This window comes from Pseudomonas putida W15Oct28 (assembly GCF_000708715.2).
In the GTDB taxonomy this organism is placed as follows: Bacteria; Pseudomonadota; Gammaproteobacteria; order Pseudomonadales; family Pseudomonadaceae; genus Aquipseudomonas; species Aquipseudomonas putida_R.
On sequence record NZ_JENB01000018.1, the window covers coordinates 57,672 to 115,342 of the forward strand.

Below are 57,671 nucleotides of genomic sequence, written 5' to 3' on the forward strand. Positions count from 1 at the left end.
TGCCGCCATGCGCCCGGCCGGGATACCGGCGCTGACCGTAGCGATGCCTTGTTCGTCGCCATAGTGCAGATGGGCAAGTTCGGTGCGCACCAGGCCCGGGCTTACCGCTACCACCCGCACCTTGGGCGCCCACTCCGCTGCCAGCGACTGCACCAGGGCCAGCACGCCGGCCTTGGCCGCGCCGTAAGCCGCCGTGCCTGGCGAGGCGCGCAGGCCACTGATGCTGCCAATAAACACGATGCAACCGCCGTCGGCCTGGGCCTGCATCAGCAGGTTGGCTTGCTGGGCGACATTGAGCGGCGCAATCAGGTTGAGGCGGATGATGCCCTCATGAAAACGCGGCGAGGCGCTGGCTGCTTCGGCCGAAGGGCTGCCGCCGGCGTTGTTGACCAGTACATCAAGGCGGCCGTAAGCGAGGCGGATGTTGTCGAACAGGCCTTGCAACGAGGCCTGGTCGCGCACATCGGCGGCAATGAAGTCCGCCTGTGCCTGCGCCACGCTCGGCAATTGCTCGGGCAAGTTGCGCCCACACACGATCACCTTGGCCCCTGCGGCCAGAAAGCTGCGGGCAATGCCGGCGCCAATGCCCTTGGTTCCACCGGTGACCAATACCACCTTGCCGTTGTAATCCAGCCCCGAGTGACCACTCATGGCACGCTCCTCATGCTTGTGTTGAGGGCCACTCTAGGGCCAAAACCGCTCGGCCACGTCGTCTGAACGGACGATGAAGCGCGGCGCCGCGCTGGCAACAATCCGCGCAATGGCGCCCGCTCTGCGGTGCCTACTGCCAGAGGTCGATCATGTCCGATTCACTTACCGCGCCGGTGCTGCTGGAGTACCCGGCCCCAGGTGTCGCGCTGGTGCGGCTCAACCGCCCGCACGCCACCAATGCCCTGAGCCTGGAGCTGCAGGCGCTGCTGTCGCACTACTTCAGTGAGCTGGGGAGCAACCCTGATGTGCGCTGCATTCTGCTGACCGGCGGCGACAAGGTGTTTGCCGCCGGGGGCGATATCAACAGCCTGGCCGGGGTGGGGCCGATTGATATCTATCAGCGCCATACCGAGCGGGTCTGGGCGCCGATCCAGCACTGCCCCAAGCCTGTGATCGCGGCGGTGTGCGGTTACGCCTATGGCGGTGGCTGCGAGCTGGCGATGCTCGCCGATATCATTGTTGCCGGGCAGAGTGCACGCTTCTGCCAGCCGGAGATCAGGATCGGGATCATGCCCGGGATTGGCGGCACCCAGCGCTTGGTGCGGGCGGTCGGCAAGGCCAAGGCGATGCGGATGGCGCTGACCGGTCAGCCGATCACGGCTGAGGAGGCCTGGATTTCAGGGCTGGTCAGCGAAGTGATGGCCGATGATCAGGTGCTCGCCCACAGCTTGAAGTTGGCGCAGGTGGTTGCGGCAATGCCGCCGTTGGCTGCCGAGCAGATCAAAGAGGTGATTCTTGCGGGGATGGATGCGCCGCTGGAAGCGGGTTTGGCGCTGGAGCGCAAGGCCAATGCGTTGTTGTTTGCCTCACGTGATCAGAAGGAAGGCATGCAGGCGTTTATTGAAAAGCGGCCTGCCCGGTTCGAAGGGCACTGATTGGGGGTGCTGGCCCAGCCTGAAGGAACGCACCAGGGGCCCTGCGCCGAGCTTCGGGCCCCCTCGTTGCTGCGTCGCTATGAGGACCTCATCGCGGGCCCCGCCCGCCGCCCAGCCTGCAGAACCGCTTCACGCAGCTCACCCTTGACCACCTTGTTCGAGGCATTCACCGGCAGCGATTCGAAGAACCGGACCTGTCGCGGCACTTTGTAATTGGCCATGCGCTCTCTGGCCCAGGCGATCAGCGCCGGCTCATCCAGCTGCTGGCCGACACGCACTACCACGCAGGCACACCCCACCTCCCCCATGCGCTCATCCGCAACCCCGATCACCGCCACCTGCGCGATGGCCGGGTGTTCGATCAAACCCGCCTCGATCTCTGCCGGGTAGCAGTTGAAGCCACCGACGATGAACATGTCCTTGAGCCGGTCGGTAATCTGCAGGTTGCCATGCTCATCCAGGTTGCCGATATCGCCAGTGTGCAGCCAACCCTCGGCATCAATGGCCTGCGCCGTCGCTTGCGGGTCATTGAAATACCCCCGCATCACATGAAAACCGCGCAGGCAGATTTCCCCTGACTCGCCCGTGGCGACCGGTTGGTTATCCGCCGAACGGATGCACACTTCAGTGCCTTCGATGGCCCGGCCACTGGTGCCGGCAACGATGTCGGCGGGGTCATCCGGGTTGCAGATGGTCGCCAGGCCGCCACACTCAGTCAGCCCATAGGCGGTGGTCACCACGTCTACCCCAAGCTCCCGGCGCATGCGCTCGATCAGCACCGGCGGGATCGTCGATGAACCGGTCACGGCGATGCGCAGGCTCGACAGGTCAGTCTCGGCCAGGCGCGGGTGGGCCAGCATCGACAAGTACAGCGTCGGTGGCCCTGGCAGCACGCTGATGCGCTCGGCGGCAATGCGCTGGAACACAGCTTCGGCATCGAACACTGCATGCGGCAAGATAGTCGCGCCGGCCAGCAGGCAGGTCAGCCAACCGGCCTTGTAGCCAAAGGCATGAAAAAACGGGTTGATGATCAGGTAACGGTCACCCGGCTGCAGGCCAATGACCCGTACATACTCGTTGTACGCCCGCAGGTTCTGCCCGTGGGCACTCATCACCCCCTTGGGCTTACCGGTGGTGCCGGAGGTAAACAGCAAGTCGGACAAGTCTCGCGGGCCCACCGCCACCGCACGCTGGCGGGCTTGTAGCTCACTGACAGACTCGCCCTTGGCGAGAAAGCCGGCCCAATTCAGGTCGCCGGCCAACGCAGGCTGCTGTGTTCCGAACACCACCCGCTGTTCCAGGCTGGCCGGCCGCAGCGGCGCCAGCATGGCCGGGTAGTCCAGCCCCAAAAATACCCCTTGCATCAACAACACGCGCGACTGGCTACGCGCCAGGATATCGGCCGCCTCGGCGCCTTTCATGCGGGTATTGATCGGCACCAGCACAGCCCCCGCGCAATGCACGCCCAGGGCGGCGACCACCCAGTCGCGGCAATTGGGTGCCCAGATCGCCACGCGGTCGCCGGCCTCGATCCCCAGCGCCATCAGGCTACGGCAGACACCCAGTGCCAACGCAGGCAAATCCCGGTAATCGGTGGCAATGCCGTCTTCCTCGATCGCTGCTCGCCCGGCAAAGCGTTCGGCACTGGCGAACAACAAGGCGGGAATCGACAAAGGCAACAGGTTCCAGGCATGCACGCTGCCCGGTAATGCTGAACATGCAGTCATAGTGACAAACTCGGCAATCGGGTTATTCGGGAAAGAGCACCCGCAGGTGCTCGCTGCGGGCCAGGGACTGGCAAGCCAGCGTCCAGCCCTGGTCTATCTCCTGCGGGTCAAGGGCATCGTTGCGCAACATCTGCACCTCGCCACGTTCGACCGTGCACATGCAGGTGGCACAGGAGCCGACCAGACAAGAACTTGGCGGGCTCAGGCCAGCCCGGCGCATGGCATCGAGCAGGGTTTCGCCTTCGGCGCAGGGCACCTCGAACTCTTCACCGTCCAGGCGCACCGAAAGCTGGCTGGTCGGGCGGCTGGTATCGACGGCTGCCGGCACTGCGACCTGCCCCTCTTCGGGCAGCGACACGAAGCGCTCGACATGGATCCGCGCATTTGCCATGCCTAACGACTGCAGGGCTGCGACGGCAGCATCCATGAACGGTCCTGGGCCGCAGATGAACGCCTCGGCGCTGAGGAACGGGCGCGCCAGCTCGGCCAACTGGCTGACCGACGCAATGCCCTGCACCGAGTCGAGCCAGTGGATCACTTGCAGCCGCTGAGGGTGCGCGCTGGCCAGGGCCTTGAGCGGGTCACGGAATATCACCGACGCTTCGTCGCGGTTGGCGTAGATCAGCAGAATGCGCCCGGTGCCCGCCAACAACGCCGAGCGCAGAATGGACAGCACCGGGGTTATGCCACTGCCACCGCCAAACAGCAGCAGGTCGGTGTCCAGCTGGCGCGGCACAAACACCCCGGCCGGCGCCAGTACCTGCAAGGTATCGCCCGCCTGCACGGCGTCACAGAGCCAGTTTGAGGCGCGCCCGTCGCGCACCCGTTTGATCGTGACCCGCAAGGGCTCATCAAGCAGTGGCGTGCTCGACAGTGAATAACAACGCGGCAACCACCCCCCCTGGTGAGGCACACGCAGGGTCAGGAACTGCCCAGGTCGATAACGGAAGCGCTCGGTTAACGTTTCTGGCAGCTCGAACTCCAGGGAGCGGCTGTCGGCGGTCTCTTCAATCACGCGGGTGACACGTACTGACAGGTAATCCAGGCTCATATCAATTGCTCGCTGGGTTCGATTTCGGCGTCTGCCCTGGCCGCCGTCAGCGACCGCCCGGCACGTCGCCCGGAAAACACACAATCGGCCAGCGACAGGCCGCTGACGTACAAATGGCAAGGAATGCCGATGGCGGTACGCCCGGCCGCATACAAGCCAGGGATCGGCAGGCCTTCAGCGCCCAGCACCGCGCCGCTGTCTTCATTGACCTTGAGGCCGCCCAGGGTCAACGCCCCGAGGGGGAACAGGGGGTTGCTGACAGAAATGTCACAGGCATAGTACGGGCCCTGATCGAGCACCTGCCGGCTGCCTTGCGACTTGCCGAAGGCATCCTCGGCGTCCCCCCGGGCGGCTGTGTTGTAGGCGTGCAGTGCGCTGCGCAATACATCGGCACGCATACCCGTGGCCTGGGCCAGCTGCTCGATGCTCTGGCCCTTGCGCACACCGCGCAGCATCAGCAGCAATGCCGGCAAGCTCTGGAACCACCAGTACCCGTCGAACAGCGCTTGCCTGATCGACTGCTTGCGCAGGCGGGCGTCCAGCACCAGCCAGGCCTTGCCGCCCTGCTCTTCACACAGCGGCTGACCCAGGGTGGCGCCGTAGACTTCTTCGTTGACGAAGCGCTGGCCGAGGGTGTTGACCACAATGCCCTTGGGCCAGCAAAACGGGGGGTTGATGAAGCGCCAGGCCGACACCCGCTGCAAGCGATCGCTGACCCCACCGACACTCACGCCCAGGCGCAGGCCACTGCCATCGCAGCCGGTCGCGCCGACTTTGAAGTTGCGGCGAAATTTCGGTGCATGCTCGCTGACCATCTCGCGGTTGAAAATGAAGCCACCGGTGCTCAGCACCACCCCTCGCCGGGCGCGCACAAGCCGCGGCCGGGCAAAGTCGAGTTCCAGCTGGCGCACGCGTTTGCGCAAGGTGTCGCAGTAGCGCGGGGCAAAGTTTTGCAGGCGTTCGGCACGCGCCGCCCATCTGGCATGCAACCGCGCCTGGGCACTACCGGCCGGCAGGCACCACAGCTCCACGCCGACTACCCTGCCGTTGTGATCGCTTATCAGGCGCCGGGCAGCGGACTGAAGTTGCGGCCGCACGCCGTTGCGCAGGCAAGCCGCCTTGAGGTGCGCGTACAGCACCGCGCCACATTGGCCCTTGCCTACCGTGCGATGGCCCCGCGGCGCCGGGGGTAAATCGCTACGGTGCGACGGCACCAGCTCATTACCTGAGTAATAGAGAAACTGGCCATCGGCTGGATACGAGGTTTTACCGCCGGGCGGCATGCTGTGGGCATAAGGCACGCCATGGCTCTCCAGCCAGGCCAGGTTGGCGGCACTGTCCTGACAAAAACGCCGCAAGGTGGCATCGGCGACCACCCCCTGGGTTTCGTGTTTGAGGTAGGCGAACATCGCCTCGGGCGTATCGCCAAAGCCAGCAGCCTGCTGCTGGCGGGTGCCTCCGCCGGCGTAGACCACGCCACCGCTCTTGGCACTGGCACCGCCGCCGGTGAAACGGTCGGCGACCAGCACGTCGGCGCCCTGGGCGCGGGCCTCAAGGGCAGCGCAGGCGCCGGCCGCCCCCCAGCCGATCACCAGCACATCACAGTGGTCATCCCAGTGCAGGGCGTCGGCATCGGCCACCTGCAACGCCGGCTGGATCTCGGTACACGTCGATTTGACAGCGGCTGGCATGGCAACTCCTCAACGATTGGCAGCAATGTGATGGGCCGCGATATAGCCGAACGTCATGGCCGGCCCCAAGGTGCCGCCGGCACCGGGGTAACTGGTGCCCATGACCGACGCCGAGCAGTTGCCAATGGCATACAGGCCAGGAATGACCTCGCCGTCCTGGCTTACTACCTGCGCATGTTCGTTGGTCAAGAGCCCACCTTTGGTGCCGATGTCGCCAGCGTCCAGGCGCATCGCGTAGTACGGCCCCTTGCTCAGGGGCGCCAGGCACGGGTTGGGTTTCACGTTGCTGTCGCCGTAGTAACGGTCGAACACGTTGCCGCCACGGCCAAAGTCGGCATCGACGCCGCTGCGGGCGTAGGCGTTCATTTTCTGCACGGTCTGCTCAAGCCCTGCGCGGTCGACGCCGATCTGCGCCGCTAGCGCCGCCAGGCTGTCAGCCTTGTAGTACAAGGTATTGAGCCATTCCTTACGCAGTCGGCTGTCGGGCATGACCTGGGCCGGCATCAACGGCCCCATGGCGTAGTTGAAGCGAAAATGGCCATCGAAGATCACCCAGGACGGGATCGACTTGCCACCGGTGTGCTGGTTGTCGCGGTACATTGCGTCGACAAATTCCAGGTATGGCGCCGCCTCATTGACAAAGCGCCGGCCCAGGCTGTTGACCACGATGGCGCCGGGGAACGCCCGTTCGGCAAATACCCCACGGGGTTTCTCTTCGCCGGGCACGGTAATGGTCGGTGCCCACCAGGCCCAATCCATCAGGGCGGTCGCCGCGCCCAGCTCGATACCGGCCTGTAACGCTGCACCGGTGTTGTTGCCCGGTGGCGTGGCGCTCCAGTCGCGCAGGGTTGGCTGCGGTAGATAGCGCTCGCGCAACGCCTGGTTCTGCTCAAAGCCTCCGGAGCCAAAAATCACCGCATGGCGGGCATGCAGCTGCAGCGTCTGCCCGTCACGACAAACCTGCATGCCAATGACCCGGCCATTGTCGGTGATCAGGTGCTGGAAGTCGGTGTTCAACCACAGCGGAATGTTGCGGTCCATCAACGAGCGACGCAACGAGGCAACCAGCGAGCTGCCCAAGGCGGCGCGGCGGTCGCGCCGGCTCTTGCGGCGCCATTTGAAGTCGAGCTTGTAGCGCAGCATCAGGCCGAGAATCAGCAGTCGCCAGCCAAAGGAGCGCGACATGGCCTTGTGCGCGTGCCGGGCGGTCCAGGCAATGCGCCCCATCAGCAGTGTCGAGGGTGACGGTGTGCGCAGGTTGGCCAGTTCATCACCGAGCAGGCTGGTGTCGAACAGCTCCGGGTCGAGGGTGCGACCGCCGGCCAGCGAGCCCGGCAGTTGCGGATAGTAGTCCGGGTACTTTGCCGCCACGGCGTACCGCACATGGCTGTTGTCCACCAGGGCCCGGATCATCTGCGGCGCATGCTTGACGTAGGCACGCAAGCGCTTGTCATCACCATGCTCACCGGTGGCGGCCTTGAGGTACTGCAGGGCCAGCTCGACACTGTCGCGGCCACCTTTGGCGGCGAAGTAGTGGTTATTGGGGATCCAGATGCCGCCGCCGGAGATCGCCGACGTACCGCCGAACTTGTCGCTTTTCTCGACAACCAGTACCGATAGACCCTGTTCGGCAGCAAACAGCGCCGAGGTCATCGCACCGGCACCGGAGCCGACGACGATCACGTCGTAGTGTGAAACAGGCTGAGCTTTAGCTGTCATTGTTGTTGTGCCTTGGCTGTGATCGGAAATATCCCGGCGTGCCGGCCAGGGGGGCGCAGGCCCAGGCCTGCAGCCAGGCCCGGGCACGGCTCATACGTAAGGATCAGGGTTGGGCAGGCCCAGTTGCACGGCGCCAAGGCTGCGGCTGAAGGCCATGTAGTTGTTGGCGATATGCCCACGCGCCTGATGCAGGTCGCGGAACAGGCGCGCCACCGGGTTGGTGTTGTACAGCCCGGAAGCGGCCATGCAGCGCAACAGTTCGTTGACCTTCTCGGCGCAGATATTGGTGACGTACGACGATTGGTAGCGGTACAGCAGGCGGGTTTCCACGTCCGGGTATTCACCCGCTTCGGCCAGCGTCATCAGGTGCGCATAGTTGCGCTCCAGCACCAGCCGCAGGCTGTCGACGATGATGGTTGCCTCCGCTACGGTGGTTTGCGCCACCGGGTCGTCGGCGGTTTTCATACCGTGCTTGCCGATGTGCGCCGCGGCATTGGCGCGGAATTCGTTGATCGCCCCCTGCAAGGCACCGATGGCCGACGAGGACACCGCGCGCGTGAACACCTGAGCGAAAGGAATGGCATAGATCGGGTTGGTGTTGACCAGGCGTCCGGGCGTGGCTTCAAGCGTGCAGTTGTTGGTGCGTTGCACGCGGTGTGCTGGCACGAAGGCATCTTCGACGACAATGTCGTGGCTGCCGGTGCCGCGCAGGCCCAGCACGTCCCAGTTGTGCTCGATACGGTAGTCACTGCGCGGGATCAGGAAGGTGCCGTGCTCCGCTGCCTGGTCGCCATCGGCGGGCAACACACCGCCGAGGAAGCACCATTGGCAGTGCTCGCTACCGCTGGAAAAGCCCCAGCGCCCGCTGATGCGATAGCCGCCCTCAACCACGGTTACCTTGGCCACGGGCATGTAGGTGGACGAGATCAGGGTGGTGTGGTCCTGGCCCCATACATCGCGCTGGGCCTCGATCGGGTAACGCGCCAGTTGCCAGGGGTGTACGCCCATCACGCCATAAATCCACGCCGTGGACATGCAGCCTTCGGCGAGGATCATCTGGATTTCGAAAAAAGTCCGCGGATCGACTTCGTAACCACCGAACGCACGTGGTTGCAGGGCACGCAACAAGCCGGCCTGTTGCAATTCGAAGATGGTTTCGTCAGGTACCCGGAACTCGCGGTCAGCGCGCGCGGTGCGGCTTTTGAGGGCGGGCACCAGGCGCCGGGCGTGTTCAAGCAGTTCGATTTCTTCCCGCGTTTTCTCTCGCATGCTGTCCATCCGTTCGTTCTCCCAAACTCGTTGCGCGGTTGCGCAAGTCTTGGTCGATGATCGAATGCAGCAGGCGAATATTCATCGTCAAAGCGGACTAGAGAAACGCGGTACGGCGCCGTCCCTGGCGCCTTTACAGCCTCAGATCGCTGCGCGCCTGGCGGCCCACGGGCGGTCCTGTTCCAGCTGCGAGGCCAGGCGCAGCAGCACGTCTTCACCGCCAAGGCGAGCAGTGAACATCATGCCCACCGGCAGGCCGCTGTCACTCATGCCCAGTGGCAAGGAAATGGCCGGCTGGCCGCTGACGTTGGCCAGCACGGTGAACGCGGCACTGCCCATGGCCTTGCGGGCGTAACTTTCGTAGGGCTGGTTGAGCGAGAGCTCGCCCAAGGCCGGTGTCAGGCTGGCGGTGACCGGCGAAAGGATCACATCAAAACGCTCGAATTGCTGTTCCATGGCCATGCTGATGTCTTCGAACGCATGCCGGGCACGCACTACGCCCTCACCCGTAGCCTTCGCTGCGCGCTCCAGCACACCAAAGGTGATGATTTCCAGGTCCTGCGGCCCCAACGCGCGGCCCAGGGCTTTCTCCCGGTCGTTGACCGTGACCAGCAACGAGTTGCCGATGGCCACGCCGTGGGCGCCGAACAGTTGCTGGGCCTGAACCGGCAAACGCAGCTCTTCCACCTCGTGGCCGAGGCCCAGCAGTTGCTTGACGGTGTCCTCCAGAACCTTGGCAATCGCCGGGTCCAGCGGTGCTCCGGTCAGCGATTCGCGCACCAGCGCGACCCGCAAACGGCCGGGGTCACGGCCCAGCTCCTCGACGTAAGGGCGTACCAGCGGCAGGCTCCAGTACGGGCTACCGGGTTCGTGACCCTGGCCGGCATCGAGAAACAACGCGGTATCGCGCACGCTGTGCGAGACCGTGTTGGCGACACTGGCACCAAACGAGCCTTCAAGGCGTGCCGGCCCGCTCGGCGTGCGATAGCGTGTCGGCTTGAGGCCGACCAGCCCGCAGTAGGACGCAGGGATGCGGATCGAGCCGCCACCGTCGGTGGCATGGGCGACCGGGACAATACCAGCGGCCACCGCCGCGGCAGAACCACCGGACGAGCCCCCGGCGCTCAACGCCAGATTCCAGGGATTGCGGGTTTGCCCCCATGCCAACGACTCGGTAGTGGTGGTCAGGCCGAACTCCGGGCTGGTGGCTTTACCGAAAGGCACTGCCCCGGCGGCCTCATAACGGCGGATCAAGGTGCTGGTAACGCCCGACGGTGGCGCATCCTTGAACAGGCGGCTGCCGTTGCTGGTGGTCGTGCCCTGCAAGTAGGTGTTGAGGTCCTTGAGCAGGATCGGCACGCCCGCCAGCGAGCCCTGGGTCAGGGTGCCGGCCTTCTGCCTGGCCGCCAGCAACGCGCGGGCATAATCGTCATGGCGCATGTTGACTGCGTTGATCTTCGGGTTGACCAGGTCACAACGGGCAAATGCTGCGCCGAGCAAGTCTTCGGCACTGAAGTGGCCGGCCTGCAAGCCCTTGGCCATGGCCCAGGCATCCAGGCCCAGGTAATCGCTGGCCGACAAGCCGCCAGCGGCCCGGGCATCGGCAAACCGCCCCAGTAGCCCGACGCCCAGCGCCACTGCGCCGGCCTTGAGAACCTGGCGTCGCGGCCATCCGTCAGCGGCGTCGGCACCCGCCGTGGCAAGCGTGTCGGCCAGTGGCAATGCGTTTTTTTCCATGTGCAGAATTCCGTTTTTTATTGTGTCTGTTCGATACGCTCAGCGCGCGCCAGCTACCCCGTCAATCTGGGGTGATTTGCGCTTTCATCGCGGCCAGGAAGTGTTCGCTGTACGGCGGTAGCAGGCCCCATTCACCGCGCGGGTCATGCTCGGGCGCCTTGAGTACGGTGCGCAGGTGGCTGAATTCGATAAAGCCTTCGCGACCGTGATAGTGCCCCATCCCTGACCCGCCGACACCGCCGAACGGGGCGTCATGCAAGGCGGCATGCATCATCACGTCGTTGAGGGTGACCCCGCCCGACAGGGTGTGCTCCAGCACATGGCGCTGCTCCTCGGCGTCGTTGCCAAAGTAGTAAAGGGCCAGAGGCCGCGGGCGGCCGTTGATCTGGGCGATGACCTGGTCAACGTCATCAAAGGGCAGCACCACCATTGCCGGGCCGAAGATTTCTTCATGCAGGATCAGGCTGTCATGGGGCGGGTCGACCACCAACTGCAACGGCCGACGGCGGTTCTGCTCATCAGCCGCTTGCGCGTAGGGCAGGCTCACTACCCGGGCACCGGCTTGCAGCGCCTGCTGAACCAGGTTTTCAACACGGGACAGGTGCTGGGGATTGACCACCGCGACCACGTCCGGGTTGTCGCTCACCTCAGGGATGAACTGGCGGTAAGCGCTGGCAAAGGCCTCAAGAAAGCTTTCCAGCTGCTCGCGTGGCACGTAAACCAGGTCCGGGTTGATGCAGACCTGGCCACTGTTGGTGGTCTTGGAAAGCGCAATACGAAAGGCTGCAGTGCCCAGGTCGGCGCTGCGCGCGACGATCACCGGCGACTTCCCGCCCAGTTCCAGCGTCAACGGCACCAGGTGCTCGGCCGCATTGCGCATCACGGACTTGGCCACCGCAGTACTGCCGGTAAACACCAGGTGGTCGAACGGCTGCCCGGTAAAGGCCTGGGCCAGGTCGGCGCCACCGGTGACGACAGCCACTTCGAGCGGATCGAACCGCTCGGCAAACAGCTTGGCTACCAGCGCAGCAGTGCGTGGCACCACCTCCGAAGGTTTGAGAATCGCCCGGTTACCCGCCGCCAGCGCCGAACCCAGGGGGCTGAGCAAGGTATACAGCGGGGCGTTCCAGGTGCCCAGGATGCCCACCGTACCCTTGGGCTGATACATCACCCAGGCCTCGGCGCCCAGCTGATCGTAGGGGCTGAAGACGGGCCGCGGCTCATCCTGCATCCATCCTTCGAGGTGGTCGCGCGCGTGCTTGAGCGAGCCGAGCGAGCCCAGCACATCATTCATCAGCGAGAAACCCTGGGGGCGGCCGCCAAAGTCCGCATCCATCGCCTCGGCCAGCGCTTCGTGGTGCGCCACCAGCATGTCGATCACCCGCTGGATCCGCGCGCGGCGCTCAACGGCAGTGACGGCCCCTTGAGCGTTGAACGCGGCCTTTTGTTCACGCAGCAAGGCCGACAGCGTGTCGACGGAAGAATTTGCACAACTCATTGGTGCCTCCTCAACTGAACAAGGGCCAGCATGTCGCCTCTGTGCCCACCATGGCCGTCTTTGCACGACGCCCTGCCCCGCAAACTAGCCCCAGACCCCGGAGACCGCCTCGTCCAAGTGGACGATCGAGCCAAAAACGTTAGTCCGTTGAGACGATGCAAAGCCCCGTGGCGCTGGGAATACTGCCAGCACGCACACTCATTCCATGAGGCCCATCATGGCAACGCCCGCCTGTTTCGACCCTCAAGCGTTTCGCGCCGCGCTCGGCACCTTTACCACGGGGGTGACCATCATCACTACCCAGGCCGAAGACGGCTCGCCTATTGGTATCACCGCCAACAGCTTCAACTCGGTTTCGCTCAACCCACCGCTGGTACTCTGGAGTCTGTCCAAGAATGCCCGCAGTCTGCCGGTGTTCAGCGGTGGTCGCCACTGGAACGTGCACGTTTTGTCGACCGAACAGGAATCCCTGTCCGGACGTTTTGCCCGCCAGGGTGAAGACAAGTTTTCTGAAGTCCAGCTCGACACCGGCATCAGCGAGGCACCGCTGCTGCAAGACTGTACGGCGCGCTTCCAATGCCGCACGGCCTTCCAGTACGAAGGCGGCGACCATGTCATCTTCGTCGGCGAAGTGCTCGCTTTCGACCATAGCGACCGCGCCCCGCTGGCCTTCCAGAGTGGCCAGTACGCCCTGGCAATGCGCAAGCCGCGCAACGAGCTGCGCCTGGCAACCACCCCGCCACCGCCCGAGTGCAGCTACACCGAAGACCTGCTCGGCTACCTGCTCGGCCGTTCGCACTACCAGATGCTGTTTGCATTGCGCCGCCTGCTGAAGAACCAACAGCTCGATGAACACGCGTTCTTCATCCTCTCCACCCTGTGCATACGGGACAACATGACCCTGGACGAGATCAACGCCTACGTCGGCTACACCGGTCATGTGGTGAGCGCCACAAGCATGCGCTTTCTCGAACGCCAGAACCTGGTCGCCCGTGAACTGGACGACAACCAGGTCCGCTATGTGCTGACAGCCGACGGGCGGGAGGCTTCGCTGCAGGAGGTGGCCCTGGCCAAAGCCGTCGAGGAGGACATCTCTGCCCGTCTTGGCGCCGGTGACAGCCAGGCGCTGAAGGTGTTGCTCAAGCGCCTGATCGCCACGTCCGACCCGGGCTTGCCAGACCTGTGGGCACCGCGTTGAGCACTGTGACTTCCCTGAACCATTAGAACAACAAGGACAGCCATGAGCATTCTGCAACGCTTCAACCTCACTGGCAGTGTCGCCATTGTCACCGGCAGCGGCCGTGGCATAGGCCGTGCCATTGCCCTGGCCTACGCCGATGCCGGCGCTGATGTGGTCTGCAGCGCCCGTTCGCTGGCAGATGTCGAGGCCGTCGCCGAAGAGGTGCGCAGCCGAGGGCGGCGCGCCCTGGCCTTTAGCTGCGATGTCACCGACAGCGAACAGCGCAGCGCCCTGGTCGCCAACGCCGCCGAACAGCTGGGGCGCATTACCCATCTGGTCAACAACGCCGGCGGCGGCGGCCCCAACGACCCGCTGAAGATGAGCCCGGAAGATTTCGAGCAGGTGTTGAGCTTCAACGTCAGCGCCGCCTACGCCCTTTCTCAGCTGTGCGTACCCCTGATGCGCGACGCCGGGGGCGGCAACATCATCAACATCACCTCTGTGGCCGCCCGTTACGCCCAGCGCCACTTCAGCGCCTACGGCACCGCCAAGGCTGCGCTGACCCACCTGACGCGCCTGCTGGCACAAGAGTTCGCGCCGCAGATCCGGGTCAATGCGGTGGCGCCCGGGCCGATCCTGACCGACGCCCTGGCCGGGGTCATGCCCGATGCCATGCGCAAGACGATGGAAAACAACACCCCGCTCAAATGCCTGGGTCAGCCAGAGGACATCGCCGCCGCTGCCCTGTACCTGGCAAGCCCCGCCTCCGCCTGGGTCACCGGCAAGATCATCGATGTCGATGGCGGCGCCGATTCCAGTGTCTGGCCGGGCTGAAGCCTTGTTGCCGGGCGCTGCAGGTGGCCCGGCCTGTTATCCACTTGCCACAGAGCGACCTCCCCATGGATGCGCAGCTGATTGAAACACTGGGCGATGAGCTGTTCCACGCCCTGAACGCACGCCAGAGCCTGCCCCCGCTGACCCAACGTCACCCGGCCATCAGCCTTGATGACGCGTACCGGATTTCCCTGCGGTTTCTGGCGCGTCGCGAAGCGCTGGGCGAGCAAGTGATCGGCAAGAAAATCGGGGTAACCAGCCGCGCCGTGCAAGAAATGCTCGATGTGCACCAGCCCGATTTTGGTTTTCTGACCGACCGTATGCAGGTCGCCGATGGCAGCGACGTCAGCTTTGCTGCCCACCACTTGGTGCAACCACGGGCCGAAGGCGAGATTGCCTTTGTACTGGGCGAAGACCTGCAAGGTACCGACATCAGTGCCGACGATGTACTGGCGGCCAGCGAGTGGGTACTGCCGTGTTTCGAGATTGTCGACTCGCGTATCGAGAACTGGCAGATCCGCATTCAGGACACCGTTGCCGACAACGCCTCTTGCGGTGTTTTCGCCCTGGGCCGGCAGCGCGTCAATCCGCGTGACCTGGACCTGGCCAAGGTCCAGTTGCACCTGTTCAAGAACGGTCTGCCGGTGGGCAGCGGCCTTGGCTCGGCGGTGCAAGGCCACCCTTGCGCCGCCGTGGCCTGGCTGGCCAACACCCTGGGCCGGCTGGGCATCCCGTTTCGCAAGGGCGAAATCATTCTGTCCGGCGCCCTCGCGCCGCTGGTACCGGTCGCCCCGGGTGACTTCGTCAGCCTGTCGCTGAGCGGCATGGGCGAGATGCACCTGCACTTCGTGCCCTGAGCCTGCGGCCCTACCTTCTTCCGAGCGAGAACAATGCCATGAGTAAAAAGATCAAATGCGCCCTCATCGGGCCCGGCAACATCGGTACCGACCTGCTGTACAAGCTAAAGCGCAGTGAAGTACTGGAGCCCGTCTGGATGGTGGGTATCGATGCCACCTCCGAAGGCCTGGCCCGCGCCGCCGCGCTGGGCCTGAAAACCACCAGCGAGGGCGTTGACGGCCTGCTGCCGCATGTAGTGGAAGACGGCATCCAGATCGCCTTCGATGCCACCTCCGCCTATGTGCATGCCGAGAACAGCCGCAAGCTCAATGCCCTGGGTGTGCTGATGATCGACCTGACGCCGGCGGCCATCGGCCCCTACTGTGTGCCGCCGGTCAACCTCGAACACAACCTTGGCCTGGGCGCGATGAACGTCAACATGGTGACCTGTGGCGGCCAGGCGACCATCCCGCTGGTGGCCGCGGTGTCCAGCGTGCAGCCGGTGGCCTATGCCGAGATCATTGCCACGGCGGCCTCGAAATCGGTCGGCCCGGGCACACGCAAGAACATCGATGAATTCACCCGCACCACCGCTGCAGCGGTGGAACAGGTAGGGGGCGCGAAAAAGGGCAAGGCGATCATCATCGTCAACCCCGCCGAGCCGCCGCTGATCATGCGCGACACCGTGCACTGTCTGACCGAAACCGAGCCTGATCAGGCGGCCATCACCGCCGCGATTGCCGACATGATCGCGCAAGTCCAGCGCTATGTGCCCGGCTACAAGCTGGTCAACGGCCCGGTGTTCGACGGCAACCGGGTGTCGATTTTCATGGAAGTCGAAGGCCTGGGCGACTACCTGCCCAAATATGCCGGCAACCTCGACATCATGACCGCCGCCGCCGCGCGCACCGCCGAGATGTTTGCCGAAGCAATGCTCAAAGGCGATCTGACCCTGCGTGCCAGCACCCCACAACCTGCCATCGCCTAAGGAGCGCGCCATGGACCTTCACGGTAAATCCATCACCGTCCACGACATGTGCCTGCGTGACGGCATGCACCCCAAACGCCACCAGATCACCCTGCAGCAAATGAAAGACATCGCCTGTGGCCTGGACGCCGCCGGTGTCCCGTTGATCGAGGTGACCCATGGCGATGGCCTGGGGGGCAGTTCGCTGAACTATGGCTTTCCGGCGCACAGCGACGAGGCGTATTTGTCGGCGGTCATCCCGCTGATGAAAAACGCCAAGGTCTCGGCCCTGCTGCTACCGGGCATCGGCACGGTGGATCACCTGCAGATGGCCTACGAGCTGGGCGTCAGCACCATTCGCGTCGCCACCCACTGCACGGAAGCAGACGTGTCCGAACAGCACCTTGGCGCGGCCCGCAAGCTGGGCATGGACACCGTCGGGTTCCTGATGATGGCCCATATGAACAGCCCGCAAGGCCTGGTCACCCAGGGCAAGCTGATGGAAAGCTACGGCGCCAATTGCATCTATATCACCGACTCGGCCGGCTACCTGCTGCCCCATGACGTCAGCGCGCGGGTCGCGGCGCTGCGTGCAGCGCTCAAGCCTGAAACTGAAATCGGCTTCCATGGCCATCACAACCTGTCGATGGGCGTGTCCAACTCGATTGCGGCCATTGCCGCTGGTGCCACCCGTATCGATGCTGCTTGTGCAGGCTTGGGCGCGGGTGCCGGCAATACCCCCATGGAAGTGCTGGTGGCCGTCTGCGACCGCATGGGCATCGAAACCGGCGTCAGTGTGTTCGGTATCCAGGACGTTGCCGAAGACCTGGTGGTGCCGATCATGGACTTCCCGATCCGTAGCGACCGCGATGCCCTGACCATGGGCTATGCCGGTGTCTACGGCTCGTTCTTGCTGTTTGCCAAGCGTGCCGAGAAAAAGTACGGCGTCCCGGCGCGGGAAATTCTTGTCGAGATGGGCCGGCGCGGCATGGTCGGCGGCCAGGAAGACATGATCGAAGACACTGCCATGACCCTGGCCAGGCAACGCCAAGCCAGCGCCTGACCGCTGCACGGGGCCCAGGCACAGCCTGGGCCATTGCCCTCCTCTGCGGTTTGACCGGGAGTCATCCATGAGCAGTTTGCATTCTCAACCCATCGGCTGGCGCAGCCATGGTCTGCTGTTTGTGCTCGCGATGATGTACGCCGATAACTTTGTCGGGCGGCAGATCATTGCCGTGATGATCGAACCGCTCAAACAAGAGTTCGGTGCCAGCGACACCGCCATGGGCCTGGTCTCTGGCCTGGCCTTCGCTGCCGTCTATGTGCTGCTGGGCCTGCCGGCCGGGCGCCTGGCCGACCGCCTGCCACGCACACGCCTGCTGGCCATCACCTGCCTGCTGTGGGCGCTGGCCACCGTGGTGTGCGGCCTGTCCACCAGCTTTGCGATGCTGGTGATCGCGCGCATGGCGGTGGCGGTCTTCGAGTCGCCGAGCACCTCGACCTCGATGTCGATCATCGCCGATATCTACCCGCCGCACCGGCGTTCTTTTGCCATCAGTTGCTACACCGCCGCGCCGACGTTTTCCACCATCATCGCCCTCAGTGCCGGCGCCTGGGTGGTTGACCAATATGGCTGGCGCAGCGCCTTTTTTGCCGTCGCCCTGCCCTCCCTGCTGATCAGCGCGGTGTTTGCCTTTGTGATGCGCGACCCGGTACGCGGGCGCTTCGACCTCCCCCATTGCCACGCCACCCAGGCTGCACCGCCCATTCAAAGCCTGCTGGGCAGCGCTCGCGCACTCATGGCGCAACCGGCCTACCGTTGCCTGGTGCTGGCGTGCGGCATCACCACCTTCAGCGCCTATGCCTTTGCCATGTGGAATGCCAGCTTCCTGGTGCGCTCGCATGACCTGCCGCTGCACTACGCCGGCCTGCTGGCCGGCCTGGTCGGCGGCACCTTTGCCGGGCTAGGGGCCCTGTTCAGTGGTTGGCTGGCTGACCGCCTGGTGATCAGGAGCCAGCAGTGGCAAATCGGCATTCCGCTCATCGGCCATGTGCTCGGCAATTGCGCGTTGATCATCTACCTGCTGTGGCCGCGTGACATCCTGCTGTATGCGGGTGCGGTTCCGGTACCCAGCGCAATGCTCTGGTGTGCGCTGGGCAGCTTTTTCTCGGTGTGGTGGGTCGGGCCCTGCTTCTCGTTGTTGACCCAGTTGGTGCCCGCCCACCGCCGTGCGACCGCGGTGGCACTGCAGACCATCATCTCGACCTTGTGTGGGGTCGGTATCGGCCCGTTGGCTACCGGGCTACTGAGCGATGCGCTGCTGCCGGTGCTGGCGGACGAGTCGCTGCGCTACGCCCTGCTGCTGGTCAGCCTTACCATCGTCATACCGATCGTTCTGCTCTGGCGTACCTATCAGCACCTGACCGCCCCCTCGCGGCTTTCCGCCTATGCCTGATGCCTGCGCCCTGTCGCCAGTAAACGCCGATCAACTAGTTGAAACGGACGATCCACCCGCACACGCCCTGCGTTACCGTCATTGTCAGAACCCCACTGCCCCGCGTTCGCACTATCAATGACTGGAGAGCTTATGAGGATACTGGTAAGCGTCAAACGAGTGGTCGACTACAACGTCAAGGTCCGCGTCAAGGCGGACAACTCCGGCGTCGACCTGGCCAACGTCAAGATGGCCATGAATCCCTTCTGCGAAATCGCTGTGGAAGAAGCCGTGCGCTTGAAAGAGACAGGCATTGCGAGCGAAATCGTCGTCGTTTCCGTCGGCCCGGCCACTGCCCAGGAACAGCTGCGTACCGCCCTGGCCCTGGGTGCCGACCGTGCCATCCTGGTAGAAACCGCTGACGAGCTGAACTCCCTGGCGGTGGCCAAGGCGTTGAAAGCCGTTGTCGACAAAGAGCAGCCGCAGCTGGTCATCCTCGGTAAACAGGCCATCGACAGTGACAACAACCAGACCGGCCAGATGCTGGCTGCGCTGACCGGCTTTGCCCAGGGTACCTTTGCCTCCAAGGCGGTCGTTGCTGGCGACAAGCTGAACGTCACCCGCGAAATCGATGGCGGCCTGCAGACCGTATCGCTGAACCTGCCAGCCATCCTCACCACCGACCTGCGCCTGAACGAGCCACGCTATGCGTCGCTGCCGAACATCATGAAGGCCAAGAAGAAGCCGCTGGAGACCGTTACGCCAGACGCGCTGGGCGTTTCCCTCGCCTCCACCAACAAGATTCTGAAGGTTGAAGCGCCCGCTGCCCGCAGCGCTGGCATCAAGGTCAAGTCGGTGGCCGAACTGGTCGAGAAGCTGAAGAACGAAGCGAAGGTAATCTGATATGACTGTCCTGGTTGTCGCTGACCTTCTACAAGGTCCGGAAAACGGTGCCGTAGCCCCGGCCACCCTGAACACTGTCGCTGCAGCCGCCAAGATCGGTGGTGATGTGCACGTGCTGGTCGCTGGCCAGAACGTCGGCGGCGTTGCCGAGTCTGCTGCCAAGATCGCTGGTGTGGCCAAGGTGCTGGTTGCCGATAACGCCGCCTATCTGCCGGAAAACGTTGCGCCGCTGATCGTTGCGCTTGTTGAACAAGGCGGGGCCAACGGTTACAGCCACGTGATGGCCGCGGCCACCACCAATGGCAAGAACATCCTGCCGCGCGTTGCCGCGCAGCTGGACGTGGACCAGATTTCCGAGATCATCGCGGTCGAGTCCGCCGACACCTTCAAGCGCCCGATCTACGCCGGTAACGCCATTGCCACCGTGCAATCGAGCGCTTCGGTCAAGGTTATCACCGTGCGTACCACCGGCTTCGACCCAGTCGCTGCCGAAGGTGGCTCGGCTGCTGTTGAAGCGGTGAGTGCCGCACACAACGCCGGTATCTCGGCATTTGTCGGTGAAGCGCTGGCCAAGTCCGACCGCCCAGAGCTGACCGCTGCCAAGATCGTCGTTTCCGGCGGCCGCGGCATGGGCAACGGTGACAACTTCAAGCACCTGTACAACCGGGTCGAGCCCGGCGGCTTTGCGGGCGGGCATGAAACCGAATATCACGCCGGTGGCCACGGCACAGGCGAAGGCGCCGAAGATGGCCATGGCGGAAAAGGCCACGGCCACCTGGGCCAAGGCCAGGCCGGCACCGACCAGTAGCGCCAGGGCGACGCCGATGCTGCCGCCCACCAGCGACAGCACCACGGCCTCGGTCAGGAACTGGCGCAGGATGTCGCGCTTGCGGGCCCCGACGGCGATGCGGATGCCGATTTCGCGGGTGCGTTCGCGTACAGTCATGAGCATCACGTTCATGACGCCGATACCGCCCACCAGCAAGGAGATGGCGGCAATCGCACCGAGCATCAGCGACAGGCCGTTGCGGGTTTGGGCTTCGGCCTGGATCATTGCGGCGCTGTTGTCGACTTCGAAATCCTCGACCCCGTCGTGCAGGGCGAGCATCAGGTGACGGATCGCCTGTTCGGCTTCCTGCACCAGCGTACTGTCGGCGGCGCCTATCACCACGTATTCCGGGTGCTGAATCCCGGAGAGGCGGATCCTCAAGGCCGAATACGGAATGGCGATGCGCAGGTCGTTGCGCTGGTTGGCGCCGCTCGAGCCCTTGGTCGCCAGCACGCCGATGACCTGGAAGGGCACGTTTTCGATCAGGATGTACTGGCCCAAGGGGTCCTGGCCGTCGAACAGCTTTTTCCGAACCTCCGAACCGATCACCGCAACAGCGTTGCCCAAGCGCTCGTCTGCCTCGGTGAAGAAGCTGCCTTGGGTAACCGGCCAGTTGAAGATTTCGGTGAAAACCGGGGTATATCCTCCGATCGTGGACATCAGGTCCTGATTGCCGTAACGGACCTGCGCCTGTTGGGTGAGCGCAGGCATGATTCGCTTGATCTGGGGAAGTTCTGCCAATGCGTGGACATCGCTCAGGCGGATCTCCCCTGGTGCACTGCGTGGCGTAGGCGAGGAGCCATTGAGGAACATCAGGTTGGCCCCAAATGCGCCCATCTGCGCCATCACCTGGCGCTTGCTGCCTTCGCCCACCGCCAGCATCACCACCACAGATGCCACGCCGATGATGATACCGAGCAGGGTCAGGGCGGTGCGCACACGGTTGGTCCACATCACACGCCAGGCCGCATGCAGGGCATCGAGGGTTTCGCCCAGCCAGTTGCCATGCTCGTGGCTAGCCTGCTGCAGGCCTTTGCGCAGGTCCTGGGCGTCGAGCGAGCCCGTCCGGGGTTGGGCAGTTGCGCCCTGGGCGCTGTCGCTGATGACTTCGCCATCCAGCACTTCGATCACCCGCTGGGCCCGGGCGGCCACGTTTCGGTCATGGGTGATGAGGATGACCACGTGGCCCTGTTCGGCGAGTTCTTCGAGCAGCGTCATGACTTCTGCGCCGCTGTGGCTGTCGAGCGCGCCGGTGGGTTCGTCGGCGAGGATGATGTGCCCGCCGTTCATCAGTGCGCGGGCAATCGACACGCGTTGTTGCTGGCCGCCGGACATCTGTCTCGGGCGGTTGGCCGCTCGGGTGTGAAGGCCCAGGCGCTCGAGCAGTGCCTGGGCGCGTTCGGCCCTCGGCGCGGATGCGGCGCCTGTATAGAGCGCGGGCATCTCGACGTTTTCCTGGGCGCTGGCCGAGGGGATCAGGTGGTAACCCTGGAACACGAAGCCGAACGCCTTGCGCCGTAGCCAGGCCAGTTCGTCGTCATTGAGGGTGGCCACGTCCAGGCCTGCGAAGTGGTAGTGGCCCGACGTGGGGCGGTCCAGGCAGCCGAGGATATTCATCAGTGTCGACTTGCCTGAGCCGGACGCACCGACGATGGCGATGAACTCACCGGCGTGGATGCGCAGGTCGACGCCGCGCAGGACCTCGACCCGGGGGCTGTCACCGCCGCCGTAGGCCTTGCGGATGCCGCTCAACTCGATCAGTGGCGTGCTCATTCAGCCCCCTACGCCGGTCGGCCCGATCAGCAGCTTGTCGCCTTCAGCAAGGCCGTCGACGATCTGCACGCGCATGCGGTCCGACAGGCCGGTGCGCACCTTGCGGGATTGAACCTGACCATCGGCGGCGAGTACCTGGGCCGTCTGGCGGCCCTCGGCGTCTGGCTTGCCCTGCAAGGCCGCGACGGGTGCGGTGAGTACATCCTGGGCGCTGCCAGCGATGAAGAACACCTGGGCAGTCATGTCGGCCATCAGGGCGTTATCGGTGTTGTCGACATCCAGCAGCACGGTGTAGAGCACCACTCGCCCGCTGCCGGAGCTGCTGGCGCTGCTGCCCGAGCCACCCGCTGCAGCGGGGCTGCCGCCGCCTTGGCTCATCTGCTCCAGTGGTTTGGGCTGGATAGGCAGGATCTGCCTGACGGTGCTGCTCCAGCGCCGGCCGTTGCCGCTCAGGGTGGTGAAGTAGGCTTTCATGCCGGGCTCGACCTTGCCGATGTCGGCTTCGGATACCTCGGCCCATACCGTCATGGGCGACAGGCGGGCAATGCGCAGGATCAACGGTGTGCGTTGCTGGGCATTGAGGGTCTGGCCTTCGCGGGCATCCACGGCCACGACCGTGCCGGCCATGGGGGCGTAGATCCGGGTGTAGCCCAGCTCCGCCTCGGCGCTGCGCAGGGTTGCCTGGGCCTTGCCGATCTGGGCCTGGTACATGTCGATCCGCGCCTGGCTGGTCAGCACCTTGGCCTGGGCAGTCTGCACGTCTTCGTCGCGCGTGGCGCCGTCGGCGGCCATGCGTTGCTGACGCTGCAGCTGTTGTTTGGCCAATAGATGTTCGGCCTGCTGTTCCTTGACCTGGGCCTTGAGGGTTTCGATGGCGTAACGTTCGGCGTCCAGTTGCGCCTGTTGGGTAGATGGATCGATTTCCACCAACAGTTGGCCCTGTTTGACCGTGTCGCCCACTTCCACGTGCAGCGTACGAATCTGCCCGGAGGCTTGGGCACCGACGTCTACGTACTGGCGCGGTTGCAGGGTCCCCAGAGCGGTAACGCTGGACTCGATATTGCCGCGTGCCACCTGCACGAACGGGCGCTGTTCTGCATCATTGGGCAGCAGTTGCCAGGCCGCCGCGGCAGCCAGGGGAATGAAGCAGAGCATGACGATTGCAGCACGGCGGGTGAGGCGAGAATAGATCATGCAGTGGACCGGCCAGTGAGGGAAGACTGCCCGTTAAACGTGGGTGGGAAGGCGAAATTTAGAGGGTTCGGCACAAATGGATGAAGGGCCAGGCAAAGCTCGAAAAGCCAACGCCTCGACCCCGCATGCGCGCTGGTAACTGGCCAATCGCGTTATCAGCCAGATGCGCCGTTGGCCAGCCGCTGTCGGCTCAGTCGCTGATGGTCAGGGTGCCTTTCATCAGCGTGGCGTGGAAGGGGTAGGAGCAGAAGAAAACGTAGTCATCGCCCTTTTTCAACATCTTGGTGTCTAGCGTGACCGATGCGTCCTCACCGCCACCAATCAGCTTGGTGTGTGCCAGTACCCGGGCATCCCCAGGTTGGACGTAGTCATTGTTCTCACCCGCCTTCGCGCCGTCGTCGGCCACGCCCTTGAGGTCATCCTTCTTCGACAGCACCCAGTTATGCCCCATCACGTTTTTCGGCAGGGTGCCAGGGTGTTTCAGGGTGACCTTGAAATGATTGCAGCTGGCAGGCACGGTAATGGTTTCAAGGTCGTAGGTCATCTGGTCGGTACCCTGGATGGTCACCGAACATTGCTCGTCTGCGTAAACGAAACCTGAAAGCGTCAGTGCAGCCAAGGCTGCGGCAGTGCGAAGCATGGTCTATCTCCATAAATGAACGGACGGGCGCCACGCGTGGCGCCAGCCTAGAGAGGACGAAGCTCGTGGGCGGTGGTTTAGGGGTAAGCGCCGTCAATGCCATGAAGCACTGGCGGCTACGCATGCGCGAGTGAGAATCCTGAGGGGGCTTGTTAAAGGCAAATGCAAATTCCGTCAGTCAATCACTTGATTTATGCGGGTTTCCCGACTTCTATCAAAGAAGACCGCTGCTAGGCATGGCCTTGGCAGTCGCCCTTACTGGCGCAGTATGGTCATGGAGCGTACCCATTACCCAACTGCCCAGGTCCCACCATGGCAAACAAGACCCTGCGCATTCTCATCGCCGACGAACACCCCTGTCAGCGCCTGCAGCTGGAACGGTTGCTCAATGGCCTTGGCTATTACCGAATAGCCCCCGTGGACAGCTTCGAGGAGCTGCAGCGCCTGGTACATTGCGCCTTGCAGCCGTTTCATCTGCTGCTGGGCAATATCGAACTGGCCAATCATGCCGGGGTCGACCTGGCGCGCTTCTGCCGCGTCAGTACGCAGATCCAGCACGCCCTGCTTTACCACTCCAGCCAATTGAAAGTGCCTGCGGTGCCGCAGACGGAGCGTCAGGCGGTCAGCCTGAGCCTGCCGCAGGTACCTGATAACGAGGCGTTGGAGTCGTTCATGGCGATCATCGACGCGCCATTGCTGGTCGGCAAGTTGCCGCTGCCGGGCAGCATGCCGGTTACCACAGTGCGGCCAAGACCGCGGGCCAACTTCGCACACACGGTGTTCAACCGCTAGCGGCGCAGCGGGCAGGGCAACGGGGCAGCTATTTGTTATCCTCTTGCCCTTTGCCGATTTGCGGACCCTGCCATGACTGCCATCGATACCGCTCGCCCGCCCCGGTTCAGCCGCGGCGATCACCGGACCCTGGGCCTGGCGGCACTGGGCGGCGCGCTGGAAATCTACGACTTCATCATTTTCGTGTTCTTTGCGCTGACCCTCAGCCAGCTGTTCTTCCCGCCCGAAATGCCCGAATGGCTGCGCCTGCTGCAAAGCTTCGGCATCTTCGTCACCGGTTACCTGGCACGGCCGCTGGGCGGCATCCTGATGGCGCACTTTGCGGACCACCTGGGGCGTAAACGGGTGTTCAGCCTGAGCATCCTGATGATGGCCCTGCCGTGCCTGCTGATCGGCGTGATGCCGACCTATGCCGACATCGGCTATGCCGCGCCGCTGATTCTGCTGGCGCTGCGTATCTTCCAGGGTGCGGCGGTGGGGGGCGAGGTGCCGAGTGCCTGGACCTTCGTTGCCGAGCACGCGCCAGCCGGCCGACGCGGTTATGCCCTGGGCTTCCTGCAGGCCGGGCTGACCTTCGGCTACCTGTTGGGGGCGCTGACCGCGACCTTGCTGGCGCAAGTGTTCACACCGCAGGAAATCCTCGACTACGCCTGGCGCTACCCGTTCCTGCTGGGTGGGGTGTTCGGCGTGATTGGCGTGTGGCTACGCCGCTGGCTGAGCGAAACACCGGTGTTTCTCGCCCTGCGCGCGCGCCAGGAACAGCCGGTGAAGTTCCCGCTGCGGCGGGTACTGGGCGAGCACCGCCGTGCGCTGATCCCGGCGGCGCTGCTGACTTGCGTGTTGACCTCTGCCGTGGTGGTGCTGGTGGTGATAACCCCGACGGTGATGCAGCAGCGCTTCGGCATGAGCGCCGGGCACACCTTTGCCCTGAGCAGTGTGGGCATCGTCTTCCTCAATATCGGCTGCGTACTCGCCGGCTTGCTGGTTGACCGCGTGGGCGCCTGGCGTGCGCTGATGCTCTACAGCGTACTGCTGCCGCTGGGCATCGGCGCGTTGTACGCCAGCCTGAACGGGCAGTGGGGCATGACCTGGCTGGCCTACGCACTGGCGGGGTTGAGCTGCGGCGTGGTGGGGGTGGTGCCGTCGGTGATGGTCGGGCTGTTCCCGGCCGAGATCCGGGTGTCGGGCATTTCCTTTACCTACAACGTGGCCTACGCACTGTGGGCGAGTACCACGCCGCTGGCGCTGATTGCGCTGATGCCGTGGAGCCCGTGGGTGTGTGTCGGGTTTTGTCTGATCATGGGTACGGTTGGCTTGCTGACGGCCCTGTATTTCGGGCGCCGTGAGCCATTGGCGTTTGCGGCAGAGCCGATGCCGGTAATGTGTGGGGAAAAATAGTTTTCTGTTGTCTGTGCCGGCGATGAGGCCGGTACAGATAAAACAAAAAGCCCCCGGCTCATGAGAACCGGGGGCTTTTTGTTACCGCAAGGGCAGGGGCCTTACATGTTCGGGTAGTTCGGCCCGCCAGCGCCTTCAGGGGTGACCCAGGTGATGTTCTGGGCCGGGTCCTTGATGTCGCAGGTCTTGCAGTGCACGCAGTTCTGCGCGTTGATCTGGAAGCGCTTGTTGCCGTCTTCCTGGGTGACCACTTCGTACACGCCTGCCGGGCAGTAGCGCTGGGCCGGCTCGTCGTACAGCGGCAGGTTGCTGGCGATCGGCACGTTCGGGTCGGTCAGCTTCAGGTGGCAGGGTTGTTCCTCTTCATGGTTGGTGCTGGAGAGGAATACCGAGCTGAGCTTGTCGAAGCTGAGCTTGCCGTCCGGTTTCGGGTAGTCGATCTTTTTCGAGTCGGCGGCCAGCTTGAGGCAGGCGTAGTCCGGCTTGGTGTCGTGCAGGGTGAACGGCAGCTTGCCGCCGAACCAGTTCTGGTCGACGTAGTTGAACGCGCCACCGAGCAGTGGGCCGAACTTGTGCAGCGCCGGGCCGAAGTTACGGCTGGCGAACAGTTCTTCGTGCAGCCAGCTGGCCTTGAAAGCGTCAACGTAAGTGTTCAGCGCATCGCCGCCCTCGCTGCCGGCGATCAGTGCGTCGGCTACTGCTTCGGCCGCGAGCATGCCCGACTTCATCGCGGTGTGGCTGCCCTTGATCTTGGAGAAGTTCAGGGTGCCCAGGTCGCAGCCGATCAGTGCGCCGCCGTTGAAGACCATCTTCGGCAGCGAGTTCAGGCCGCCTTTGCAGATGGCGCGGGCGCCGTAGCTGATGCGCTTGCCGCCTTCGAGGTATTGCTTCATCACCGGGTGGTGCTTCAGGCGCTGGAATTCGTCGAACGGCGACAGGTACGGGTTGGCGTAGGACAGGTCGACGATCAGGCCGACCACCACCTGGTTGTTTTCCAGGTGATAGAGGAACGAACCACCGGTGTTGTCCTTGGCTACCACGTCCAGCGGCCAGCCGGCGGTGTGCACCACCAGGCCTTGCTCGTGCTTGGCCGGGTCGATTTCCCAGATTTCTTTCAGGCCGATGCCGTAGTGCTGTACGTCGGATTCGCTGTCGAGGTCGAAGCGCTTGATCAGCTGCTTGCCGATGTGGCCACGGCAGCCTTCGGCAAACAAGGTGTACTTGGCGCGCAGTTCCATGCCCGGGGTGTACAGGCCTTCCTTCGGGTTGCCTTCGCGGTCGACACCCAGGTCGCCGGTAACGATGCCGCGGACCACGCCGTTGTCGTCGAACAGCGCTTCCTGGGCGGCGAAGCCCGGGTAGATTTCCACGCCCAGGTTCTCGGCCTGCTGGGCCAGCCAGCGGCACAGGTTGCCCAGCGAGATGATGTAGTTGCCATGGTTGTGCATGGTCTTGGGCACGAACAGGTCAGGCACCTTGGTGGCGCTGCCGGCATCCTTGAGCACATAGATGTCGTCGCGCTTCACTTCGGTGTTCAGCGGTGCGCCGAGTTCTTTCCAGTCGGGGAACAGCTCGTTCAGGGCGCGGGGTTCGAAGACTGCGCCGGAGAGGATGTGGGCGCCGACTTCAGAGCCTTTTTCCACCACGCAGACGCTGATTTCGCTACCGGCTTCGGCGGCCTTCTGCTTCAGGCGGCAGGCGGCGGACAGGCCTGCCGGGCCGGCGCCGACGATGACCACGTCGAATTCCATGTATTCGCGTTCCACTGGTTCTCTCCTACTCATCAAGGCTCGTGCTGTTGCTTTGTCTTATGGGTGCTTGCGCGCAGTGGCTCATCACGGGAGCGAAACTGTAGCTGCGCAAATGACGGACTACACCGTTTTGTATTGGCCGCGCATTATATCTACACCACTTGGCGGGTCCAATACAAACGTTTGTTTGAATTTGCCGCAGGCCAGTAAAATCACAGGAACACGGCTGGAGGGTGACCGATTTGCCGTATTGACCGGATGGGGTGTTACGGTCAAGATACGAGCGGTTTTACGTTCGCCGTAGGCTTGCAGCCGGGCGCAGGTACACCTCTAAAGACCAGGTGTGGAGCAGGGTTTTGCGGCCTTGGGCCGGTTTGTAGTGGAGTTTACACGCCACGACAGAAAATGACCCGTGAGTATTTGTCGCAAGAGTCCGGACAAGACTGTTCGGTCACGGTGAAGATACTGGCTCCCGGTACGTTTTTAGAGGTGCCCTTGTACCCACGCGCATCGCCGGGCTCAGCCCCAGGCGACTATCTATTCACCGGAGAGTAACGAGGAATCCATGAAGGTTCTTGTAGCTGTCAAACGAGTGGTCGACTACAACGTCAAGGTTCGCGTCAAAGCGGACAACTCCGGCGTCGACCTTGCTAACGTCAAGATGTCCATGAACCCCTTCTGCGAAATCGCCGTGGAAGAAGCCGTACGCCTGAAGGAAAAAGGCGTTGCGACCGAGATCGTCGTCGTCTCCGTCGGCCCGACCACTGCCCAGGAGCAACTGCGTACCGCTCTGGCCCTGGGTGCCGACCGTGCCATCCTGGTAGAAGCCGCTGACGAGCTGAACTCCCTGGCGGTGGCCAAGGCGCTGAAAGCCGTTGTCGACAAAGAGCAGCCGCAGCTGGTCATCCTTGGCAAGCAGGCCATCGACAGCGACAACAACCAGACCGGCCAGATGCTGGCCGCGCTGACCGGCTACGCACAGGGCACCTTCGCCTCCAAGGTGGAAGTGGCTGGCGACAAGCTGAACGTCACCCGTGAAATCGATGGCGGCCTGCAGACCGTATCGCTGAACCTGCCAGCCATCGTCACCACCGACCTGCGCCTGAACGAGCCGCGCTATGCGTCGCTGCCGAACATCATGAAGGCCAAGAAGAAGCCGCTGGAGACCGTTACTCCAGACGCGCTGGGCGTTTCCCTCGCCTCCACCAACAAGACCCTGAAAGTTGAAGCGCCGGCTGCCCGCAGCGCTGGCATCAAGGTCAAGTCGGTGGCCGAACTGGTCGAGAAGCTGAAGAACGAAGCGAAGGTAATCTGATATGACTATCCTGGTTGTCGCTGACCTTCTACAAGGTCCGGAAAAAGGTGCCGTAGCCCCGGCCACCCTGAACACTGTGGCTGCAGCCGCCAAGATCGGTGGTGATGTACACGTGCTGGTCGCTGGCCAGAACGTCGGCGGCGTTGCCGAGTCTGCTGCCAAGATCGCTGGTGTGGCCAAGGTGCTGGTTGCCGATAACGCCGCCTACGCCCACGCCCTGCCAGAAAACGTCGCGCCGCTGATCGTCGAGCTGGCCAACGGTTACAGCCACGTGCTGGCCCCGGCCACCACCAACGGCAAGAACATCCTGCCGCGCGTTGCCGCGCTGCTGGACGTGGACCAGATCTCCGAGATCATCTCGGTCGAGTCCGCCGACACCTTCAAGCGCCCGATCTATGCCGGTAACGCCATTGCCACCGTGCAATCGAGCGCTTCGGTCAAGGTCATCACCGTGCGTACCACCGGCTTCGACCCAGTCGCAGCCGAAGGTGGCTCGGCTGCCGTTGAAGCGGTGAGTGCCGCGCACAACGCCGGTATCTCGGCCTTTGTCGGTGAAGAGCTGGCCAAGTCCGACCGCCCAGAGCTGACCGCTGCCAAGATCGTCGTTTCCGGCGGCCGCGGCATGGGCAACGGTGACAACTTCAAGCACCTGTACAGCCTGGCCGACAAGCTCGGCGCTGCCGTTGGCGCTTCGCGCGCTGCGGTCGACGCAGGCTTCGTGCCGAACGACATGCAGGTCGGCCAGACCGGCAAGATCGTTGCGCCACAGCTGTACATCGCCGTCGGTATCTCCGGCGCGATCCAGCACCTGGCCGGCATGAAAGACTCCAAGGTGATCGTTGCGATCAACAAGGACGAAGAAGCGCCGATCTTCCAGGTAGCCGACTACGGCCTGGTGGCTGACCTGTTCGAAGCGGTTCCGGAGCTGGAAAAGCTGGTCTGATCCGCCTGCTTCACTTATAAAGAACCCGGCCCTCGTATTGAGGGTCGGGTTTTTTTTATGGGTTGAGGAGTGAGGGATGACGTTGCGCGGAACGGGCAGGGTGCTGGTATGCATGGCGGCGTTGGCTTCACCGCTGGCCATGGCAGCAGGCAAGTGCGAGCGCCTGGTGGCAACCGGCAGCCCTGATGCACCGCCCTATTCGTGGCAGGACCCGAAAGACCCGAAACTCCTGATAGGTGCCAACGTGGACCTGTTGCGCCAGGTGGCTGGCGAGCTGGGTGTGAAGGTGGAGGTGCTGAACGCAGGTCGTCGCGACCAGGCCCTGGAGGAAGTGCGTAGCGGGCGTATGGACCTGCTGCTCGATACGCCCATGCAGGTCGAGCAACTGACCGCGCTGGACTACATCCACCCACCCCTTCAGCTCAACGAATACCTGGTGTGGACTCGCCACGACGCCGAGCTGGCCTTCGATGGCCCGGCGGACCTGGCCAAATACCAGGGCAGCCTGTCCGAGCGCGCGCGCCTGACCCCGGCCTTTAGCGCGTTTGCCAAGACCCAGCTGAAACTGGTACCGGCGCAAAACTTGACCCAGGCGTTCCAGAAACTGGTGCTTGGCCAGGTGGACTATGTGCTTGCTGGCCGCTATTCGGGTATGGCCATGGCCCAGAGCCTGGGCATGAACAATGACCTGATCGCCCGCGGCCTGCCGGTGGACCGACCAGGCCTGTACCTGGCCGTGTCACACAACTCGGCATGCAATGACAGCTGGTTGCGTGGGCAATTGGCGAAAAAACTGACAGAATTGCCGATCTCCGGTGCGTCCGAGGCCGTCCTGCAACGTAATGTCGAGCGCTGGAAAGCGCAGTTGCAGGTGCCGGCGGACGCCCCCAAACACTAGGAAGATTGCGTGAGAACCCAACCACTAATCCTTGCCTTGGCCGTGCTCGGCCTGGCTGGCTGTGCCAATGACCCGGCCCCTGACGAGCAGATGCGCATTTCCGAACAGGCACTGGAACAGGCCAGGGCCGTAGGTGCCACCGAGCAGGTCGAAACGTTGCAGATGGCTGAAGAAAAACTGGCCCGGGCCAAGGCCAACATGCTGACCCAAGACTACCGCGATGCGCGCATGCGCGCCGAGCAGGCCGAACTTGATGCTCGCCTGGCCGAGGCCCAGGTACTGAACCAGAAAAGCGAAGAGCAGCTGCAACTGCTGCAGTCGCGGGTCAAGCGCTTGCGCAAGCAACTGGAGGTGCAGCCATGATGCGCCGTACACCATTGGCCGCGCTGGCGTTGCTGGCGCTGGCAGCGGGCTTGCAAGGTTGCGCCAGCCAGCGCAGCTCTGCAGCGCTGGATGAAGCCAGTGCCACCTTCGCCAAGGTCAAGGATGATTCCGATGTGCTGCGCAGTGCGCCACGTGACGTGATCCGCGCAGGCGAGTCGCTGGCCCGTGCCGAGCGCCTGTCCAGCTATATCGGTACCGGTTCCGATGTGCGTCATTATGCTTACCTTAGCCAGCGCTACAGCGAAATTGCCAGTGAGCATGCCAAGCTGGCGCTGAACCAGGAGCGCCAGGCCAAGCTTGACCTTGAGCGTCAACGCCTGCAGTTGGCGTTGCGCGAGGCCAAGCTGGCCAGCGTGCAGCAGCAGGGCAAGTGGGTAGAGTCGCAGATCGCTGCGCTGGCTTCGGAGCAGACCGACCGTGGCCTGGTGATGACCCTGGGTGACGTGCTGTTCGATACTGGCCGTGCCGAGCTGAAGAATTCGGCCAGCCGTACCGTGCTCAAGCTGGTGCAGTTCCTTCAGCTCAACCCGCGGCGGGTGGTGCGTATCGAGGGCTATACCGACAGCACTGGCGCGGCCGAGGACAACCTGAAACTGTCCCGCGACCGGGCGCAGGCCGTGGCCGACATGCTGGTGGACCTTGGTATCGACGAAAAGCGCCTGCAGGTCGAGGGCTATGGCGACCAGTACCCGATCGAGGCCAACGCCTCTGAGCGGGGCAGGGCGCAGAACCGTCGGGTGGAGATCGTGTTCTCCGACGACAAGGGCAAGCTTGCGCCGGCGCGCTGATCGCTGGCGTGCGGAGGATGGCACCGGCTTTGCCGGTGTTCGCGGCTAAAGCCGCTCCCACAGGGGTAGTGTCAAGCCCAAGGCATGTGCAGAACCTGTAGGAGCGGCCTTGTGCCGCGAAAGGGCTGCAAAGCAGCCCCGCTTTTTGTCGGCTTAGTCGTTTCGATAGCTATCACGCTATTGTATTGTCGACTATGTTGCATTCTGTCCCAGTACACTTTGCAACTGTTACGGTATTCTCTACTGTCACTGAGCCGTACAAGAACAACGAGCCGCCGCCATGACCAACCTGCTGCTGTACCAGCGTATCGCCCAGCAACTGGCCGATGACATCCGTCGCGGTGTCTACCAGCCAGGCGAGCGGGTACCCTCCGTGCGCAAGATGAGTGCCCAGCTCAATGTCAGCCATGCCACGGTGTTGCAGGCCTATGCCAACCTCGAAGACCAGGGGCTGATCCGCGCGCGGCCACAATCTGGCTACTACGTGCACCAGACGCCGGCCCTGACCGCGCAAACCCCGGACATCGCCCGGGTGGAGCGCCCCGGCCTGGTCACCCGTGCCAGCATCATCCAGCAAGTGCTGACCGAAGCGCGCCGTGATGGCGTGTTCCCGTTCGGTGCTGCGGTGCCGCATGTCGACTACCTGCCGGTGCGTGCCCTGCATCAGCAAATTGCCAAGGTCACCCGCTTTCACAGCCCGCGCGCCTTCAGCTACATGTTCAGCCCCGGTTTCGAGCCCTTGCGTCGGCAGATCGCCATTCGCATGCGCGATGCCGGCGTGCTGGTCGACCCGCGTGAAGTGATCGTGACCCATGGCTGCGTCGATGCCCTGCAGATGTCACTGCGCGTGCTGACTCGCCCGGGCGACCTGATCGCTGCCGAGTCGCCGACCTATTACGGCTTGCTGCAGCTGGCCGACCTGCTGGGCCTGAAAGTGATCGAAATCCCCAGCGACCCGTCCACGGGCATCAGCCTTGAAGCCTTGCAGCTGGCTGCCAACCAGTGGTCTATCAAGGCCCTGGTGCTGACTGCGCGCCTGAGCAATCCGCTGGGTGGCACGGTCCCTGAAGAGCGGCAAAAGCAATTGCTGCGCCTGGCGTCGGACTTCGATATCCAGATCATCGAGGACGACATCTATGGCGAGTTGATGTTCGAGCAAGGCAAGACCAAGGCGCTGAAGGCATTCGACCGCCTGGACCGGGTGATCTACTGTTCGAGCTTCTCCAAGACCCTGTCCCCCGGTGTGCGCGTCGGCTGGATGATCGCCGGGCGCTATCAGGACGAAATCCAGCGCCTGCAGACCTTCACTACCCATTCGGCCTGCAGCGTGACGCAGATGGGGGTGGCGGCCTACCTGGAAAATGGCGGTTACGACCGCCACTTGCGCTACATCCGCCAGGAGTATCGCAAGAACCTCAGTGCGTACCAGTTGGCGGTGCAGCAGCACTTCCCCGAGGGTACCCAGATGACCCGCCCAACGGGCGGTTTCATCCTCTGGATAAGCCTGCCCGGGCGGGTCAATACTCAGGAGCTGCATGTGCGGGCGCTGGAGCAAGGCATCAGCATTGCGCCGGGGCTAATATTCAGTAATACAGAACAGTTCAACCACTGCATCCGCCTTAATTGCGGTATCCCGTGGAACAAGGAAGCCGAGCGGGCAGTGATTACGCTGGGTTTACTGGCTCAGCAGTTGTGCAGGGAGCCTGCGCTCACACTTTTGTAAGGCTTGCCAGCCGCCTGTGGAACATGGAGCATACGCACCTTTCTTGCCAGTCTGTCCATTTGCCATGAATGCTTTGCGCCGTTTTGCCTTGATCTTGTGCCTTGCACCGCTCTGCTACCCGGGCAGCCCAGCCTTGGCTGCGCAGCCGGCAAGCCAGGCGCAGGCAGCCCAGGGCAAGCACGTGCAAAAAAAGGTGGCAGCCAAGCCTGTGCAGAAGCAGGCGGTGAAAAAAGCTGGTAACAGCAAGACCAAGGCGCACAAGCCGGTCAGCAAGGCGGTTGCCCAGCCGTTGCCCAAGGCAAAGCTGGACCTCAGCCTGCCAGTCGACATGGTCAATAACCTGGAGCCGAATGTGGGCACCCCGTCTCCCATCCAGCGCCGCAAGCCTTTGCTGCCGCCCATGTTTACCGAAAAGCCGGAAACCAGCGACAGCCCGTTCCAGCTCAATGGCCGGTTGATCAATAACGAAATGCAGCTGCAGTTACGTAATGACAGCCGTCATGACGTGGAAGGGGCAGCCATCGATTTCGAGTATCGCCAGTAGCGGGAAACTGACTGCCGGGTCACGGCAGATTTCATCGTGCCAGTAATTTCAAACGCCTGTTTGAGCGGTTACTATCCAGGGACGCTCGTCCCGTTTTGTTCCAGGGAGTCCTGATTTTGGTGAATAGCCATGAATTGCCGTGAGGGCTGTGGTGCCTGCTGCATCGCCCCGTCCATCACTTCTGCCATGCCGCGCATGCCCAATGGCAAGCCGGCTGGCGAGCGTTGCCTGCACCTGACAGCTGCCAATCTCTGCGACCTGTTCGGCAAGCCCGAGCGGCCGGCGGTATGTGGCGGCTTCAAGGCGGATGTCGAGGTGTGCGGCAGTGACCGTGACGAGGCAATCAGGATTCTTGGCTGGTGGGAGCAGATGACGGCGGCGTGACAGGCTGGATCTTCGACAACAAGGATAAACATGATGAGATCGTTCAAGCGTATTGCACTGCTGTGTGGCGTGGGTGTTCTGCTGTCGCCTGCGGCCTGGGCCGAAAACTGGCAGGTGGCCAAGGACGAGGAGGGGATCAAGATTTCCCTCAGCGAAGTGGCCGGCTCCAAGTACAAGGCCTATCAGGGTGTCACCGTGATCAAGGCACCGCTGGCCAAGGTGCAGGCGTTGCAGGAAGACGTGGCCGGGGCCTGCGCATGGATTCATGAGTGCAAGTCGCAGAAGCTGCTCAAGCATGAGGGTGACCAGAGCTGGACCTACACCCAGTTCAATACGCCATGGCCGGTGACGCCGCGTGATTCGATCTTGCACGTGACGACTGTCAAGGGGGCGGACGGCAGCCTGGTGCGCAACCTGAAGGAAGAGCCGACCTATCTGCCGGAAGAGAAGGGTTTTGTGCGGGTAGCCAAGGTTGAGGGCTTCTGGAAGCTGGTGCCCAAGGGCGACAGCACGGAAGTGACCTACCAGGTGCACACCGAGCCGGGTGGTAGCGTGCCGGCGATGGTGGCCAACAAGTTCGTGGTGGATGCGCCATTCAATACCCTGAAAGGGCTGCGCGAGCGGGCTGAGAAAAACTGAGGTTTAACGCGGTGCGCGATCTGTGTGGGAGCGGCCTTGCCGGGGCGCCGGACCGGTCGGAAAGGGGCGCGGAGCGGCCCCAGAATTTCTGATTGACTGCAATATTGTCGGGGCCGCTTTGCGGCCCTTTCCGACCGGTCCGGCGCCCCGGCAAGGCCGCTCCCACAAGGGTCGAGCTGCGGCCATCAGGACTTGCAATAAAAAAGGCTGCCCGAGGGCAGCCTTTTTGCGTTCGGCTAAAAAGCTTACTTGCGGTCTTTCAGTGCAGCGATGTCGCGTTTTGGCTCGCCGGTGTACAGCTGGCGCGGCCGGCCGATCTTGTACGGGCTGGAGAGCATTTCTTTCCAGTGCGAGATCCAGCCCACGGTACGTGCCAGGGCGAAGATCACGGTGAACATGCTGGTCGGAATGCCGATCGCCTTGAGGATGATCCCCGAGTAGAAGTCGACGTTCGGGTACAGCGAGCGCTCGATGAAGTACGGATCGGTCAGGGCGATCTCTTCGAGGCGCATGGCCAGTTCCAGCTGCGGGTCGTTCTTGATGCCCAGCTCGCGCAGGACTTCGTCGCAGGTCTGCTTCATCACGGTGGCACGCGGGTCGCGGTTCTTGTACACGCGGTGACCGAAGCCCATCAGCTTGAACGGGTCGTTCTTGTCCTTGGCCTTGGCGATGAACGTGTCGATGTTCGAGACATCGCCGATTTCATCGAGCATGGTCAGTACGGCTTCGTTCGCACCGCCGTGGGCAGGGCCCCACAGTGCGGCGATACCGGCGGCGATACAAGCGAACGGGTTGGCACCCGACGAGCCGGCCAGACGCACGGTGGAGGTGGAGGCGTTCTGCTCGTGGTCGGCGTGGAGGATGAAGATCCGGTCCATTGCCTTGGCCAGCACCGGGCTGATCGGTTTGATCTCGCACGGGGTGTTGAACATCATGTGCAGGAAGTTTTCCGCGTACGACAGGTCGTTGCGCGGGTACATCATCGGCTGGCCCATGGAGTACTTGTAAACCATCGCGGCCAGGGTCGGCATCTTGGCGACCAGGCGCACCGCGGAAATTTCGCGGTGTTGCGGGTTATTGATGTCCAGGGAGTCGTGATAGAACGCCGACAGGGCGCCGACCACGCCGCACATCACCGCCATCGGGTGAGCGTCGCGGCGGAAGCCGTTGAAGAAGGACTTCAGCTGCTCGTGAACCATGGTGTGGTTCTTGACGGTGCTGACGAACTGGGCCTTCTGCTCGGCATTCGGCAGTTCGCCGTTGAGCAGCAGGTAGCAGGTTTCGAGGTAGTCGGATTGCTCGGCGAGTTGCTCGATCGGGTAGCCGCGGTGCAGCAGGATACCTTTGTCGCCGTCAATGTAGGTGATCTTCGACTCGCACGAGGCAGTCGCCATGAAACCAGGGTCGAAGGTGAAGTGACCAGTGGCCCCCAACCCGCGGACGTCGATTACATCAGGACCAACGGTGCCGGTTAAAATGGGCAGCTCGACGGGGGCAGCGCCCTCGATGACCAACTGCGCTTTTTTGTCAGCCATGTGGCCTCCTATTAATGCTAGAAATCATCAGACAGACCCCCCACGCAGGGCCCGCACCACTATAGAGGGATAAATTCAGATGTCAATTTGCCTAAAGGCTTGTTGAAACAGGCATTCAAGCCTGATTTTTCCCGAAATTCTCGCCCATTTACGCCTTTTGTTCGTTAAAGGCAATGCGCTATTTGGGCTACCCCGTCACGTTGTCATAAGCAGCCTAACTGTCTATACTCGGCACCCGACCGCCAGGGGCTTGCAAGCCCGAACTGCTGGGGGTCGCCGTTCCCTGGGTGGTGGGTACCTGACCAGTACACTTACCAACAACTTTGCCCTGATTCGCTAGGGGCTCTTCAGTGTGAAAAAAGCCGTGAAAAGCCAACGACCTGTAAACCTAGACCTAAGGACCATCAAGCTCCCTGTCACTGCGTACACGTCCATCCTGCACCGTATCTCCGGCGTCATCCTGTTCATCGGCCTTGCCATCATGCTTTATGCACTGGGCAAATCGCTGGGTTCCGAGGAAGGCTTCGGTGAGGTGAAGGCGTGTCTGACCAGCCCGCTGGCCAAATTCGTGACCTGGGGCCTGCTGTCCGCCCTGCTTTATCACCTCGTGGCAGGTGTTCGTCACCTGATCATGGACATGGGCATCGGTGAGACGCTGGAAGGCGGCAAGCTGGGCTCGAAAATCGTGATCGTCATCTCCGTGGTGCTGATCGTTCTGGTGGGAGTTTGGGTATGGTAACCAATGTCACGAACCTGTCGCGTTCGGGCCTCTATGACTGGATGGCGCAGCGCGTTTCTGCGGTCGTTCTCGCGGCTTACTTCCTCTTCCTGATCGGCTACGTGATCGCCCACCCAGGCATCGACTACACCCAGTGGCATGGTCTGTTCTCCAACAACGCGATGCGGATCTTCAGTCTGCTGGCCCTCGTTGCCCTGGGCGCTCACGCCTGGGTCGGCATGTGGACCATTGCAACCGACTACCTGACGCCTATGTCGTTCGGCAAGTCGGCAACTGCGATTCGTTTCCTGTTCCAGGCGGTATGCGGCGTTGCGATGTTCGCTTACTTCGTCTGGGGTGTGCAGATTCTCTGGGGTATCTGATCCATGGCTAGCATTCCAACCATTTCCTTCGACGCCATCATCATCGGTGGCGGCGGCGCCGGCATGCGTGCTGCGCTGCAACTGGCTCAAGGCGGCCACAAGACTGCCGTAGTCACCAAGGTCTTCCCGACCCGCTCGCACACTGTATCCGCCCAGGGCGGCATCACCTGCGCCATCGCTTCGGCCGACCCGAACGACGACTGGCGCTGGCACATGTACGATACCGTCAAGGGTTCCGACTACATCGGTGACCAGGACGCTATCGAATACATGTGTCAGGAAGGCCCGGCTGCGGTCTTCGAGCTGGACCACATGGGCCTGCCGTTCTCGCGTACCGAAACCGGCCGCATCTACCAGCGTCCGTTCGGTGGTCAGTCCAAGGACTTCGGTAAGGGTGGCCAGGCCGCCCGTACCTGTGCCGCTTCCGACCGTACCGGTCACGCGCTGCTGCACACCCTGTACCAGGGCAACCTGAAAGCCGGTACCACCTTCCTCAACGAGTACTACGCCGTTGACCTGGTGAAGAACCAGGAAGGCGCCTTTGTCGGTGTGATCGCGATCTGCATCGAAACCGGCGAAACCATGTACATCAAGTCCAAGGCCACCGTTCTGGCCACGGGCGGTGCGGGCCGTATCTACTCCTCCACCACCAACGCCCTGATCAATACCGGTGACGGTATCGGCATGGCCCTGCGTGCCGGTGTACCGGTGCAGGACATCGAGATGTGGCAGTTCCACCCGACCGGCATCGCCGGCGCCGGTGTACTGGTCACCGAGGGTTGCCGCGGTGAAGGTGGTTACCTGATCAACGCCCACGGCGAGCGCTTCATGGAGCGTTACGCGCCGAACGCGAAAGACCTGGCCGGCCGCGACGTGGTTGCCCGTTCCATGGTCAAGGAAATCATCGCCGGCAACGGCGTGGGCCCGAACAAGGACCACGTACTGCTGAAGCTGGACCACCTGGGTGAGGAAGTGCTGCACAGCCGCCTGCCAGGTATCTGCGAATTGTCCAAGACCTTCGCCCACGTCGACCCGGTCGTCGCGCCGGTGCCGGTCGTTCCGACCTGCCACTACATGATGGGCGGCGTTGCCACCAACATCCATGGCCAGGCCATCACCATGGACGAAGAAGGCAAGGATCACATCATCCCTGGCCTGTTCGCCGTAGGTGAAGTGGCGTGCGTATCGGTTCACGGTGCCAACCGCCTGGGCGGTAACTCGCTGCTCGACCTGGTGGTGTTCGGCCGTGCTGCCGGCCTGCACCTGGAGAAGGCGCTGAGCGACGGCATCGAGCATCTCGACGCCAGCGACACCGACCTCGAAGTTGCCCTGAACCGCCTGAACAAGCTCAACGAGCGCTCCACTGGCGAAGACGTTGCCAGCCTCAAGCGCGAACTGCAGAGCTGCATGCAGAACTACTTCGGTGTATTCCGTACTGGCGAATACATGCAGAAGGGTATCGAGCAACTGGCCGGCCTGCGTGACCGCATCGCCAACGTCAAGATCAACGACAAGTCCCAGGCCTTCAACACCGCGCGTATCGAAGCGCTGGAGCTGCAGAACCTGCTGGAAGTCGCCGAAGCTACCGCCATCGCGGCCGAAGCCCGTAAAGAGTCCCGCGGCGCTCACGCCCGTGAAGACTTCGAAGACCGTGACGACGAAAACTGGCTGTGCCACACCCTGTACTACCCGGGTGAGAAGCGCGTTGCCAAGCGCGGCGTCAACTTTGCGCCGAAGACCGTTCCGGCCTTCGAGCCAAAAATCCGGACTTACTAAGGGTGGCTGCTATGTTGAAAGTCGAAGTTTATCGCTACAACCCCGACACCGACTCGGCGCCCAAAATGGAGTCGTTCGACGTCGATACCGGCGGCAAGGACCTGATGGTTCTCGATGTATTGGCGCTGATCAAGGAAAAGGACGAGGGTTTCTCGTACCGTCGCTCCTGCCGTGAAGGCGTGTGCGGTTCCGATGGTATGAACATGAACGGCAAGAACGGCCTGGCCTGCATCACCCCGCTGTCGGGTGTGGTCAAAGGCAACAAGCTGGTTCTGCGCCCGCTGCCGGGCCTGCCGGTCATTCGTGACCTGGTCGTCGACATGAGCATCTTCTACAAGCAGTACGAGAAGGTGAAGCCATTCCTGCAGAACGACACGCCGGCCCCGGCCATCGAGCGTCTGCAGTCGCCTGAAGAACGTGACAAGCTGGACGGTCTGTACGAGTGCATCCTGTGCGCTTGCTGCTCGACTTCCTGCCCGTCGTTCTGGTGGAACCCGGACAAGTTCCTGGGCCCCGCCGCACTGCTGCAGGCCTACCGCTTCCTGGCCGACAGCCGTGACACCAAGACTCAGGAGCGCCTGGCGTCCCTGGATGACCCGTTCAGCGTATTCCGCTGCCGCGGGATCATGAACTGCGTAAACGTTTGCCCGAAAGGTCTGAACCCGACCAAGGCAATCGGTCACGTACGTAACATGCTGCTGCAAAGCGGCACCTGATACAAAGCGTTGTACCTGCAGTAAGCCGAGGTGCGGGTGTGAGCCCGCACTGAGGTAAAACCCGAACAAGGGCCCACAAAGCCCGCGTTCATACCTATGAAGATATGAGACCAGCAGGGGCTTTCCGGGCTGGTACCCGGAAAATCAGCAGGATCCAAGTGGCGTGGTTCAGTCGCTTTATTCGGACTTTTCCAGGTTTGCTGTGGCTCTCGCCGATCAGTCCCCTAATCGAGGGTGACCAAGCATGCAAGAAAGCGTGATGCAGCGCATGTGGGATAGCGCCCACCTTTCAGGTGGTAACGCTGCATATGTGGAAGAGCTCTACGAGCTCTACCTGCACGACCCTAACGCTGTGCCAGAAGAGTGGCGCACTTACTTCCAGAAGTTGCCAGCCGACGGCAGCACCGCTACTGATGTATCGCACTCGACAATCCGCGACCATTTCGTACTGCTGGCAAAGAACCAGCGCCGCGCCCAACCGGTATCCGCCGGGAGCGTGAGCAGTGAACACGAGAAGAAGCAGGTTGAAGTTCTGCGACTGATCCAGGCCTATCGTATGCGCGGCCATCAGGCTGCCAAGCTTGACCCGTTAGGGTTGTGGCAGCGTCCAGCGCCCGTAGACCTGTCGATCAATCACTACGGCTTGACCAATGCCGATCTTGATACGACCTTCCGTGCCGGCGACCTGTTCATCGGCAAAGAGGAGGCGAGCCTACGCGACATCTTCGATGCACTCCAGAAGACATATTGTCGCACCATTGGCGCCGAATTCACCCACATCGTCGATTCCGAGCAGCGCAGCTGGTTCCAGCAGCGCCTGGAAAGCGTGCGCGGTCGTCCGGAGTTTTCCGCTGACGTGCAGGCTCACCTGCTCGAGCGCGTGACCGCCGGTGAGGGCCTGGAAAAGTACCTGGGCACCAAGTACCCGGGCACCAAGCGTTTCGGCCTTGAAGGCGGTGAGAGCCTGATCCCGATGCTGGATGAAATGATCCAGCGTTCCGGCTCTTACGGCACCAAGGAAGTCGTGATTGGCATGGCCCACCGTGGCCGCCTGAACGTACTGGTGAACACCTTCGGCAAGAACCCGCGCGAGCTGTTCGACGAGTTCGAAGGCAAGAAGATGAACGAGCTGGGCTCCGGTGACGTGAAGTATCACCAGGGCTTCTCCTCGAACGTGATGACCACCGGTGGCGAAGTTCACCTGGCCATGGCGTTCAACCCGTCCCACCTGGAAATCGTCTCGCCAGTGGTTGAAGGTTCGGTGCGCGCCCGTCAGGACCGTCGCAACGACACCGTCGGCGACAAGGTGCTGCCGATCTCGATCCACGGTGATGCTGCATTCGCAGGCCAGGGCGTGGTCCTGGAAACCTTCCAGATGTCGCAGACCCGCGGTTTCAAGACCGGCGGTACCGTGCACATCGTGATCAACAACCAGGTCGGTTTCACCATCAGCAACCCGCTGGACGCGCGTTCCACCGAGTACGCCACCGACGTCGCCAAGATGATCCAGGCGCCGATCCTGCACGTGAACGGCGATGACCCGGAAGCAGTGCTGTTCGTCACCCAGCTGGCCATCGATTACCGCATGCAGTTCAAGCGTGACGTGGTTGTCGACCTGGTCTGCTACCGTCGTCGCGGCCACAACGAGGCCGACGAGCCGAACGGCACCCAGCCGCTGATGTATCAGCAGATCAGCAAGCAGCGCACCACCCGTGAGCTGTATGCCGAAGCGCTGATCCAGGCCGGTCGCATCGACGCCGAGCGCGCTCAGGCCAAGATCGACGAGTACCGCAACGCGCTGGACAATGGCCTGCACGTTGTGAAAAGCCTGGTCAAGGAGCCGAACCGCGAGCTGTTCGTCGACTGGCGTCCGTACCTGGGCCACGCCTGGACTGCGCGTCACGACACCCGCTTCGACCTCAAGACCCTGCAAGACCTGTCGGCCAAGCTGCTGGAACTGCCAGAAGGCTTCGTCGTTCAGCGTCAGGTCTCGAAGATCTACGAAGATCGCCAGAAGATGCAGGCCGGTGGCTTGCCGATCAACTGGGGTTATGCAGAGACCATGGCTTACGCCACCCTGCAGTTCGAAGGTCACCCGATCCGCATGACCGGCCAGGACATCGGCCGTGGCACCTTCTCGCACCGTCACGCGGTGTTGCACAACCAGAAGGACGCCAGCACCTACATTCCGCTGCAGAACCTGTTCCCGGGCCAGCCGCGCTTCGACCTGTACGACTCCTTCCTGTCGGAAGAAGCGGTACTGGCCTTCGAATACGGCTATTCCACCACCACGCCGAACGCGCTGGTGATCTGGGAAGCCCAGTTCGGCGACTTCGCCAACGGTGCGCAAGTGGTGATCGACCAGTTCATCACCAGCGGTGAGCACAAGTGGGGCCGCCTGTGCGGTCTGACCATGCTGCTGCCACACGGTTACGAAGGGCAGGGCCCGGAGCACTCCTCCGCGCGTCTGGAGCGTTACCTGCAGCTGTGCGCCGAGCACAACATCCAGGTCTGCGTACCGACTACCCCGGCACAGATCTACCACCTGCTGCGTCGCCAGGTCATCCGCCCGCTGCGCAAGCCGCTGGTAGTGCTGACGCCGAAGTCGCTGCTGCGCCACAAGCTGGCCATCTCGACTCTGGAAGACCTGGCAGAAGGCTCGTTCCAGACCGTGATCCCGGAAATCGACGCAATCGATCCGGCCAAGGTCGAGCGCCTGGTGCTGTGCAGCGGCAAGGTCTACTACGACCTGCTGGAAAAACGCCGTGCCGAAGGCCGCGAAGACATCGCCATCCTGCGTCTCGAGCAGCTGTACCCGTTCCCGGAGGACGACCTGGTCGAAATCCTGGCGCAATACAGCAACCTCAAGCACGCCGTGTGGTGCCAGGAAGAGCCGATGAACCAGGGCGCCTGGTACAGCAGCCAGCACCACATGCGCCGTATCCTGGGCCGCCACAACAAGGCACTGGTCCTGGAATACGCCGGTCGCGACGCTTCTGCCGCGCCAGCTTGTGGTTACGCTTCGAAGCACGCCGAACAGCAGGAAAAACTGCTGCAAGACGCCTTCACTGTCTAACGCCTTCGCGCACCTGAAACCGAATTTAAGGAAACACAGATAATGGCTATCGAGATCAAAGCCCCAACCTTCCCGGAATCGGTTGCCGATGGCACCGTTGCCACCTGGCACAAGAAGCCGGGCGACGCCGTCAAGCGTGACGAGCTGATCGTCGACATCGAGACCGACAAGGTTGTCCTGGAAGTACTGGCTACCGCCGATGGCGTGCTGGGCGACATCGTCAAGGGCGAGGGCGACACCGTCCTGTCCGACGAACTGCTGGGTTCGATCGTTGAAGGCGGTGCTGCCGCTGCTCCTGCCGCCGCTGCTGCTGCTGCTGCTGCTCCGGCTGCCGCTGCCGCTGATGCTGGCGAAGATGACCCGGTTGCTGCCCCGGCTGCTCGCAAGCTGGCGGAAGAAAACGGCATCGACCTGGCTACCGTTGCCGGTACCGGTAAAGGCGGTCGCGTTACCAAGGAAGACGTGGTTGCTGCTGTTGCCAACAAGAAGTCGGCACCTGCCGCTGCGCCGGCTGCCAAGCCTGCAGCTGCCGCTGCTGCCCCGGTTGTCGTCGCTGCTGGCGACCGCACCGAGAAGCGCGTGCCGATGACCCGCTTGCGTGCCAAGATCGCCGAGCGTCTGGTCGAAGCCCAGTCCAACATGGCGATGCTGACCACCTTCAACGAAGTGGACATGACCGAAGTCATGGCCCTGCGTTCGAAGTACAAGGACCTGTTCGAGAAGACCCACAATGGCGTGCGCCTGGGCTTCATGTCGTTCTTCGTCAAGGCTGCTACCGAAGCGCTGAAACGCTTCCCGGCTGTCAACGCCTCGATCGACGGCAACGACATCGTCTACCACGGCTTCGCCGACGTCGGCGTTGCCGTGTCCAGCGACCGTGGTCTGGTGGTACCGGTACTGCGTAACGCCGAGTCGATGAGCCTGGCTGAAATCGAGAACGGCATCGCTACCTTCGGCAAGAAGGCCCGTGACGGCAAACTGTCCATCGAAGAGATGACCGGTGGCACCTTCACCATCACCAACGGTGGTACCTTCGGTTCGATGATGTCGACCCCGATCGTCAACCCGCCGCAGGCCGCCATTCTCGGCATGCACAACATCATCCAGCGCCCGATGGCCATCAATGGCCAGGTCGTGATTCGCCCGATGATGTACCTGGCGCTGTCGTACGATCACCGCCTGATCGACGGCAAGGAAGCGGTAACCTTCCTGGTCACTATCAAGAACCTGCTGGAAGATCCGTCCCGCCTGCTGCTGGACATCTAATCAAACAGCCACAAGTTGCAAGCTGCAAGCTTCAAGTAGAAGCGTGTAGGCTTGCAGCTTTTGGCTTGTAGCTAGTTGCTGATAAGGAATCTTTTATGACCCAGAAATTCGACGTAGTGGTGATTGGTGCAGGTCCTGGCGGCTATGTTGCTGCCATCAAGGCTGCCCAACTTGGTCTGAAGACTGCCTGTATCGAGAAGTACACTGACGCCGAGGGCAAACTGGCCCTGGGCGGCACCTGCCTGAACGTGGGTTGCATTCCTTCCAAGGCGCTGCTGGACAGCTCCTGGAAGTACAAGGAAGCCAAAGAGAGCTTCAACGTCCACGGTATCTCCACTGGCGAAGTGAAGATGGACGTCGCCGCGATGGTTGGCCGCAAGGCTGGCATCGTCAAGAACCTGACCGGTGGCGTTGCCACGCTGTTCAAGGCCAACGGCGTTACTTCGATCCAGGGCCACGGCAAGCTGCTGGCTGGCAAGAAAGTCGAAGTCACCAAGGCTGACGGCACCACCGAAGTCATCGAAGCCGAGAACGTGATCCTGGCTTCCGGCTCGCGTCCGATCGACATTCCGCCGGCTCCGGTCGACCAGAACGTCATCGTCGACTCCACCGGCGCCCTGGAATTCCAGACCGTACCGAAGCGCCTGGGCGTTATCGGTGCCGGCGTGATCGGCCTGGAACTGGGCTCGGTATGGGCTCGCCTGGGTGCTGAAGTCACTGTGCTGGAAGCTCTGGACACCTTCCTGATGGCTGCCGACGCTGCCGTCTCGAAAGAAGCCCAGAAGACTCTGACCAAGCAAGGCCTGGACATCAAGCTGGGCGCTCGCGTCACCGGCTCGAAAGTCAACGGCAACGAAGTTGAAGTGACCTACACCAACGCCGAAGGCGAGCAGAAGATCACCTTCGACAAACTGATCGTTGCGGTCGGCCGTCGTCCTGTTACCACCGACCTGCTGGCTGCCGACAGCGGCGTGACCATAGACGAGCGTGGCTATATCTTCGTCGACGATCACTGCGCCACCAGCGTTCCGGGCGTGTTCGCCATCGGTGACGTGGTACGCGGCATGATGCTGGCCCACAAGGCCTCGGAAGAGGGCATCATGGTTGTCGAGCGCATCAAAGGCCACAAGGCCCAGATGAACTACGACCTGATCCCGTCGGTTATCTACACCCACCCGGAAATTGCATGGGTCGGCAAGACTGAACAGTCCTTGAAGGCCGAGGGTGTTGAGGTTAACGTAGGCACCTTCCCGTTCGCGGCCAGCGGCCGTGCGATGGCAGCCAACGACACCGGTGGTTTCGTCAAGGTCATCGCCGATGCCAAGACCGACCGCGTCCTGGGTGTACACGTGATTGGCCCATCGGCTGCCGAACTGGTGCAGCAGGGTGCAATCGCAATGGAATTCGGCACCAGTGCCGAGGATCTGGGCATGATGGTCTTCAGCCATCCAACCCTGTCCGAAGCGTTGCATGAAGCAGCGCTGGCAGTGAATGGCGGCGCCATTCACGTGGCCAACCGTAAGAAGCGTTAATTATAAGAAACCACGGCGGGCAGCCCGTCGTGAGTCTTGCGTGCATGACTCACCGCGGAACGTCCGCCGGACCGGATCACACGGGAAAACCCGGGGTCAACGGTCACAGGTGGTGCGGCGCCAGTAATGGCGCAGCGCCGAAGCGCAGTACCTAACGAAGACGGTAAAAAGCATGAATCTTCACGAGTATCAGGGTAAGCAGCTGTTCGCTGAATACGGCCTGCCAGTTTCCAAGGGTTTCGCAGTCGATACCCCTGAAGCTGCAGCAGAAGCTTGCGACAAGATCGGCGGTTCCGAGTGGGTTGTAAAAGCCCAGGTTCACGCAGGTGGTCGCGGTAAAGCGGGCGGCGTCAAGCTGGTTCGCAGCAAGGAAGACGCCAAGGCGTTCGCTGCGCAATGGTTGGGCAAGCGCCTGGTAACCTACCAGACCGACGCCAACGGTCAGCCAGTGACCAAGATCCTGGTCGAATCCTGCACTGACATCGCCAAAGAGCTGTACCTGGGCGCTGTAGTCGATCGCTCGAGCCGCCGTATCGTGTTCATGGCCTCCACCGAAGGTGGCGTGGACATCGAGAAAGTCGCTCACGAAACTCCTGAGAAGATCATCAAGGCCACTATCGATCCACTGGTCGGCGCTCAGCCGTTCCAAGGTCGTGAACTGGCATTCCAGCTGGGTCTGGAAGGCAAGCAAGTTGCTCAGTTCGCCAAGATTTTCGTAGGCCTGGCCAAGCTGTTCAAAGAACACGACCTGGCCCTGCTGGAAGTCAACCCGCTGGTCATCAAGGCCGACGGCGACCTGCACTGCCTGGATGCGAAGATCAACATCGACGCAAACGCCATGTACCGTCAGCCTAAGCTGAAAACCTTCCACGACCCGTCGCAGGACGACCCTCGTGAAGCCCACGCTGCCAGCTTCGAGCTGAACTACGTGGCCCTGGAAGGCAACATCGGCTGCATGGTCAACGGTGCCGGCCTGGCCATGGGTACCATGGACATCGTCAACCTGCATGGCGGCAAGCCAGCCAACTTCCTCGACGTTGGCGGCGGTGCTACCAAAGAGCGCGTTACCGAAGCGTTCAAGATCATTCTGTCCGACAGCAATGTCGCGGCCGTTCTGGTCAACATCTTCGGCGGCATCGTTCGTTGCGACATGATTGCCGAAGGCATCATCGGTGCAGTGAAGGAAGTCGGCGTTAAAGTTCCGGTTGTGGTTCGCCTCGAAGGCAACAACGCCGAACTGGGCGCTAAAGTACTGGCAGAAAGCGGTTTGAACATCATTGCGGCAACCAGCCTGACCGACGCTGCTCAACAAGTTGTCAAAGCTGCGGAGGGCAAGTAATGAGCGTCCTGATCAATAAAGACACCAAAGTTATCTGCCAGGGCTTCACCGGCTCGCAGGGTACTTTCCACTCCGAACAAGCCATTGCCTACGGCACCAAAATGGTCGGCGGCGTAACCCCAGGCAAGGGTGGCACCACCCACCTGGGCCTGCCGGTGTTCAACACCGTCAAGGAAGCCGTGGAAGCTACCGGCGCTGACGCTTCGGTCATCTACGTACCGGCTCCGTTCTGCAAAGACTCGATCCTGGAAGCTGCCTTCGGCGGCATCAAGCTGATCGTCTGCATCACCGAAGGCATTCCTACCCTGGATATGCTGGATGCCAAGGTCAAGTGCGACGAGCTGGGCGTGACCCTGATCGGCCCTAACTGCCCAGGTGTCATCACCCCGGGCGAGTGCAAGATCGGTATCATGCCAGGCCACATCCACCTGCCAGGCAAGGTCGGTATCGTTTCGCGCTCCGGCACCCTGACCTACGAAGCTGTGAAGCAGACCACCGACGCCGGCTTCGGCCAGTCGACCTGCGTCGGCATCGGCGGTGACCCGATCCCGGGCTCCAACTTCATCGACATCCTGAAGCTGTTCCAGGAAGACCCGAAGACCGAAGCGATCGTCATGATCGGTGAGATCGGCGGTTCGGCTGAAGAAGAAGCCGCGGCCTACATCAAGGCCCACGTGACCAAGCCAGTCGTTTCCTACATCGCCGGTGTTACTGCACCAGCGGGCAAGCGCATGGGTCACGCTGGCGCCATCATTTCCGGCGGCAAGGGCACTGCGGACGAGAAGTTCGCCGCCCTGCAGGACGCTGGTGTGAAGACCGTGCGTTCCCTGGCTGACATCGGCAAGGCCCTGGCCGAGCTGACTGGCTGGGAAGCCAAGAAGTAATACTGCTACACCCCCCACGCGCACAGAGGCCACCTTCGGGTGGCCTTTGTCGTTCATGGAGTTTATTTATTCCTGCACTGGCCTCTTCGCGGGCACGCCCGCTCCCACAGAAGCACCACATTCAGAGCCTGTGGTGATCTTCTGTGGGAGCGGGCGTGCCCGCGAAGAGGCCGGTACAGTGACATGGATTTTTCGATGGGTTTGATAGGAATTTTCATACAGACGAATGTTTCAATCCGAGGATAATTCCTACTGTTCTCGGTCGCACAGACGACAAACATGTACGCACATCGGACAAGCAGCACTGTGCCAGTGCGTTTGTCGGGTAAAACGGTTAATCTACGCGCCACTCTGTGCCCGCTCCCCAAAAGGGAACGACACGCTAAACGGGTCTGGCCTATCAAGCCGGGCAGCATTTCCCTCACCCCTAGGGAAATCCCTTCTCGAATCCCGATTTCAGCAGTGTGGTACTACCTTAAATGAAAGTTCTCAAAGGCCAGGATATCCTGGCGCTTGGCTTTATGACGTTTGCGCTTTTCGTTGGCGCGGGCAATATCATCTTCCCGCCTATCGTCGGCCTGCAGTCTGGCCCGCATGTATGGATGGCAGCACTGGGCTTCCTGGTGACCGCCGTGGGCCTGCCGGTCATCACCGTGGTCGCCCTGGCCAAGGTCGGTGGCGGCATGGATGCCCTGAGCAGCCCGATCGGCAAGTTCTTCGGCGGCCTGCTGGCGGCTGTGTGCTACCTGTCGGTTGGCCCGCTGTTCGCCACCCCGCGTACGGCGACCGTGTCGTTCGAAGTGGGCGTTGCGCCGCTGACCGGTGAAAGCCCGCTGGCGCTGTTCATCTACAGCCTGGTGTACTTCGCCGTGGTGCTGGCCGTGTCCATGTACCCGGGCAAGCTGCTCGACACCGTCGGCCGCTTCCTGGCACCGTTGAAGATCATCGCCTTGGCCGTGCTGGGCATCGCTGCCTTCGCGCTGCCAGCCGGCACCATTGGTGAAGCACAGCCGGCCTATGCCGCCGCCGCGTTCTCCAAGGGCTTCTCCGATGGCTACCTGACCATGGATACCCTGGGTGCCCTGGTGTTCGGTATCGTCATCGTCAACGCCATCCGCTCGCGCGGAGTCACGTCGCCGAAGCTGATCACCCGCTACGCCATCATCGCCGGCCTGATCGCCGGGGTCGGCCTGGCCCTGGTGTACATCAGCCTGTTCCGCCTGGGTGCCGGTAGCCACGACATCGCGGCTGACGCTACCAACGGTGCGGCGGTACTGCATGCCTACGTGCAGCACACCTTCGGCTCGCTGGGCAGTGGCTTCCTCGCCGTACTCATCGCGCTGGCTTGCCTGGTGACTGCGGTTGGCCTGACCTGCGCCTGTGCCGAGTACTTCAGCCAGATCTTGCCGCTGTCGTACCGTGCGCTGGTGGTGATCCTGGCGGGCTCCTCGCTGCTGATCTCCAACCTGGGCCTGACCAAGCTGATCATGTTCTCGATCCCGGTGCTCACCGCCATCTACCCACCCTGCATCGTGGTGGTCGGCCTGAGCTTCGTGAAAGACCTGTGGAACTCGCCGACCCGCATCCTGGCGCCGGTGATGCTGGTGTCGCTGCTGTTCGGCATGGTCGACGCAATCAAGGGCAGCAGCATCGCCCACGTGCTGCCAGACTTCATGGCGCACTTGCCGCTGAGCGACCAGGGCCTTGCCTGGCTGGTGCCTTCGGTGGTGACCCTGGTTGGCGCCGTGGCCTGCGACCGCATGCTTGGCAAGCCGCGCGAGGCGCTGGCCTGACCTGAGAAGTCGAAGTCTGAGGGCGGCACCGGCCACAAGCCGAAGGGTGCTCGCCAAGGGCCAAGACTCGAAAGCCCCGTATCCGCAAGGATGCGGGGCTTTTTCTTTGCCTGTCCCGGCCTCTTCGCGGGTAAACCCGCTCCCACAGGTACAGCGCCGTCTGTGGGAGCGGGTTTACCCGCGAAGAGGCCGGCATGATCAGTGCAAATTTCCGGGAGGGTATGTGCCTTTTGCCGCTTGCCAGCGTCGAAATCCGGTCCTTATCCTCTAGGCACCTGGCCCTTTCGGGAACCCTGCATGAACTTCATCCAAAGCAACCTCAACAACCTGCTGGCCATCGCCTGGTTTGCCCTGTGCTGGGGTGGCTATACCCGCTATGCCATCTGGAAGGGCCGCGACACTGCGTGCCTTGCCAGCGTGTTGCACCTGTACCGCGAAGACTGGATGCGCCGCATGCTGCTGCGTGACAACCGCATCGCCGATGCCAGCGTGATCGGCAACCTGGAGCGCAACGCGTCGTTCTTCGCATCAAGCACGCTGATCATTCTTGCCGGCATCCTGACCGTGCTCGGCGCCTCCGACCGGGCGCTGTCGCTGTTGGCCGACCTGCCGCTGGTGCAACAGACCTCCCAGGGCATGTCGGAGATCAAGCTGCTGTGCCTGGCAACGGTCTTCGTCTACGCCTTTTTCACGTTCAGCTGGTGCATGCGCCAATACAACTTTGCAGCGGTGCTGGTGGGTTCGGCGCCCATGATCGGGGAGCGGCTGGTCAACGAGCTGGAGCGCAAGGCGTTCGCCTCGCGGGCGGCGCGGGTATTGTCGCTTGCCGCCAACCAGTTCAACCTGGGCCTGCGTTCGTATTACTTTGGCATGGCCATGTTGAGCTGGTTCATCAGCCCGTGGTTGTTCATGGCCATGAGTGTCGGGGTAGTGTTCATTCTCTACCGCCGCGAGTTCCACTCGGATGTGCTGGATGTGATGGTGTTCACGCCCACGGAAAGTGTGCCTGGCGAGCCAGCCCGGGAAAGTACGGTCACAGGTAACTGAATCGTTTAGTCCGTAAATTGCAGATACAAAAAAACCCGACAGTGTCGGGTTTTTTTGTTTTAGCCAATTACTGCTTGGCAGGTTCTGCCGGAGCAGTTTCTGGCGCAGGGGTAGCTGGCGCGGCTTCCGGAGCCGGAGTAGCCGGAGCGGCTTCTTCGGCAGCCTTCTGCTCGGCTTCAGCCTGATCTTTGGCGGCTTCAGCGTTTTCCTTGGCGGCTTCGTTCATTTTATCCTGAGCTTCGCCCGCTTTCTCCTGGGCTTGCTCGGCGTGTTGCTGTGCGTCCTGGGCTTTGTCTTCGCTCGCTTTATCGCAAGCGGCCAGGCCCATGGCAGCGGCCAGCATCAGAGCAAAAGCAAAAGGTTTACGCATGGGGGTGTTTCTCCTTGGTGGAATAAGTGACTTGTTCCTTCGAGTGCAACTACGCGGAATAAGTTCCGCGAAGATTACAGATATATAACGCCCCGTTCTATATAGACTTTTTAACATTTTTATGCCGCTGCGGCAGTACGGGTGGAAACAGCGAATGAGCGATTCAACCTTGATGGCCATGGCCGAGCGTTTTCTTTCGGCCCTTAAACACTGTCAGTTGCTGAACATGCGCGTGGCGCAGGCCGATGGCGATGGCATGACCCTGGTGCTGCCGTGGTCGCCGGCCATTGTCGGCAACCCGCAAACCGGCGCCGTGCATGGCGGGGCGCTGACCACGCTGATGGACACCACTTGCGGCATGGCCACCCTGTGCGTGCTGCCGCGCTTTGAGGTGTGCCCCACACTGGACCTGCGCATCGACTACATGCACCCGGCCGAAGCCGGCAAGGACATCTACGGGAACGCCCAGTGCTACCGGGTTACCCGCGACGTGATCTTCACCCGTGGCACCGCCTACCAGGATGACCCTGGCCAGCCGATCTGCCAGGTGGTGGGTACGTTCATGCGCCTGGGCCAGGACATCAAGGGCGGTATCCGTTTCGGCAATAACCTGAAGGAGGGCGGCGTATGATTCCGCAGGCGATTCGCCAGCAACTCAACGCCGCCCACGCGGTCGGTGATTACCGGCCACTGCTGGCGCTGATCCCCTACGCAGGGCTGATCGGCATCGAATGCGAGCGACAGGGCGACGACCTGTTGTTCCGCCTGCCGGCCAACCCGGACAACATCGGCAACCCATTACTGCCCGCCATACATGGTGGCGTGATTGCGGGGTTCATGGAGCTGTCCGCCGCGCTGTACCTGCTGATCTACAGCGAAAGCGCGAGTATTCCGAAGGTGATCGATTTTTCCATCGACTACCTGCGCGCCGGGCATTTTCGCGATACCTACGCCCAGTGCCAGCTGTGGCGCCAGGGCCGCCGGGTAACCAACGTGGCCATCACTGCCTGGCAGGGCGACAGACAAGCGCCAATCGCCACCGCCCGTGCGCATTTCAAGATCGAGCCGGAAAAGCCCTTGAAATCATCCGGGCAGCCCCCATCTGAATGACATCCGCCATTAACGCAGGCCGAACCGGCCGCCAGGCGCAACTGCCATCAGATCGGAGTTTCGAAGACCATGACTGTGGAAACACAAAAAGAAACGTTGGGCTTCCAGACCGAGGTGAAGCAACTGCTGCACCTCATGATTCATTCGCTGTACTCGAACAAGGAAATCTTCCTGCGGGAACTGATCTCCAACGCCTCCGACGCCGTGGATAAACTGCGTTTCGAAGCCCTGGCCAAGCCAGAGTTGCTTGAAGGTGGCGATGAACTGAAAATTCGCCTGAGCTTCGACAAGGATGCAGGTACCGTTACCCTCGAGGACAACGGCATCGGCATGAGCCGCGAAGACGTCATCGCTCACCTGGGCACCATCGCCAAGTCCGGCACCGCCGACTTCATGAAGAACCTCACCGGTGACCAGAAGAAGGACTCGCACCTGATCGGTCAGTTCGGTGTGGGCTTCTACTCCGCGTTCATCGTGGCCGACAAGGTCGACGTGTACAGCCGTCGCGCCGGTCAGCCTGCTGCCGAAGGCGTGCACTGGTCGTCGAAAGGCGAGGGCGAGTTTGAAGTCGCCACCATCGACAAACCACAACGCGGTACCCGTATCGTCCTGCACCTGAAGCAGGAAGAGAAAGAGTTCGCCGATGGCTGGCGCCTGCGCAACGTGGTCAAGAAGTACTCCGACCACATCGCCCTGCCTATCCAGCTGCCGAAGGAGCAGGCTGCCGCCGAAGGCGAAGAGCAGCCGGCCGAAGAGTGGGAAACCGTCAACCGTGCCAGCGCCCTGTGGACCCGTCCGCGTACCGAGATCAAGGACGAGGAATACCAGGAGTTCTACAAGCACATTGGCCATGACTTCGAAAACCCGCTGGCCTGGAGCCACAACAAGGTCGAAGGCAAGCTCGAATACAACTCGCTGCTGTACGTGCCGGCCCGCGCACCGTTCGACCTGTACCAGCGCGAAGCGTCGCGCGGCCTGAAGCTGTACGTGCAGCGTGTGTTCATCATGGAACAGGCCGAATCGTTCCTGCCGCTGTACCTGCGCTTCATCAAAGGTGTGGTCGACTCCAACGACCTGTCGCTGAACGTGTCCCGCGAAATCCTGCAGAAAGACCCGATCATCGAGTCGATGAAGACTGCGCTGACCAAGCGCGTGCTGGACATGCTGGAGAAGCTCGCCAAGAACGAACCTGAGCAGTACAAGGGCTTCTGGAAAAACTTCGGCCAGGTGCTGAAAGAAGGCCCGGCCGAAGATTTCGCCAACAAGGAGAAGATCGCCGGCCTGCTGCGCTTCGCCTCCACCCACGACGACAGCGGCGAGCAGAGCGTTGCCCTGGCCGACTACCTGGCTCGCGGCAAGGAAGGCCAGGACAAGATCTACTACCTAACCGGCGAGTCGTACGCGCAGGTCAAGAACAGCCCGCACCTGGAAGTCTTCCGCAAGAAAGGCATCGAAGTGCTGCTGCTGACCGACCGTATCGACGAGTGGCTGATGAGCTACCTCAACGAATTCGACGGCAAGGCTTTCGTCGACGTTGCCCGTGGCGACCTGGACCTGGGCAACCTGGATTCGGAAGAAGACAAGAAAGCCCAGGAAGAAGTCGCCAAGGACAAGGAAGGCCTGGTCGAGCGCCTGAAGGGCGCGCTGGGTGACAGCGTGGCCGACGTGCGCGTGTCGCACCGCCTGACCGACTCCCCGGCGATCCTGGCCATTGGCGAGCAGGACCTGGGCTTGCAAATGCGCCAGATTCTGGAAGCCAGCGGGCAGAAGGTACCGGAGTCCAAGCCGATCTTCGAGTTCAACCCGGGCCACCCGCTGATCGAGAAACTGGACAACGAGCAGAGCGAAGACCGCTTCGCCGAGCTGTCGCACATCCTGTTCGATCAGGCGGCCCTGGCGGCCGGTGACAGCTTGAAGGACCCGGCGGCCTACGTTCGTCGCCTTAACAAGCTGCTGGTCGAGCTGTCTGCTTGAGTTGATGTAAAGGAAAGCCCGCTTCGGCGGGCTTTTTTCATGGCGGGCTTTTTATAGAAAGTGCCTAAGGAGTGCTTGATGAGCAAGGTAATCGTCGAATCGCTGGTTTATCACCTGTCCGGCAAGGCTTACGAAAGCCGCCTGGTCTATGAGCCAGGGGCGCTGGGCCGCCCAGGCCTGGTGATGGCGCCTAACTGGATGGGTATTGGCGAAGGTGCCGAGCGCATCGCCAAGGAAGTGGCCGAGAAGGGCTATGTGGTGCTGATTGCCGACCTGTACGGCCAATCGGTGCGCCCGTCCAATGCCGACGAGGCCGGCGCGGCGATGATGCCGCTGAAGAACGACCGTGGCGAGCTGCGCAAGCGTATGCAGGAAGCACTGTCGCAACTGCTGGGGCAGTCGAAGGCGCTGCTGGAGCCTGGCAAGGTTGCCACGTTTGGCTTCTGTTTCGGTGGTTGCTGTGCGCTGGAGCTGGCCCGTGCCGGCGCCGACCTGCGTGCGGCGGTGTCGTTCCACGGCACGCTGGACACGCCGAACCCTGAAGATGCAAGGCACATCAAGGGCTCGGTGCTGGTGCTGCACGGTGCATCCGACCCGTTGGTGCCGAAAGAGCAATTGCCAGTGTTCGAGGACGAGATGAACGCTGCCAAGGTCGACTGGCAGTTGCTGAGCTATGGCGGGGCGGTGCACTCGTTTACCGACCCGAATGCCAACGTGCCGGGCAAGATGCAGTATGACCGCCGCACCTCGGAGCGGGCCTTCCGTTCGATGCATAACCTGCTGACCGAAGTGTTCCAGCGCTGAGATTGCAGGGGGCCGCTTTGCGGCCCATCGCCGGCAAGCCAGCTCCCACAGGTGCAGCGCATGCCGCTCTTTGTGGGAGCTGGCTTGCCGGCGATGGGCTGCAGAGCAGCCCCAAAATTACCGGGGCAGCTCGATTCTTGAGGTTTCCCCGGGTACAACCGGCCAATCCCCCGCAGCCCAGCGCGCCCTGGCTTGCTCGATCAGTTCCGGGTCACTGGCCACGAAATTCCAGTTCATCCGCCGCGGCCCATCCAGTGGCTCCCCGCCAATCAGCACCAACTGGCACTCTGCGTCGGCATACAACGTCACGTCCTCGCCCTCCGGCAACACCACCAGGCTACAAGGCTCCACTTCCTCCTCATTCAGCACCAACTCGCCATCCAGCAGATAAAGCGCCCGCTGCACGTGGTCATTCGGTATCAGCAGCGTCGTCGCCGGTTGCATCTGTACGTGCGCATAAAGGGTGGGGGAGAGCACCGGCACCGGTGACTCCAGGCAGAACCCGGTGCCAGCAATCATGCAAATGCGCACCCCGAGGTTGTCACTGACCGGCAGGCTCGCCGCCGGGTGGTGGCTGTAGCTCGCCGGGCCTTGTTCATGCGCGCGCGGCGAGGCCAGCCACACTTGCAAGCCGTGCAGGCGCGAACCATGAGCCAGGGCATCTGCAGGCGTACGCTCGACATGGGCCACGCCGCTGCCCGCCGTCATCCAGCTGACATCGCCGGGCAGCACCCGCTGCTCTGAGCCGAGGCTGTCCTTGTGCAGGATCGCCCCCTCGAACAGATAGGTCAGGGTCGACAGGCCGATGTGCGGGTGCTGGCGGATGTCCATGCCATGCCCCGGGGTATAGTCGGTTTCGAGCATATGGTCGAAGAACACGAACGGGCCGACGCTACGGCACTGGGCTGCCGGCAGCGGGCGCAGGATCGGCTGGCCCTCGACCGACTCGGCACGTGGGCGGATGATCAGGGGGCTGCTCATGCGGTGGGCTCCAGGCGAGGTGGAAATGCCTCAAGCATAGCGGTTTGCCCGCTGCGGCTGAACCGTCTCGTTTGCTGGCCGGTCTACTGTTTCCATACTCGTAGAAGGAAGCTGCCCATGATTGCCAGAGCGCTGGCCTGCGTGATGTTGTCTGGCTGGCTGTGCCAGGCGGCACAGGCGCGCGACTACCGCTACAGCGATGCCCACCTGCACTACGTCGACTTCTTCCAGGAAAGCGAAGGCATGCCGGCGTTGCTAAAGGCCATGGATGCGGCAGGCATCGAGCAGTCGATGATTTCCGGCATACCGGTGGCCAAGAAATGGCACGAAGACGAGCCCAAGCGCCCGCGCTATTACGCCGGTGACGATGCCGATGCCTACTGGTACAGCGCCACCGATACCTACGTGGCGGCCGCCCTGCAGCAGTTGCCGGCAGAGCAGCGCAAACGCTTTCATCCGTTCCTGACCGGCTTCAACCCGGTGGACAAGAATGCTGTCAGCCATATCGAGCGCATGCTCGATATGTATCCGGGGCTGTGGCAGGGCATTGGCGAGGTGTTCACCCGTCACGATGACCTCACAGCGCTCACCAGTGGCGACACGCCACGCGCCAACAACGAAGCCATGACGCGCATTTACCACCTGGCGGCCGAGCGTGACCTGCCGGTGCTGCTGCATTCCAACATCACCTCAAAGCGCGAGCGCAACCCGTTGTACCTGGCGGAGATCGAAGAGCCGCTGCGCAATCACCCGCACACGCGGTTCATCTGGGCGCACGCCGGCAGCAGCATGGAGATTCACCGGCACCAGACGCAGATGGACTTTCTGCTGCCGGTGCTGACGCGGTTGCTGGAGGATTACCCGAACCTGTATGTCGACCTGTCGTGGAGTGTGCTGAAGCCTTATCTGCTGGATGACAAGGGCGTGCCGCGCAAGGC

General features: G+C 62.4%; 49 protein-coding genes and 2 pseudogenes (2 of these 51 cut by a window edge). 36 read left to right on the plus strand and 15 right to left on the minus strand.

What is annotated here, in order from left to right:
* A protein-coding gene (locus tag AK81_RS14700) for an SDR family oxidoreductase (protein ID WP_043200005.1) crosses the window boundary here: on the minus strand, positions 1 to 651 show its 5' portion. Its footprint begins 135 nt before the window's first position; only the first 651 of its 786 coding nucleotides appear in the window; it begins with the start codon at positions 649 to 651; its stop codon lies off the left edge, out of view.
* Positions 652 to 800: 149 nt separating this feature from the next.
* On the opposite strand from AK81_RS14700, the gene AK81_RS14705 reads away from it, so the two are divergent.
* A complete protein-coding gene (locus tag AK81_RS14705) occupies positions 801 to 1,586 on the plus strand; it encodes an enoyl-CoA hydratase (RefSeq protein ID WP_043200006.1) in 786 nt (261 codons plus the stop codon).
* A 77-nt stretch (positions 1,587 to 1,663) separates the two neighbouring features.
* Here AK81_RS14705 and AK81_RS14710 read toward each other — a convergent pair whose 3' ends face one another.
* From AK81_RS14710 to AK81_RS14740, 7 genes are all read right to left on the minus strand, one after another.
* Positions 1,664 to 3,313, minus strand: a complete 1,650-nt coding sequence (locus AK81_RS14710) for a FadD3 family acyl-CoA ligase (protein WP_050491886.1) — start codon at positions 3,311 to 3,313, stop codon at positions 1,664 to 1,666.
* Positions 3,314 to 3,335: 22 nt separating this feature from the next.
* Complete coding sequence (locus tag AK81_RS14715) at positions 3,336 to 4,364, minus strand: ferredoxin--NADP reductase (RefSeq protein ID WP_043200007.1); 1,029 nt, start codon at positions 4,362 to 4,364, stop codon at positions 3,336 to 3,338.
* Positions 4,361 to 6,055 (minus strand): FAD-binding protein, encoded by a 1,695-nt coding sequence (locus AK81_RS14720; RefSeq protein WP_043200008.1) that lies wholly within the window; start codon positions 6,053 to 6,055, stop codon positions 4,361 to 4,363. Before AK81_RS14720 ends, AK81_RS14715 begins: the two co-directional genes overlap by 4 nt.
* A gap of 9 nt (positions 6,056 to 6,064) precedes the next feature.
* Positions 6,065 to 7,774 carry an FAD-dependent oxidoreductase gene (locus tag AK81_RS14725; RefSeq protein ID WP_043200009.1) on the minus strand — a complete coding sequence of 570 codons (1,710 nt, stop codon included), beginning with the start codon at positions 7,772 to 7,774 and terminating at the stop codon, positions 6,065 to 6,067.
* 90 nt (positions 7,775 to 7,864) lie between these two features.
* Positions 7,865 to 9,052, minus strand: coding sequence for an acyl-CoA dehydrogenase family protein (locus AK81_RS14730; protein ID WP_043200010.1), 1,188 nt, complete (start codon positions 9,050 to 9,052; stop codon positions 7,865 to 7,867).
* Positions 9,053 to 9,184: 132 nt separating this feature from the next.
* Positions 9,185 to 10,780, minus strand: coding sequence for an amidase (locus AK81_RS14735; protein ID WP_043200011.1), 1,596 nt, complete (start codon positions 10,778 to 10,780; stop codon positions 9,185 to 9,187).
* A gap of 61 nt (positions 10,781 to 10,841) precedes the next feature.
* Positions 10,842 to 12,278, minus strand: coding sequence for an aldehyde dehydrogenase family protein (locus AK81_RS14740; RefSeq protein WP_043200013.1), 1,437 nt, complete (start codon positions 12,276 to 12,278; stop codon positions 10,842 to 10,844).
* A 217-nt stretch (positions 12,279 to 12,495) separates the two neighbouring features.
* Between AK81_RS14740 and AK81_RS14745 the strand changes: the two genes are divergently transcribed.
* The 8 genes and pseudogenes from AK81_RS14745 to AK81_RS28320 form a co-directional block, all read left to right on the plus strand.
* Positions 12,496 to 13,476 carry a flavin reductase gene (locus AK81_RS14745; RefSeq protein ID WP_043200014.1) on the plus strand — a complete coding sequence of 327 codons (981 nt, stop codon included), beginning with the start codon at positions 12,496 to 12,498 and terminating at the stop codon, positions 13,474 to 13,476.
* A gap of 42 nt (positions 13,477 to 13,518) precedes the next feature.
* The gene (locus AK81_RS14750; RefSeq protein WP_043200016.1) at positions 13,519 to 14,292 is read left to right on the plus strand and encodes a glucose 1-dehydrogenase; all 774 of its coding nucleotides are present in this window, start codon (positions 13,519 to 13,521) and stop codon (positions 14,290 to 14,292) included.
* Positions 14,293 to 14,357: 65 nt separating this feature from the next.
* Complete coding sequence (locus AK81_RS14755; protein WP_043200017.1) at positions 14,358 to 15,149, plus strand: fumarylacetoacetate hydrolase family protein; 792 nt, start codon at positions 14,358 to 14,360, stop codon at positions 15,147 to 15,149.
* 38 nt (positions 15,150 to 15,187) lie between these two features.
* A complete protein-coding gene (locus AK81_RS14760; protein WP_043200018.1) occupies positions 15,188 to 16,117 on the plus strand; it encodes an acetaldehyde dehydrogenase (acetylating) in 930 nt (309 codons plus the stop codon).
* 10 nt (positions 16,118 to 16,127) lie between these two features.
* On the plus strand, positions 16,128 to 17,159 hold the full coding sequence (gene dmpG, locus AK81_RS14765; protein ID WP_043200019.1) for a 4-hydroxy-2-oxovalerate aldolase: 1,032 nt from the start codon (positions 16,128 to 16,130) through the stop codon (positions 17,157 to 17,159).
* 67 nt (positions 17,160 to 17,226) lie between these two features.
* Positions 17,227 to 18,552: a spinster family MFS transporter gene (locus AK81_RS14770; protein ID WP_043200021.1), complete on the plus strand. Its 1,326-nt coding sequence runs from the start codon at positions 17,227 to 17,229 to the stop codon at positions 18,550 to 18,552.
* Positions 18,553 to 18,684: 132 nt separating this feature from the next.
* Positions 18,685 to 19,434, plus strand: a complete 750-nt coding sequence (locus tag AK81_RS14775) for an electron transfer flavoprotein subunit beta/FixA family protein (RefSeq protein ID WP_043200023.1) — start codon at positions 18,685 to 18,687, stop codon at positions 19,432 to 19,434.
* A gap of 1 nt (position 19,435) precedes the next feature.
* A pseudogene (locus AK81_RS28320) lies at positions 19,436 to 20,128 on the plus strand (electron transfer flavoprotein subunit alpha/FixB family protein); the annotation flags it as partial.
* Here the strand turns inward: AK81_RS28320 and AK81_RS14780 are convergent.
* From AK81_RS14780 to azu, 3 genes and pseudogenes are all read right to left on the minus strand, one after another.
* A pseudogene (locus tag AK81_RS14780) lies at positions 20,096 to 22,036 on the minus strand (MacB family efflux pump subunit); the annotation flags it as partial. The pseudogenes AK81_RS28320 and AK81_RS14780 overlap by 33 nt on opposite strands.
* The gene (locus tag AK81_RS14785) at positions 22,037 to 23,230 is read right to left on the minus strand and encodes an efflux RND transporter periplasmic adaptor subunit (RefSeq protein WP_043200025.1); all 1,194 of its coding nucleotides are present in this window, start codon (positions 23,228 to 23,230) and stop codon (positions 22,037 to 22,039) included.
* A 190-nt stretch (positions 23,231 to 23,420) separates the two neighbouring features.
* Positions 23,421 to 23,870, minus strand: coding sequence for an azurin (gene azu / locus AK81_RS14790; protein WP_043200026.1), 450 nt, complete (start codon positions 23,868 to 23,870; stop codon positions 23,421 to 23,423).
* Positions 23,871 to 24,182: 312 nt separating this feature from the next.
* Here azu and AK81_RS14795 point away from each other — a divergent pair, with 312 nt between their 5' ends.
* On the plus strand, positions 24,183 to 24,662 hold the full coding sequence (locus AK81_RS14795) for a response regulator (RefSeq protein ID WP_043200027.1): 480 nt from the start codon (positions 24,183 to 24,185) through the stop codon (positions 24,660 to 24,662).
* Positions 24,663 to 24,734: 72 nt separating this feature from the next.
* A complete protein-coding gene (locus AK81_RS14800) occupies positions 24,735 to 26,060 on the plus strand; it encodes an MFS transporter (RefSeq protein ID WP_043200028.1) in 1,326 nt (441 codons plus the stop codon).
* A 101-nt stretch (positions 26,061 to 26,161) separates the two neighbouring features.
* Here the strand turns inward: AK81_RS14800 and AK81_RS14805 are convergent, their stop codons facing one another.
* Positions 26,162 to 27,844: an electron transfer flavoprotein-ubiquinone oxidoreductase gene (locus AK81_RS14805; RefSeq protein WP_081042073.1), complete on the minus strand. Its 1,683-nt coding sequence runs from the start codon at positions 27,842 to 27,844 to the stop codon at positions 26,162 to 26,164.
* A 532-nt stretch (positions 27,845 to 28,376) separates the two neighbouring features.
* Between AK81_RS14805 and AK81_RS14810 the strand changes: the two genes are divergently transcribed.
* From AK81_RS14810 to AK81_RS14850, 9 genes are all read left to right on the plus strand, one after another.
* Positions 28,377 to 29,126, plus strand: a complete 750-nt coding sequence (locus AK81_RS14810) for an electron transfer flavoprotein subunit beta/FixA family protein (protein ID WP_016498683.1) — start codon at positions 28,377 to 28,379, stop codon at positions 29,124 to 29,126.
* A gap of 1 nt (position 29,127) precedes the next feature.
* Entirely contained in the window at positions 29,128 to 30,069 is a 942-nt protein-coding gene (locus tag AK81_RS14815; protein WP_043200030.1) for an electron transfer flavoprotein subunit alpha/FixB family protein, read from the plus strand.
* Positions 30,070 to 30,145: 76 nt separating this feature from the next.
* A complete protein-coding gene (locus tag AK81_RS14820) occupies positions 30,146 to 30,967 on the plus strand; it encodes a substrate-binding periplasmic protein (RefSeq protein WP_043200031.1) in 822 nt (273 codons plus the stop codon).
* A 9-nt stretch (positions 30,968 to 30,976) separates the two neighbouring features.
* A complete protein-coding gene (locus AK81_RS14825; RefSeq protein ID WP_043200032.1) occupies positions 30,977 to 31,330 on the plus strand; it encodes a DUF4398 domain-containing protein in 354 nt (117 codons plus the stop codon).
* Positions 31,327 to 32,139 carry an OmpA family protein gene (locus tag AK81_RS14830; RefSeq protein WP_043200033.1) on the plus strand — a complete coding sequence of 271 codons (813 nt, stop codon included), beginning with the start codon at positions 31,327 to 31,329 and terminating at the stop codon, positions 32,137 to 32,139. The genes AK81_RS14825 and AK81_RS14830 overlap by 4 nt, the downstream gene beginning before the upstream one ends.
* 280 nt (positions 32,140 to 32,419) lie before the next feature.
* Positions 32,420 to 33,862 carry a PLP-dependent aminotransferase family protein gene (locus AK81_RS14835; RefSeq protein ID WP_016498688.1) on the plus strand — a complete coding sequence of 481 codons (1,443 nt, stop codon included), beginning with the start codon at positions 32,420 to 32,422 and terminating at the stop codon, positions 33,860 to 33,862.
* Positions 33,863 to 33,926: 64 nt separating this feature from the next.
* A complete protein-coding gene (locus tag AK81_RS14840; protein WP_043200035.1) occupies positions 33,927 to 34,406 on the plus strand; it encodes a hypothetical protein in 480 nt (159 codons plus the stop codon).
* Between the two features lie 129 nt (positions 34,407 to 34,535).
* Positions 34,536 to 34,790, plus strand: a complete 255-nt coding sequence (locus tag AK81_RS14845) for a YkgJ family cysteine cluster protein (protein ID WP_009684718.1) — start codon at positions 34,536 to 34,538, stop codon at positions 34,788 to 34,790.
* A 33-nt stretch (positions 34,791 to 34,823) separates the two neighbouring features.
* A complete protein-coding gene (locus AK81_RS14850) occupies positions 34,824 to 35,429 on the plus strand; it encodes an START domain-containing protein (RefSeq protein WP_043200036.1) in 606 nt (201 codons plus the stop codon).
* A 245-nt stretch (positions 35,430 to 35,674) separates the two neighbouring features.
* On the opposite strand, the gene gltA is transcribed toward AK81_RS14850, so the two are convergent.
* Positions 35,675 to 36,964 carry a citrate synthase gene (gene gltA, locus AK81_RS14855; protein ID WP_043200037.1) on the minus strand — a complete coding sequence of 430 codons (1,290 nt, stop codon included), beginning with the start codon at positions 36,962 to 36,964 and terminating at the stop codon, positions 35,675 to 35,677.
* A gap of 352 nt (positions 36,965 to 37,316) precedes the next feature.
* Between gltA and sdhC the strand changes: the two genes are divergently transcribed.
* From sdhC to AK81_RS14910, 11 genes are all read left to right on the plus strand, one after another.
* The gene (gene sdhC / locus AK81_RS14860; protein ID WP_008091902.1) at positions 37,317 to 37,703 is read left to right on the plus strand and encodes a succinate dehydrogenase, cytochrome b556 subunit; all 387 of its coding nucleotides are present in this window, start codon (positions 37,317 to 37,319) and stop codon (positions 37,701 to 37,703) included.
* Positions 37,697 to 38,065, plus strand: a complete 369-nt coding sequence (sdhD, locus tag AK81_RS14865) for a succinate dehydrogenase, hydrophobic membrane anchor protein (protein ID WP_016498691.1) — start codon at positions 37,697 to 37,699, stop codon at positions 38,063 to 38,065. Before sdhC ends, sdhD begins: the two co-directional genes overlap by 7 nt.
* Positions 38,066 to 38,068: 3 nt before the next feature.
* Positions 38,069 to 39,841 (plus strand): succinate dehydrogenase flavoprotein subunit, encoded by a 1,773-nt coding sequence (sdhA, locus tag AK81_RS14870; protein WP_043200038.1) that lies wholly within the window; start codon positions 38,069 to 38,071, stop codon positions 39,839 to 39,841.
* A gap of 11 nt (positions 39,842 to 39,852) precedes the next feature.
* A complete protein-coding gene (locus tag AK81_RS14875; RefSeq protein WP_008091906.1) occupies positions 39,853 to 40,557 on the plus strand; it encodes a succinate dehydrogenase iron-sulfur subunit in 705 nt (234 codons plus the stop codon).
* 244 nt (positions 40,558 to 40,801) lie between these two features.
* Complete coding sequence (locus tag AK81_RS14880) at positions 40,802 to 43,633, plus strand: 2-oxoglutarate dehydrogenase E1 component (RefSeq protein ID WP_043200040.1); 2,832 nt, start codon at positions 40,802 to 40,804, stop codon at positions 43,631 to 43,633.
* Positions 43,634 to 43,675: 42 nt separating this feature from the next.
* Complete coding sequence (gene odhB / locus AK81_RS14885; protein WP_043200041.1) at positions 43,676 to 44,899, plus strand: 2-oxoglutarate dehydrogenase complex dihydrolipoyllysine-residue succinyltransferase; 1,224 nt, start codon at positions 43,676 to 43,678, stop codon at positions 44,897 to 44,899.
* Positions 44,900 to 44,994: 95 nt separating this feature from the next.
* Positions 44,995 to 46,431, plus strand: coding sequence for a dihydrolipoyl dehydrogenase (gene lpdA, locus AK81_RS14890; protein WP_043200043.1), 1,437 nt, complete (start codon positions 44,995 to 44,997; stop codon positions 46,429 to 46,431).
* Positions 46,432 to 46,603: 172 nt separating this feature from the next.
* Entirely contained in the window at positions 46,604 to 47,770 is a 1,167-nt protein-coding gene (sucC, locus tag AK81_RS14895; protein WP_008091914.1) for an ADP-forming succinate--CoA ligase subunit beta, read from the plus strand.
* Complete coding sequence (gene sucD / locus AK81_RS14900) at positions 47,770 to 48,654, plus strand: succinate--CoA ligase subunit alpha (RefSeq protein WP_003254203.1); 885 nt, start codon at positions 47,770 to 47,772, stop codon at positions 48,652 to 48,654. The genes sucC and sucD overlap by 1 nt, the downstream gene beginning before the upstream one ends.
* 479 nt (positions 48,655 to 49,133) lie before the next feature.
* Positions 49,134 to 50,447 (plus strand): branched-chain amino acid transport system II carrier protein, encoded by a 1,314-nt coding sequence (gene brnQ, locus AK81_RS14905; RefSeq protein WP_016498696.1) that lies wholly within the window; start codon positions 49,134 to 49,136, stop codon positions 50,445 to 50,447.
* Between the two features lie 297 nt (positions 50,448 to 50,744).
* Entirely contained in the window at positions 50,745 to 51,494 is a 750-nt protein-coding gene (locus tag AK81_RS14910; RefSeq protein WP_043200044.1) for a DUF599 domain-containing protein, read from the plus strand.
* Between the two features lie 67 nt (positions 51,495 to 51,561).
* On the opposite strand, the gene AK81_RS14915 is transcribed toward AK81_RS14910, so the two are convergent.
* A complete protein-coding gene (locus AK81_RS14915) occupies positions 51,562 to 51,864 on the minus strand; it encodes a hypothetical protein (protein WP_016498698.1) in 303 nt (100 codons plus the stop codon).
* A gap of 154 nt (positions 51,865 to 52,018) precedes the next feature.
* Here AK81_RS14915 and AK81_RS14920 point away from each other — a divergent pair, with 154 nt between their 5' ends.
* The 4 genes from AK81_RS14920 to AK81_RS14935 all read left to right on the plus strand — a co-directional run bounded on the left by AK81_RS14920 (position 52,019) and on the right by AK81_RS14935 (position 55,752).
* Entirely contained in the window at positions 52,019 to 52,495 is a 477-nt protein-coding gene (locus tag AK81_RS14920; protein ID WP_043200045.1) for a PaaI family thioesterase, read from the plus strand.
* Complete coding sequence (locus AK81_RS14925) at positions 52,492 to 52,974, plus strand: PaaI family thioesterase (protein ID WP_043200046.1); 483 nt, start codon at positions 52,492 to 52,494, stop codon at positions 52,972 to 52,974. The genes AK81_RS14920 and AK81_RS14925 overlap by 4 nt, the downstream gene beginning before the upstream one ends.
* 69 nt (positions 52,975 to 53,043) lie before the next feature.
* Positions 53,044 to 54,948 carry a molecular chaperone HtpG gene (gene htpG / locus AK81_RS14930; RefSeq protein ID WP_043200048.1) on the plus strand — a complete coding sequence of 635 codons (1,905 nt, stop codon included), beginning with the start codon at positions 53,044 to 53,046 and terminating at the stop codon, positions 54,946 to 54,948.
* Positions 54,949 to 55,026: 78 nt separating this feature from the next.
* On the plus strand, positions 55,027 to 55,752 hold the full coding sequence (locus AK81_RS14935) for a dienelactone hydrolase family protein (protein ID WP_043200049.1): 726 nt from the start codon (positions 55,027 to 55,029) through the stop codon (positions 55,750 to 55,752).
* A 117-nt stretch (positions 55,753 to 55,869) separates the two neighbouring features.
* On the opposite strand, the gene AK81_RS14940 is transcribed toward AK81_RS14935, so the two are convergent.
* Positions 55,870 to 56,733, minus strand: a complete 864-nt coding sequence (locus tag AK81_RS14940; protein WP_043200050.1) for a pirin family protein — start codon at positions 56,731 to 56,733, stop codon at positions 55,870 to 55,872.
* A gap of 117 nt (positions 56,734 to 56,850) precedes the next feature.
* Here AK81_RS14940 and AK81_RS14945 point away from each other — a divergent pair, with 117 nt between their 5' ends.
* A protein-coding gene (locus AK81_RS14945; RefSeq protein ID WP_043200051.1) for an amidohydrolase family protein crosses the window boundary here: on the plus strand, positions 56,851 to 57,671 show its 5' portion. Its footprint extends 187 nt past the window's final position; only the first 821 of its 1,008 coding nucleotides appear in the window; the start codon lies at positions 56,851 to 56,853; its stop codon lies beyond the right edge, outside the window.

Bases quoted from the DNA above. Each gene is read 5' to 3' on its own strand.
- AK81_RS14705 (WP_043200006.1), top strand. From the start codon at position 801: ATGTCCGATTCACTTACCGCGCCGGTGCTGCTGGAGTACCCGGCCCCA.
- AK81_RS14710 (WP_050491886.1), bottom strand. From the start codon at position 3,313: ATGACTGCATGTTCAGCATTACCGGGCAGCGTGCATGCCTGGAACCTG.
- AK81_RS14715 (WP_043200007.1), bottom strand. From the start codon at position 4,364: ATGAGCCTGGATTACCTGTCAGTACGTGTCACCCGCGTGATTGAAGAG.
- AK81_RS14720 (WP_043200008.1), bottom strand. From the start codon at position 6,055: ATGCCAGCCGCTGTCAAATCGACGTGTACCGAGATCCAGCCGGCGTTG.
- AK81_RS14725 (WP_043200009.1), bottom strand. From the start codon at position 7,774: ATGACAGCTAAAGCTCAGCCTGTTTCACACTACGACGTGATCGTCGTC.
- AK81_RS14730 (WP_043200010.1), bottom strand. From the start codon at position 9,052: ATGGACAGCATGCGAGAGAAAACGCGGGAAGAAATCGAACTGCTTGAA.
- AK81_RS14735 (WP_043200011.1), bottom strand. From the start codon at position 10,780: ATGGAAAAAAACGCATTGCCACTGGCCGACACGCTTGCCACGGCGGGT.
- AK81_RS14740 (WP_043200013.1), bottom strand. From the start codon at position 12,278: ATGAGTTGTGCAAATTCTTCCGTCGACACGCTGTCGGCCTTGCTGCGT.
- AK81_RS14745 (WP_043200014.1), top strand. From the start codon at position 12,496: ATGGCAACGCCCGCCTGTTTCGACCCTCAAGCGTTTCGCGCCGCGCTC.
- AK81_RS14750 (WP_043200016.1), top strand. From the start codon at position 13,519: ATGAGCATTCTGCAACGCTTCAACCTCACTGGCAGTGTCGCCATTGTC.
- AK81_RS14755 (WP_043200017.1), top strand. From the start codon at position 14,358: ATGGATGCGCAGCTGATTGAAACACTGGGCGATGAGCTGTTCCACGCC.
- AK81_RS14760 (WP_043200018.1), top strand. From the start codon at position 15,188: ATGAGTAAAAAGATCAAATGCGCCCTCATCGGGCCCGGCAACATCGGT.
- dmpG (WP_043200019.1), top strand. From the start codon at position 16,128: ATGGACCTTCACGGTAAATCCATCACCGTCCACGACATGTGCCTGCGT.
- AK81_RS14770 (WP_043200021.1), top strand. From the start codon at position 17,227: ATGAGCAGTTTGCATTCTCAACCCATCGGCTGGCGCAGCCATGGTCTG.
- AK81_RS14775 (WP_043200023.1), top strand. From the start codon at position 18,685: ATGAGGATACTGGTAAGCGTCAAACGAGTGGTCGACTACAACGTCAAG.
- AK81_RS14785 (WP_043200025.1), bottom strand. From the start codon at position 23,230: ATGATCTATTCTCGCCTCACCCGCCGTGCTGCAATCGTCATGCTCTGC.
- azu (WP_043200026.1), bottom strand. From the start codon at position 23,870: ATGCTTCGCACTGCCGCAGCCTTGGCTGCACTGACGCTTTCAGGTTTC.
- AK81_RS14795 (WP_043200027.1), top strand. From the start codon at position 24,183: ATGGCAAACAAGACCCTGCGCATTCTCATCGCCGACGAACACCCCTGT.
- AK81_RS14800 (WP_043200028.1), top strand. From the start codon at position 24,735: ATGACTGCCATCGATACCGCTCGCCCGCCCCGGTTCAGCCGCGGCGAT.
- AK81_RS14805 (WP_081042073.1), bottom strand. From the start codon at position 27,844: ATGAGTAGGAGAGAACCAGTGGAACGCGAATACATGGAATTCGACGTG.
- AK81_RS14810 (WP_016498683.1), top strand. From the start codon at position 28,377: ATGAAGGTTCTTGTAGCTGTCAAACGAGTGGTCGACTACAACGTCAAG.
- AK81_RS14815 (WP_043200030.1), top strand. From the start codon at position 29,128: ATGACTATCCTGGTTGTCGCTGACCTTCTACAAGGTCCGGAAAAAGGT.
- AK81_RS14820 (WP_043200031.1), top strand. From the start codon at position 30,146: ATGACGTTGCGCGGAACGGGCAGGGTGCTGGTATGCATGGCGGCGTTG.
- AK81_RS14830 (WP_043200033.1), top strand. From the start codon at position 31,327: ATGATGCGCCGTACACCATTGGCCGCGCTGGCGTTGCTGGCGCTGGCA.
- AK81_RS14835 (WP_016498688.1), top strand. From the start codon at position 32,420: ATGACCAACCTGCTGCTGTACCAGCGTATCGCCCAGCAACTGGCCGAT.
- AK81_RS14840 (WP_043200035.1), top strand. From the start codon at position 33,927: ATGAATGCTTTGCGCCGTTTTGCCTTGATCTTGTGCCTTGCACCGCTC.
- AK81_RS14845 (WP_009684718.1), top strand. From the start codon at position 34,536: ATGAATTGCCGTGAGGGCTGTGGTGCCTGCTGCATCGCCCCGTCCATC.
- AK81_RS14850 (WP_043200036.1), top strand. From the start codon at position 34,824: ATGAGATCGTTCAAGCGTATTGCACTGCTGTGTGGCGTGGGTGTTCTG.
- gltA (WP_043200037.1), bottom strand. From the start codon at position 36,964: ATGGCTGACAAAAAAGCGCAGTTGGTCATCGAGGGCGCTGCCCCCGTC.
- sdhD (WP_016498691.1), top strand. From the start codon at position 37,697: ATGGTAACCAATGTCACGAACCTGTCGCGTTCGGGCCTCTATGACTGG.
- sdhA (WP_043200038.1), top strand. From the start codon at position 38,069: ATGGCTAGCATTCCAACCATTTCCTTCGACGCCATCATCATCGGTGGC.
- AK81_RS14875 (WP_008091906.1), top strand. From the start codon at position 39,853: ATGTTGAAAGTCGAAGTTTATCGCTACAACCCCGACACCGACTCGGCG.
- AK81_RS14880 (WP_043200040.1), top strand. From the start codon at position 40,802: ATGCAAGAAAGCGTGATGCAGCGCATGTGGGATAGCGCCCACCTTTCA.
- odhB (WP_043200041.1), top strand. From the start codon at position 43,676: ATGGCTATCGAGATCAAAGCCCCAACCTTCCCGGAATCGGTTGCCGAT.
- lpdA (WP_043200043.1), top strand. From the start codon at position 44,995: ATGACCCAGAAATTCGACGTAGTGGTGATTGGTGCAGGTCCTGGCGGC.
- sucC (WP_008091914.1), top strand. From the start codon at position 46,604: ATGAATCTTCACGAGTATCAGGGTAAGCAGCTGTTCGCTGAATACGGC.
- sucD (WP_003254203.1), top strand. From the start codon at position 47,770: ATGAGCGTCCTGATCAATAAAGACACCAAAGTTATCTGCCAGGGCTTC.
- brnQ (WP_016498696.1), top strand. From the start codon at position 49,134: ATGAAAGTTCTCAAAGGCCAGGATATCCTGGCGCTTGGCTTTATGACG.
- AK81_RS14910 (WP_043200044.1), top strand. From the start codon at position 50,745: ATGAACTTCATCCAAAGCAACCTCAACAACCTGCTGGCCATCGCCTGG.
- AK81_RS14915 (WP_016498698.1), bottom strand. From the start codon at position 51,864: ATGCGTAAACCTTTTGCTTTTGCTCTGATGCTGGCCGCTGCCATGGGC.
- AK81_RS14920 (WP_043200045.1), top strand. From the start codon at position 52,019: ATGAGCGATTCAACCTTGATGGCCATGGCCGAGCGTTTTCTTTCGGCC.
- AK81_RS14925 (WP_043200046.1), top strand. From the start codon at position 52,492: ATGATTCCGCAGGCGATTCGCCAGCAACTCAACGCCGCCCACGCGGTC.
- htpG (WP_043200048.1), top strand. From the start codon at position 53,044: ATGACTGTGGAAACACAAAAAGAAACGTTGGGCTTCCAGACCGAGGTG.
- AK81_RS14935 (WP_043200049.1), top strand. From the start codon at position 55,027: ATGAGCAAGGTAATCGTCGAATCGCTGGTTTATCACCTGTCCGGCAAG.
- AK81_RS14940 (WP_043200050.1), bottom strand. From the start codon at position 56,733: ATGAGCAGCCCCCTGATCATCCGCCCACGTGCCGAGTCGGTCGAGGGC.